The organism is Streptomyces mayonensis (assembly GCF_018982965.1).
Lineage (GTDB): Bacteria > Actinomycetota > Actinomycetes > Streptomycetales > Streptomycetaceae > Streptomyces > Streptomyces mayonensis.
In genome coordinates this window covers 1-56564 of the sequence record NZ_JACBYP010000017.1, presented here as the reverse complement: position 1 = coordinate 56564, position 56564 = coordinate 1, and the positions used below count along the sequence as shown (strand labels likewise).

The 56564-nt window shown below is 73.7% G+C and carries 52 protein-coding genes and 2 pseudogenes (1 of these 54 running past the window's edge); 22 read left to right on the top strand and 32 right to left on the bottom strand.

Going from position 1 to position 56564, the window contains the following annotated elements; translation table 11 throughout:
* A protein-coding gene (locus HZS56_RS09410) for a DUF2470 domain-containing protein (RefSeq protein WP_216720256.1) crosses the window boundary here: on the top strand, positions 1-358 show its final stretch. The gene continues 368 nt to the left of window position 1, outside the view; the window shows 358 of its 726 coding nt (coding positions 369-726); its start codon lies beyond the left edge, outside the window; it ends in the stop codon at positions 356-358.
* Between the two features lie 431 nt (positions 359-789).
* Here HZS56_RS09410 and HZS56_RS09405 read toward each other — a convergent pair whose 3' ends face one another.
* The 3 genes from HZS56_RS09405 to HZS56_RS09395 all read right to left on the bottom strand — a co-directional run bounded on the left by HZS56_RS09405 (position 790) and on the right by HZS56_RS09395 (position 3764).
* Positions 790-1839 carry a hypothetical protein gene (locus HZS56_RS09405; protein ID WP_216720255.1) on the bottom strand — a complete coding sequence of 350 codons (1050 nt, stop codon included), beginning with the start codon at positions 1837-1839 and terminating at the stop codon, positions 790-792.
* 49 nt (positions 1840-1888) lie between these two features.
* Positions 1889-3154, bottom strand: coding sequence for an FUSC family protein (locus tag HZS56_RS09400; RefSeq protein ID WP_216720254.1), 1266 nt, complete (start codon positions 3152-3154; stop codon positions 1889-1891).
* Positions 3155-3269: 115 nt separating this feature from the next.
* Positions 3270-3764: an FBP domain-containing protein gene (locus HZS56_RS09395; RefSeq protein WP_216720253.1), complete on the bottom strand. Its 495-nt coding sequence runs from the start codon at positions 3762-3764 to the stop codon at positions 3270-3272.
* Positions 3765-4115: 351 nt separating this feature from the next.
* Here HZS56_RS09395 and HZS56_RS09390 point away from each other — a divergent pair, with 351 nt between their 5' ends.
* Positions 4116-4430 carry a hypothetical protein gene (locus tag HZS56_RS09390; RefSeq protein WP_216720252.1) on the top strand — a complete coding sequence of 105 codons (315 nt, stop codon included), beginning with the start codon at positions 4116-4118 and terminating at the stop codon, positions 4428-4430.
* A gap of 28 nt (positions 4431-4458) precedes the next feature.
* Here the strand turns inward: HZS56_RS09390 and HZS56_RS09385 are convergent, their stop codons facing one another.
* From HZS56_RS09385 to HZS56_RS09370, 4 genes are all read right to left on the bottom strand, one after another.
* Entirely contained in the window at positions 4459-5490 is a 1032-nt protein-coding gene (locus tag HZS56_RS09385) for an SDR family oxidoreductase (protein WP_216720251.1), read from the bottom strand.
* A 301-nt stretch (positions 5491-5791) separates the two neighbouring features.
* Entirely contained in the window at positions 5792-6997 is a 1206-nt protein-coding gene (locus HZS56_RS09380; protein WP_216720250.1) for an FUSC family protein, read from the bottom strand.
* A gap of 61 nt (positions 6998-7058) precedes the next feature.
* Positions 7059-7715: an HAD family hydrolase gene (locus HZS56_RS09375; RefSeq protein WP_216720249.1), complete on the bottom strand. Its 657-nt coding sequence runs from the start codon at positions 7713-7715 to the stop codon at positions 7059-7061.
* Between the two features lie 231 nt (positions 7716-7946).
* On the bottom strand, positions 7947-8978 hold the full coding sequence (locus HZS56_RS09370) for a PHP domain-containing protein (RefSeq protein WP_216720248.1): 1032 nt from the start codon (positions 8976-8978) through the stop codon (positions 7947-7949).
* 121 nt (positions 8979-9099) lie between these two features.
* On the opposite strand from HZS56_RS09370, the gene HZS56_RS09365 reads away from it, so the two are divergent.
* The gene (locus HZS56_RS09365; RefSeq protein WP_216720247.1) at positions 9100-9336 is read left to right on the top strand and encodes a hypothetical protein; all 237 of its coding nucleotides are present in this window, start codon (positions 9100-9102) and stop codon (positions 9334-9336) included.
* Positions 9337-9388: 52 nt separating this feature from the next.
* Here HZS56_RS09365 and HZS56_RS09360 read toward each other — a convergent pair whose 3' ends face one another.
* From HZS56_RS09360 to HZS56_RS09335, 6 genes are all read right to left on the bottom strand, one after another.
* Positions 9389-10681, bottom strand: a complete 1293-nt coding sequence (locus HZS56_RS09360) for a glycoside hydrolase family 16 protein (protein ID WP_216720246.1) — start codon at positions 10679-10681, stop codon at positions 9389-9391.
* Between the two features lie 146 nt (positions 10682-10827).
* Positions 10828-11367 (bottom strand): VanZ family protein, encoded by a 540-nt coding sequence (locus tag HZS56_RS09355; protein ID WP_216720245.1) that lies wholly within the window; start codon positions 11365-11367, stop codon positions 10828-10830.
* 42 nt (positions 11368-11409) lie between these two features.
* On the bottom strand, positions 11410-12093 hold the full coding sequence (locus tag HZS56_RS09350) for a DUF4230 domain-containing protein (protein WP_216720244.1): 684 nt from the start codon (positions 12091-12093) through the stop codon (positions 11410-11412).
* 105 nt (positions 12094-12198) lie between these two features.
* Positions 12199-14073: a tetracycline resistance ribosomal protection protein Otr(A) gene (gene otr(A) / locus HZS56_RS09345; protein ID WP_216720243.1), complete on the bottom strand. Its 1875-nt coding sequence runs from the start codon at positions 14071-14073 to the stop codon at positions 12199-12201.
* 258 nt (positions 14074-14331) lie between these two features.
* The gene (locus tag HZS56_RS09340; protein ID WP_216720242.1) at positions 14332-14718 is read right to left on the bottom strand and encodes an anti-sigma factor antagonist; all 387 of its coding nucleotides are present in this window, start codon (positions 14716-14718) and stop codon (positions 14332-14334) included.
* Positions 14719-14849: 131 nt separating this feature from the next.
* On the bottom strand, positions 14850-15815 hold the full coding sequence (locus tag HZS56_RS09335) for an NADP-dependent oxidoreductase (RefSeq protein WP_216720241.1): 966 nt from the start codon (positions 15813-15815) through the stop codon (positions 14850-14852).
* A 515-nt stretch (positions 15816-16330) separates the two neighbouring features.
* Here HZS56_RS09335 and HZS56_RS09330 point away from each other — a divergent pair.
* The 5 genes from HZS56_RS09330 to HZS56_RS09310 are packed head-to-tail and all read left to right on the top strand — an operon-like array spanning position 16331 to position 20687.
* On the top strand, positions 16331-18070 hold the full coding sequence (locus HZS56_RS09330) for an ATP-binding protein (protein WP_216720240.1): 1740 nt from the start codon (positions 16331-16333) through the stop codon (positions 18068-18070).
* Positions 18071-18075: 5 nt separating this feature from the next.
* Complete coding sequence (locus HZS56_RS09325) at positions 18076-18486, top strand: roadblock/LC7 domain-containing protein (protein ID WP_019327713.1); 411 nt, start codon at positions 18076-18078, stop codon at positions 18484-18486.
* Positions 18483-18854: a DUF742 domain-containing protein gene (locus tag HZS56_RS09320; RefSeq protein ID WP_216720239.1), complete on the top strand. Its 372-nt coding sequence runs from the start codon at positions 18483-18485 to the stop codon at positions 18852-18854. The genes HZS56_RS09325 and HZS56_RS09320 overlap by 4 nt, the downstream gene beginning before the upstream one ends.
* Positions 18835-19443 carry a GTP-binding protein gene (locus HZS56_RS09315; protein ID WP_216720238.1) on the top strand — a complete coding sequence of 203 codons (609 nt, stop codon included), beginning with the start codon at positions 18835-18837 and terminating at the stop codon, positions 19441-19443. The genes HZS56_RS09320 and HZS56_RS09315 overlap by 20 nt, the downstream gene beginning before the upstream one ends.
* Complete coding sequence (locus tag HZS56_RS09310) at positions 19440-20687, top strand: cytochrome P450 (protein ID WP_216720237.1); 1248 nt, start codon at positions 19440-19442, stop codon at positions 20685-20687. The genes HZS56_RS09315 and HZS56_RS09310 overlap by 4 nt, the downstream gene beginning before the upstream one ends.
* Positions 20688-20785: 98 nt before the next feature.
* On the opposite strand, the gene HZS56_RS09305 is transcribed toward HZS56_RS09310, so the two are convergent.
* Complete coding sequence (locus HZS56_RS09305; RefSeq protein ID WP_216720236.1) at positions 20786-21814, bottom strand: 7-epi-alpha-eudesmol synthase; 1029 nt, start codon at positions 21812-21814, stop codon at positions 20786-20788.
* Between the two features lie 259 nt (positions 21815-22073).
* Between HZS56_RS09305 and HZS56_RS09300 the strand changes: the two genes are divergently transcribed.
* Positions 22074-22469 carry a VOC family protein gene (locus HZS56_RS09300; RefSeq protein WP_216720235.1) on the top strand — a complete coding sequence of 132 codons (396 nt, stop codon included), beginning with the start codon at positions 22074-22076 and terminating at the stop codon, positions 22467-22469.
* Between the two features lie 47 nt (positions 22470-22516).
* Here the strand turns inward: HZS56_RS09300 and HZS56_RS09295 are convergent, their stop codons facing one another.
* The gene (locus tag HZS56_RS09295; RefSeq protein ID WP_216720234.1) at positions 22517-22816 is read right to left on the bottom strand and encodes a DUF4235 domain-containing protein; all 300 of its coding nucleotides are present in this window, start codon (positions 22814-22816) and stop codon (positions 22517-22519) included.
* A 48-nt stretch (positions 22817-22864) separates the two neighbouring features.
* Positions 22865-23890: a glutathione S-transferase family protein gene (locus HZS56_RS09290; protein WP_216720233.1), complete on the bottom strand. Its 1026-nt coding sequence runs from the start codon at positions 23888-23890 to the stop codon at positions 22865-22867.
* A 223-nt stretch (positions 23891-24113) separates the two neighbouring features.
* On the opposite strand from HZS56_RS09290, the gene HZS56_RS09285 reads away from it, so the two are divergent.
* Entirely contained in the window at positions 24114-25034 is a 921-nt protein-coding gene (locus tag HZS56_RS09285; RefSeq protein ID WP_216720296.1) for a cation diffusion facilitator family transporter, read from the top strand.
* Positions 25035-25100: 66 nt separating this feature from the next.
* Here the strand turns inward: HZS56_RS09285 and HZS56_RS09280 are convergent, their stop codons facing one another.
* Positions 25101-25550 carry a nitroreductase family deazaflavin-dependent oxidoreductase gene (locus HZS56_RS09280; protein WP_216720232.1) on the bottom strand — a complete coding sequence of 150 codons (450 nt, stop codon included), beginning with the start codon at positions 25548-25550 and terminating at the stop codon, positions 25101-25103.
* A 408-nt stretch (positions 25551-25958) separates the two neighbouring features.
* Between HZS56_RS09280 and HZS56_RS09275 the strand changes: the two genes are divergently transcribed.
* From HZS56_RS09275 to HZS56_RS09260, 4 genes are all read left to right on the top strand, one after another.
* Positions 25959-27179: a cytochrome P450 gene (locus HZS56_RS09275; protein ID WP_216720231.1), complete on the top strand. Its 1221-nt coding sequence runs from the start codon at positions 25959-25961 to the stop codon at positions 27177-27179.
* A 58-nt stretch (positions 27180-27237) separates the two neighbouring features.
* Positions 27238-27438: a ferredoxin gene (locus HZS56_RS09270; RefSeq protein ID WP_216720295.1), complete on the top strand. Its 201-nt coding sequence runs from the start codon at positions 27238-27240 to the stop codon at positions 27436-27438.
* Between the two features lie 122 nt (positions 27439-27560).
* Complete coding sequence (locus tag HZS56_RS09265; protein ID WP_216720230.1) at positions 27561-28100, top strand: flavoprotein; 540 nt, start codon at positions 27561-27563, stop codon at positions 28098-28100.
* A 77-nt stretch (positions 28101-28177) separates the two neighbouring features.
* Positions 28178-29146, top strand: coding sequence for an aldo/keto reductase (locus HZS56_RS09260; RefSeq protein WP_216720229.1), 969 nt, complete (start codon positions 28178-28180; stop codon positions 29144-29146).
* 81 nt (positions 29147-29227) lie between these two features.
* Here HZS56_RS09260 and HZS56_RS09255 read toward each other — a convergent pair whose 3' ends face one another.
* Together HZS56_RS09255 and HZS56_RS09250 are read right to left on the bottom strand one after the other, a co-directional pair.
* Positions 29228-29920 carry a DUF4232 domain-containing protein gene (locus HZS56_RS09255; RefSeq protein ID WP_216720228.1) on the bottom strand — a complete coding sequence of 231 codons (693 nt, stop codon included), beginning with the start codon at positions 29918-29920 and terminating at the stop codon, positions 29228-29230.
* Between the two features lie 97 nt (positions 29921-30017).
* Positions 30018-32417 carry a SpoIIE family protein phosphatase gene (locus HZS56_RS09250; protein ID WP_216720227.1) on the bottom strand — a complete coding sequence of 800 codons (2400 nt, stop codon included), beginning with the start codon at positions 32415-32417 and terminating at the stop codon, positions 30018-30020.
* 637 nt (positions 32418-33054) lie between these two features.
* Between HZS56_RS09250 and HZS56_RS09245 the strand changes: the two genes are divergently transcribed.
* Positions 33055-34662 carry an RICIN domain-containing protein gene (locus HZS56_RS09245; RefSeq protein WP_216720226.1) on the top strand — a complete coding sequence of 536 codons (1608 nt, stop codon included), beginning with the start codon at positions 33055-33057 and terminating at the stop codon, positions 34660-34662.
* A 31-nt stretch (positions 34663-34693) separates the two neighbouring features.
* Here the strand turns inward: HZS56_RS09245 and HZS56_RS09240 are convergent.
* Positions 34694-35862 (bottom strand): annotated as a pseudogene (locus HZS56_RS09240) (lactate 2-monooxygenase).
* Positions 35863-36226: 364 nt separating this feature from the next.
* Between HZS56_RS09240 and HZS56_RS09235 the strand changes: the two are divergent.
* The gene (locus HZS56_RS09235) at positions 36227-36661 is read left to right on the top strand and encodes a protease inhibitor (RefSeq protein ID WP_216720225.1); all 435 of its coding nucleotides are present in this window, start codon (positions 36227-36229) and stop codon (positions 36659-36661) included.
* 369 nt (positions 36662-37030) lie between these two features.
* Here HZS56_RS09235 and HZS56_RS09230 read toward each other — a convergent pair whose 3' ends face one another.
* The 9 genes from HZS56_RS09230 to HZS56_RS09190 all read right to left on the bottom strand — a co-directional run bounded on the left by HZS56_RS09230 (position 37031) and on the right by HZS56_RS09190 (position 46722).
* Entirely contained in the window at positions 37031-37282 is a 252-nt protein-coding gene (locus tag HZS56_RS09230) for a CDGSH iron-sulfur domain-containing protein (protein WP_216720224.1), read from the bottom strand.
* Positions 37263-37907: a HemK2/MTQ2 family protein methyltransferase gene (locus tag HZS56_RS09225; protein ID WP_216720294.1), complete on the bottom strand. Its 645-nt coding sequence runs from the start codon at positions 37905-37907 to the stop codon at positions 37263-37265. The genes HZS56_RS09230 and HZS56_RS09225 overlap by 20 nt, the downstream gene beginning before the upstream one ends.
* Before the next feature lie 30 nt (positions 37908-37937).
* Positions 37938-38957 carry an iron-containing redox enzyme family protein gene (locus HZS56_RS09220; protein WP_216720223.1) on the bottom strand — a complete coding sequence of 340 codons (1020 nt, stop codon included), beginning with the start codon at positions 38955-38957 and terminating at the stop codon, positions 37938-37940.
* 59 nt (positions 38958-39016) lie between these two features.
* On the bottom strand, positions 39017-39196 hold the full coding sequence (locus HZS56_RS09215) for a hypothetical protein (RefSeq protein ID WP_216720222.1): 180 nt from the start codon (positions 39194-39196) through the stop codon (positions 39017-39019).
* A 73-nt stretch (positions 39197-39269) separates the two neighbouring features.
* A complete protein-coding gene (locus tag HZS56_RS09210) occupies positions 39270-40292 on the bottom strand; it encodes a Ppx/GppA family phosphatase (RefSeq protein ID WP_216720221.1) in 1023 nt (340 codons plus the stop codon).
* Positions 40293-40387: 95 nt separating this feature from the next.
* A complete protein-coding gene (locus tag HZS56_RS09205) occupies positions 40388-43213 on the bottom strand; it encodes an NHLP bacteriocin export ABC transporter permease/ATPase subunit (protein ID WP_216720220.1) in 2826 nt (941 codons plus the stop codon).
* Position 43214: 1 nt separating this feature from the next.
* Complete coding sequence (locus HZS56_RS09200) at positions 43215-45437, bottom strand: NHLP family bacteriocin export ABC transporter peptidase/permease/ATPase subunit (RefSeq protein ID WP_216720219.1); 2223 nt, start codon at positions 45435-45437, stop codon at positions 43215-43217.
* Complete coding sequence (locus tag HZS56_RS09195; RefSeq protein ID WP_216720218.1) at positions 45434-46240, bottom strand: HlyD family efflux transporter periplasmic adaptor subunit; 807 nt, start codon at positions 46238-46240, stop codon at positions 45434-45436. Before HZS56_RS09195 ends, HZS56_RS09200 begins: the two co-directional genes overlap by 4 nt.
* Before the next feature lie 266 nt (positions 46241-46506).
* Positions 46507-46722 carry a type A2 lantipeptide gene (locus HZS56_RS09190; RefSeq protein WP_216720217.1) on the bottom strand — a complete coding sequence of 72 codons (216 nt, stop codon included), beginning with the start codon at positions 46720-46722 and terminating at the stop codon, positions 46507-46509.
* A gap of 605 nt (positions 46723-47327) precedes the next feature.
* Here HZS56_RS09190 and HZS56_RS09185 point away from each other — a divergent pair.
* The 5 genes and pseudogenes from HZS56_RS09185 to rfbB all read left to right on the top strand — a co-directional run bounded on the left by HZS56_RS09185 (position 47328) and on the right by rfbB (position 53067).
* Positions 47328-48674: a S1 family peptidase gene (locus HZS56_RS09185; protein ID WP_216720216.1), complete on the top strand. Its 1347-nt coding sequence runs from the start codon at positions 47328-47330 to the stop codon at positions 48672-48674.
* Between the two features lie 312 nt (positions 48675-48986).
* Positions 48987-51431 (top strand): SpoIIE family protein phosphatase, encoded by a 2445-nt coding sequence (locus HZS56_RS09180; protein ID WP_216720215.1) that lies wholly within the window; start codon positions 48987-48989, stop codon positions 51429-51431.
* Between the two features lie 38 nt (positions 51432-51469).
* A pseudogene (locus HZS56_RS09175) lies at positions 51470-51601 on the top strand (CBS domain-containing protein); the annotation flags it as partial.
* Between the two features lie 125 nt (positions 51602-51726).
* Positions 51727-51906 carry a hypothetical protein gene (locus HZS56_RS09170; RefSeq protein WP_216720214.1) on the top strand — a complete coding sequence of 60 codons (180 nt, stop codon included), beginning with the start codon at positions 51727-51729 and terminating at the stop codon, positions 51904-51906.
* A gap of 165 nt (positions 51907-52071) precedes the next feature.
* Positions 52072-53067: a dTDP-glucose 4,6-dehydratase gene (rfbB, locus tag HZS56_RS09165; protein ID WP_216720213.1), complete on the top strand. Its 996-nt coding sequence runs from the start codon at positions 52072-52074 to the stop codon at positions 53065-53067.
* A 112-nt stretch (positions 53068-53179) separates the two neighbouring features.
* On the opposite strand, the gene HZS56_RS09160 is transcribed toward rfbB, so the two are convergent.
* A complete protein-coding gene (locus HZS56_RS09160) occupies positions 53180-53761 on the bottom strand; it encodes a hydrolase (RefSeq protein ID WP_216720212.1) in 582 nt (193 codons plus the stop codon).
* A 138-nt stretch (positions 53762-53899) separates the two neighbouring features.
* On the opposite strand from HZS56_RS09160, the gene HZS56_RS09155 reads away from it, so the two are divergent.
* Positions 53900-54400, top strand: a complete 501-nt coding sequence (locus HZS56_RS09155) for a metallophosphoesterase family protein (protein ID WP_216720211.1) — start codon at positions 53900-53902, stop codon at positions 54398-54400.
* Between the two features lie 23 nt (positions 54401-54423).
* Here HZS56_RS09155 and HZS56_RS09150 read toward each other — a convergent pair whose 3' ends face one another.
* Together HZS56_RS09150 and HZS56_RS09145 are read right to left on the bottom strand one after the other, a co-directional pair.
* Positions 54424-55677, bottom strand: a complete 1254-nt coding sequence (locus HZS56_RS09150; RefSeq protein WP_216720210.1) for a YncE family protein — start codon at positions 55675-55677, stop codon at positions 54424-54426.
* Between the two features lie 411 nt (positions 55678-56088).
* Positions 56089-56442, bottom strand: coding sequence for a hypothetical protein (locus HZS56_RS09145; protein ID WP_216720209.1), 354 nt, complete (start codon positions 56440-56442; stop codon positions 56089-56091).
* Positions 56443-56564 lie beyond the last annotated feature (122 nt).

Here is a 56564-nt window from a genome sequence, read left to right as displayed (position 1 = left end):
CGTGGTCGACGTCGACGAGTTCACCGCCGCCGCGCCCGACCCGCTGGCCCTGGCCGAGGCCCGGCTGCTGACCCACCTCGCCGACTGCCACGGCGACGCGGTGGACCGGCTGACCCGGCTCGTCGACCCCGACAGCCTGCACGGCGCGGTGCGGGTGCGTCCCCTCGCGGTCGACCGGCACGGGCTGACGCTGCGCATCGAGCGCATCCGCTCCCACGGCGACGTACGCCTGCCCTTCCACGCGCCCGCCGACGACGTCGCCCAGCTCACCGAACGGGTGCACGTCCTGCTGGCACAGGCGAGCGCCGCCTCCTGCCCCCGCGCACTGCAGCGGCAGCGCACGGACGGCGACGGCTGAGGCGAACGGCACGCCTGCGGGCCGCAGTTCACCGCCACGGGTAGTGCCGCCGCGGCGGCCGTCCGCCCGAGCAGGCCGACGAACCGCCGCATGTCCCAACCGTCACCGCGCGCCCCGCGTTGCTCCCGCCGCTGCCGCTGCCGCTGCCGCTGCCGCTGCCGCTGCCGCTGTCCCGGGCCTCGCGCCGCGCCACCGTCCTGCCGTTGACCTCGCTGCGTTCGGCGCGCGCCGCGTCGGGCGTCGCCGTCGACCGGGCGCCCGCCGTGGTGGGCGCGCGCCGTTCATCGGGCGGACAGCGCCGTGGGCGTGGTGGCCCGGGGCTCGTTGCCTGTGGACCGGGCGCCGGGGTGCCGTCCGGTGCAGGCGCCGCCGTCCACGTCGCGCACCGGGCGACCCCGGCCGTCGTCCCGTGTCCCGCTTCCGGACCACGCCTACCAGTCCCCGTCCTCCACCGTCTTGCCCGGGGCGTCCTTGAGCGGGTGGACCTGCTGCTCGGCCGGGGCCTGCCACGGTTCGTGGTCGTCCCCGAGCCAGTCCCCGACGGGTCGCACGGCCTGGAGCGACTCACCGGGTGCCAGGTCGTGGGCGTCCTCGTCGTAGTACTCGTACCAGGGCAGGCCCGCCCGGGTGTACGCGGCCCGGTCGACGGGGGACGGCGGCGGCTCCTCTCCGGTGATGCGCCGCCACTGCGGAGGCGTCACCAGGTGGACGAAGACCCGGCCGGCCGGACGCTCGGCCCAGTCGGCCAGGGGCCGTTCGTCGCGGTACACCTCCTGGCGCATGGAGCCCCCGGCACCCAGGCCCATGGCCGGTGCGGAACGGGCCCCGGCCGCGGCGCCGTAACCGGGAGCGGCCGGTGCGCACGCCGGTGCCGGGGCGCCGAGGGAACCGCCCGAACGGGCCGCCCGGCGCCGCAGTTCGGCGCGGCGCCGCTCCTCCTGGCGCCAGCGGGCCAGCTCCGTGTCGTTCAGGCGGAAGGCCTGCAACTGGACGCCGCCCCAGACCTCCTCCCCGGTCACCTGGCCCTCGACGGTCGCCCCCATGCCGAGCGGCACCGCCACGAACTGGCGGACCGTGCCCGTCCCGGAGTTGATGCCGTCCAGCCAGGGCTGACGCGGCAGGACCAGGTAGTTCTGCGGATCCCGGGACAGCCGGTCGCTCCAGGGCCGCCCCGAGACCGCGCAGACCTTGCCGGCCCCGACCTGGAGCGCGGCAGGCTCCCTCGTACCGGCGAAGCTCAGCCACATGGCCTCGCGCAGATACACCGGCAGCATCACCCCGCCGCGGGCCCGCCACGACTCGGGCACGGTGTCGGCGTGGTCGGCGACCCGGCGGACCGGGAAGTCGCCCAGGCCGGGCGGCAGCGGATGGGTGCCCGTCTCGGGCAGCCGCAGGGTGCGCACGAACCGCACCCGCGCACCGCCCGGCAGCACCAGCCCGTTCCCGTCGATCCGTACGCCCGTTGCGCCGGTGTCGCTCATCCCCGCGCTCCCTCCTGAGTGAAGCCCTGCTTCCGTGTGTCACCGCTCCTCAGGAGGAACGCCCCGCGGGCGCTTTGCGGTTCCGCCGGCGCAGCAGGCCGCGGGCCCGGTCCCGCAGCCGGGTCAGCCGCGGCATGCGTTCGCGCTGCTCGCGCGTGTGCCGGTCCAGCTCCTCCAGGAGCCGGCGGGAACGGTGTTCGGTGTCCATCTCGTCGATGATGCGGTTGACCTCCGCCAGCACCGCACCCCGCAACTGCCACTGCCGGGAGTCACGCCGGACCTCCTGAAGGAGCAGCTCGTCCAGCCGGTCCCGGGTGACCGCGGCCTGCCGCAGCTCGGCGGCCAGCCGCGCCTCCGCGGACTCGGCGTCGTCACTGGCGTTCGTGGTGACGAGGACCGAGAAGCTCACCACGGCGTCGGCGATCTCGGAGAGCAACTGCTGGACCGCGGCGCCGGTCTCCGGCGCGAAGAGGGGATCGGGCTCGCGTTCCTTGGCGAGGTCGGTGAAGCTGCGGGCGAGGACCCGCATGACCACCGTGCAGATCTCCAGGGTGTCCAGACCGGTGCGCAGCACCACCCGGTGCAGCAGCCCCTCGCGCACCCGGGGGTTGAACCGCAGGCTGTCCTCGGCCTGACGGAGGTCCTCGTCCACCTCGCCGATGTCGTGGTCGAGCCGCCGTGCCTCGTGCAACCGGGCCGCCGCCTCGTGGAAGGGCGTGCTGCCGGCCGCCTCCTCGCCCATCCGCAGCAGCAGTTGGCGCACCTGCCGGGCCAGCCCCACGACCGACTCGCCGGCCTGTTCCACCCACACCGGGGGAGCCAGGAACAGGTTGAAGGCCAGCCCCACGGTCGCCCCGATCAGGGTCTCCACCACCCGGGCCCAGGCCAGGCTCCCGTGCGAGGTCACCCCGAGCACCAGCATCGCGCTGATCGCGACCTCGGCCGTGAACTCGTGTGCCCGCACCAGGTGCCCGACGCCCAGCGCCGACACGATCAGCAGACCCAGACTCCACCAGCTCAGCCCGACCAGCTGGCTGAAGGCGATGGCGACCAGGACACCGGCCACCACCGCGTTCACCCGGCGGAAACTCATCTTGAGCGTGGCGTACAGGGTGACCTGGACGACCAGCAGCGCCGTCAGGGGCGCGGTGAGGGGTGCCGCCGACTTGTCCGGGGTCAGGCGCACCGCGATGACGTAGGCGATGGAGGCGGCGGCGGCCGAGCGCAGTGCCTGCGCGACCACGGGGTCGCTGAGCCACTTCACCCGCCGCAGTGCCGACCTGGCGGCCTCACGCAGATCCCGCACATCCCGCATCCTCGGGCTGTTCCCTTCCCCAGGCGCCTCGAACGTATCCGGACAAGGACGGTAGCCGGGCACAGGGGGCGGTTGCGGTTCCCACGCGCCGGACGCCGGCGCGCGTCCGCGATCTTCAGCCGGTCACCTTGGCGAGGAAGCCGGACAGGTTGCCGAGGGTCCGGGCGACCTGCTCCTCCAGCGTCAGGCTCTCCTCGATGCGGGTGCCGCCCCCGGGGACCTTCTTGCCCCGCAGGTACAGGGAACAGGCCAGGTCGGTGCACATGTACAGGCCCACCGAGTTGCCCTCGCGCCCCGCCGCGCCCGCCTTGCGCGCCGTCATCAGGGAGACACCTCCCCGGGGGTGCGCGGTGAGGCACAGCGCGCACAGGCTGCGCTGGAAGAAGCCGCTCCGGGCGGGCTGGAACCGCAGGGCCACGCCGGTGAGCTGCCCGTCGTGGTCGGTGACGAGGTAGCTGCGGTCCGGCGCGCCGGGGTCCCGCCAGCCGAGGAAGTCGAGGTCGTCCCAGGGGCGTTCGGCGAGGTCGCGGGGGACGGCCAGGCGCTTGGTCTCGCCCTTGGAACAATTGATGAACGAGGCGCGGACGTCCTGCTCGACGAGTGCTCTCACGGGAGTCTCCCTGGATCTGCGGTCACGAGAGTCAACCTAGGGGCTCTAGGTTTTCGTCTACCATAGATAGCCGGATCGCCGAAGGGCCAGTGATTTTCCGAGGGCGGTTTCAGCGGCAGGCGTGGCCGGCGGCCATCGTGGGTTCGCAGGTCGGGTCAGGAGAGCACGGACCAGGAAGGGGGCGAGCCTTCCTCGCGCACGGCGGGCAGTTCCGCAGTGAGGTTTCACCGCTCGGCGCGGAGGTACCCGGAGCCGCTGGTACGAACGGGAGACAGACGAACGGGAAACCGACGAACCGGAGACAGACGAACCGGGGACAGGTGACCCGGAGACCGCCGGAAGGAGCGTGCCGTGACGGACCGCCGCCACGAGGGGCCGGGTGAGAACGGCACCCCGGTCCCGAGGGACATGCCGGACCAGCAGGCCGGCGACCACGACGACCCGTGGGAGGCCGCCGCGCCCACCCGTGAGCAGCGCGAGCACCTCCAGGGCCCGGAGGACGACGGGGCCGAGGGCGGCGCAGGGGAGCCGGGCGACGACCCGGCCGCCGGGCCGCCCCCGACCGACGTGCCCGACACCGACGAGGCGGGAACGGGCCGCCGCGGTGCACCGCACTCGGGCGCCGTCCACCCCGAGCACCCGGTGCCGGACGAGTCCTCCGGCTGAACCGCCCGCGAGCGGGGTCGTTCCGTCCTCAGCCGACCTTGCGCCCCCGCAGCGGCACGGTGTCCGCGCCGGCCCCCTGCCGGAAACCGCGCAGGAATTCCTCCAGCACCTCCGTGGCCGTACGCGTGGGCCGCCAGCCCAGCTCCACCCGCGCCCGCGTGCAGTCCATGAGCGGCAGCCCGAGCACCGCGTCGAACAGGTGCGGCGAGGCGGGCAGCAGGCGCAGTCCCCACGCGGCGGCGACGGCCGAGCGGGCCGCGGTGCGGGGCAGCCGCACCGGACGCGTTCCGGTCGTCCCGCCCAGCAGCCGCGCGTCCACCGGCGGATCGGCCGCCAGGTTGAACGGCCCGCGAGCATCGGCGGAGCGTACCGCCAGCCGGTAGGCGTCGGCCGCGTCGTCGGTGTGCAGGGCCTGCACCCGGAGCCCGGGGACGTCCGGCAGGAAGGGGAGGAGGCCGGGGCGCGCCACCGGACCCGGCAGGAACCGGCCGCCGAAGATGCGGCGCTGCTCGCTGGCCGACTCGCGCTTGAAGAGGAAGGCGGGGCGCATCCGCACCACCCGGATGCCGGGACGGTCCCGCTCGAAGGTGTCCAGGACCCGCTCCAGATAGGCCTTCTCGCGGCAGTACGCGGCGTCCGGCCAGCCGTGCGTCGGCCACGACTCGTCCACCGCGTGGTCCTTCGGCCCCGGTGAGTACGCGCCGACCGAGGAGGCGTGCACCAGCGCCGGCACTCCGGCCGCTGCCACCGCGTCGAAGACCCGGAGGGAGCCCAGTACGTTCGTGCGCCAGGTCGTCGCCGGGTCGTGCGTCGGCTGGAAGGCCCAGGCCAGGTGCACCACCGCGTCCGCGCCGGCGAAGTGGCGGGCCAGGTCGGTCCGGTCCGAGGCCAGATCGGCCGTGGCCCACTCCGTCTTCGCGGGCGACCACCCGGGAGTCCGCCGGGCCAGCCCCAGCACGGACCCCACCTGCGGGTCCTCCGAGAGCAGCCGCACGACGCTGCTGCCCACGTTGCCGGTGGCGCCCGTGACCACGATCCTGCTGCCCGTTGTGCTGCTCACGGTGCCGCTCCTCTCCGCCGCCTGCCCGTTGCCGAGGCCACCGGGTACCCGTGGCGGCGCGGAGGCACGCGCATGCGGAAGCCCCGGCCGCGACGGGGGAATCACGGCCGGGGCGGCTTCGGGGTGGATACGGATGGCGGTCGCCTCTCGGCGGGGAGCTCCACAGGGCTTCAGCCGAACGATCTTCCCTGTGGGCGAATGGTGAGGCCCGGGGACACTGTCCCATCCGTATCCACGTACGGTTCAACGGCGAAGTACCTGCCGGTGTTCCACCGTCTGTCGTGTTTTGGGGTGATGTGGGTCACTGCTCGGCGGATTCGTCCGGCTCGGGCACGATCTCGGCCCACAGGTTCTCCGCCTGGAGCACCAGAGTGCCGAGGACCGCCGTCCGCGCGGCGCCCTGCCCGGCGTGTTCCCGCAACCCCTCCTGCAGCCGCCGGTGCAACTCGTCCATCGTCGTCTCCGTGGTCTCGGTCGCCGTCGGACCCGGCCCCGCGGACTTCCCGAGGAGCCGGTCCGCCTCGGCGTGGCAGGCGTCCCCGATCAGTCCCAGCAGCCGTGCGTAGAGGTCCAGCACCGGCCCTTCCGGCGGTGCGGGGGTGCGGTGCTCGTCGACCGTCACCACCAGCGTCCGGGTGAGCGCCGTGATGTTCCCGGTGACGCGGCTCCACCGCTGGTCCTCGTCCTCGGGCGGCACGGTGGCGGGCACGCGCTGCAGCCTGCGCAGCGGGCCGGAGGTGAGCCGCAGGCTCTCCCGGCTCCAGGAGCGCGCCGAGTACAGGGCGTCCAGCCGCCGTCCGAGCCGCGCGGCCTCGCTCGACCAGCCGGCCGCGCTCTGCGCGTCCCACTCGCCCTCCCGCAGGCCCGTGGCGACGCCGTGCAGGAGGTCGCCCGACTCCCGAGCCAGCGCGGCGAGGTTCTCGCGCACGTCCCTCAGGTGGATCGGCGGCAGGACGAAGGCGTTGACCGCGACGCCGACGACCGCGCCGAGCGCGGCCTGTCCCACCCGGTGCCCGACCGCGGCCGCCGACACCGCCGTGCCGGAGGCCAGCACGAACACGGCGGTGGTGGCCGCGTAGATGCCCTGCCGGCCGAAGCGGGACCAGTTCGCCATCAGCATCAGCAGCGGGAGGGACAGTGCCAGGGCCCCCGTGTGGTCGTCCGCGATCGCCTGGGCGGCCGACGCCACCAGCGCGCCGGCGCAGATCGCCGCGAACTGCTGCCCGGCCTGCCGCACCGAGCTGTAGACGGTGGCCTGCACCAGGACGAGCGCGACCCAGGGGGCCATCAGCGCCATCGGGTCGCCCAGCCAGACACCCGCCACCGCCCAGGCGAGCAGCGCCGCCCCCGCGGCCTTCAGCGACTGCACCACCAGGTCGCGTTCGCGTCCGGGCCCGCGCCAGGCCGCCCGGACGGACCGTCCGACGGCACACGCCTCCCACCACACCGCGGCCACGGGCCGGCGTCCCCGCACTGCTTCCCGGACCGTACGGATCACAGCGGTCATGCGGCGCCGGGTGCCCAGGCGGGCGGCGGGCAGGTCGTGCGGCGGACCACCACAAGGTGCCTCATGCGAACGGGCTCCCCTCCAGCGACGCCAGCAGGTCCGCCGGGTCCGCGTAGACGGCGTCGGCGCCCGCCTCCTCCAGGTCGGCGCGGGGCAGACCGCCGCACAGCACGCCCACGCAGCGCACCCCGGCCCGGGTGCCCGCGCGCATGTCCCACACCGTGTCCCCGACGAAGACCGCACGCTCGGCGGGCACCCCGGCCAGCTCCAGGGCGTGCTCGACCGGCTCGGGCGCCGGCTTGCCCGCGGCTACGTCGTCGGCGCTCGCGGTGGCGGCGATCGCGTCGTCCGCGCCGATCGCCCGCCGCAGCGCCCCCAGCTCCGCGCCGCCCGCCGAGGTGGCGAGGACCACCGTCCAGCCCTCGCCGGCCAGGCGGCGCAGCAGGTCGCCCGCGCCCGGCAGGGCCGGCAGGCGGTCGAAGTACTGCCCGTACAGCGCCTTGTGCGCGGCGCTCAGACCGGCCTCCAGATCCCGGTCGCGGTCCTCGCCGAGGAGGTGTCCGACGAGAGCGGCGGAGGGAAGGCCCACGGCGCGGTGGACGGCGTGCATCGGCACCCGGTGCCCCGCCTGCCTGAACGCCTCCCACCAGGTCGTCACATGCAGGTGATTGGTGTCGACGAGGGTCCCGTCGACGTCGAACACGGCTGCCCTTTGCATGCACGTTCCCTTTCCGGTCCGCCGGCCCCGGTCCCTGGCCCGTGGTACCCGGCCCACTGGTCCTGGTCGGTCCCAGGTCCCCGGCCCGGTCCGCCGGCCCTGTCTGGTTCCTGGTTCCCGGCCGCGGTCCGCTGGTCCTGGTCGCTCCCCGGTCCCCGGGCCGGTCCGTCGGTTTCCTTCGGTCATGGTCCGCGGGCCGTCCGGTCCGCGGGTCGTCCGGCGGGTACCACCTCAGGCGCCGGTCACTCCGGACGGAGTGCGGCCCCGGCGGGTCCAGTCGAGCAACTCGTCCAGCGACCAGGTCGTCACGACGCGCTCCGCCGGGACCCCGCACTCCTCCGCCCGCGCGCACCCGTGGACCTGCCAGTCCAGCTGCCCGGGCGCGTGCGCGTCGGTGTCGACGGAGAACAGCACGCCCGCGGCGACCGCGCGGCGCAGCAGCCGCCGCGGCGGGTCGAGCCGCTCGGGACGGCTGTTGATCTCCACGGCCGTGCCGGACTCCGCGCAGGCGGCGAACACCTCTTCCGCGTCGAACGCCGACTCCGGCCGCCCCCGCCCGCTCAGCAGGCGCCCGGTGCAGTGGCCGAGGACGTCCGCGTGCGGATCGCGTACGGCGGCGACCATGCGGCGGGTCATCGCGCGGGCGTCCATCCGGAGCTTGGAGTGCACCGACACCACCACGACGTCCAGCCGCTCCAGCAGCTCCGGCTCCTGGTCCAGCGAACCGTCGTCGAGGATGTCGCACTCGATGCCGGTCAGCAGCCGGAACGGCGCCCAGGTCTCGTTCAGCCGCGCCACCACGTCCAGTTGTTCGCGCAGCCGTTCGGGGGACAGCCCGCGGGCCACCGTCAGCCGCGGCGAGTGGTCGGTCAGCGCAGCCCACTCGTGCCCGAGCGCCGCCGCGGTCCTCCCCATCTCCTCGATCGGACTGCCGCCGTCGGACCAGTCGGAGTGCAGGTGGCAGTCGCCGCGCAGCAGCTCCCGCAGCCGCTCACCGCCCTCGGCGAGCGGGGTGGCCGCCTCGTCCCGCAGCTTCTCCAGGTAGCCGGGTGTGCGGCCGGCCAGCGCCTCGCGCGCCACCTGCGCCGTCCTGGGGCCGATCCCCTTCAGCGACTCCAGTGAGCCGGCCCGCTCGCGCAGCTCGTCCGCGGTGAGGCCGCCGAGCACCCGCGCCGCGGTCCGGAAGGCACGGACCCGGTACGTGGGAGCCTGGGACCGTTCCAACAGGAACGCGATCCGCTCCAGCGCCTCGACGGGCTCCATCGCCACCACCTCCGGCCGGCCCTCGCACCTGCTGTGCCGCCTCGTCCAGGGTTCCCCAGCACACCGAAGCCCGCATCACGGACACAGCGCCCGGCGCGGATCCACGGCCTACCCTCGAGTCATGACCGAAATCGACAGCCCGCACATGGGCAGGCCGCGGATCCTGGTGCTCCGGGTGCAGCCGGGGACGCCCCCGTTCCGGATCGTCGAGATCGACGGTCAGGTGGTCGGTGAGGCCAGGGACGTCACCGACGTACTGGAGGCGGCTGCGGCCTTCGGCATCACGGTCCACGACCTGGACGACCCCGACGTGGTCCGCTGGGTGGGCGGGGACAAGTTCACCTGGACCCCGCGCTAGGACCTGTCCGACAGGTCCCGGGCGGAGTCGGGGCCGGCCCCCGCCCGGTGGCTCAGCCGACCGTCCACTTCTGGTTGGCGGTGCCCGCGCAGGTCCAGATCTGGAGCCGGGTGCCGTTGGCCGGGTCGTTGCCGGTCACGTCGAGGCACTTGTCGGCCTGCGGATTGACGATGTCGCGCGCGGCGGTGACGACCCACTGCTGGGCGGCGGTGCCGTTGCAGTCCCACAGCTGGACGACCGTGCCGTCCGCGGTGCCGCCGGCGTCGACGTCCAGGCACTTGCCCAGCGCCCGGATGGTGCCGTCGGAGCCCACCGTCCACTGCTGGGCCGCGGTGCCGTTGCAGTCGTAGAGCTGTACGGGCGTGCCGTTGGCGGTGTTCGCCGCGGCGACGTCCACGCACTTGCCGGCCAGGCCCCGGATCGCGCCGCCGGCCGGTGAGTCGCCCGTCGTCACCGACACGTGGTCGACGAGCAGGGTCTGCGGGAAGACCGTGGAGCCGTCCGGGTCGCCCGGCCAGTAGCCGCCGACCGCGAGGTTGAGGATCAGGAAGTACGGCTTGTTGAACACCCACTGCCTCCCGCCCAGGTCGGCAGGGGTGCGCCGCTGGTAGACGTTGCCGTCCACCGACCAGGTGACCGAGTCGGGCGCCCAGTCGACGGCGAAGGTGTGGAACGCGTCCGCGAAGGCCTGGCCGCCCGGCAGCGTGTAGCCCGCGCCGATGCCGCCCTCGCCGGAGTAGCCGGGGCCGTGGAGGGTGCCGTGCACGGTGGACGGCTCGAAGCCGACGTTCTCCATGATGTCGATCTCGCCGGAGTCCGGCCAGTTCACCGGGGTGCCCAGCATCCAGAAGGCGGGCCACATGCCCTGCCCGCGCGGCACCTTCATGCGGGCCTCGACGTGCCCGTACTGCGCGGTGAACCTCCCCGAGGTGTTGAGCCGGGCCGACGTGTACTGGCAGGTGCCGTACCAGCACTGGTAGTTGGCCGGGTTCTCCTTGCGGGCCGTGACGACCAGGTGGCCCTGGCCGTCCAGGGCGGCGTTCTGGTTGCCGGAGGTGTAGTACTGCCGTTCGTGGTTGTTGACGTTGTCGCCGGTCTCGATCTGCCACTTCGAGGAGTCGACGGCCGCACCGGCGGGGCCGTCGAAGGTGTCGGAGAACACCACGGCGGCGGCCGAGGCGTCGGCGCTCCGGGTGCTCCCGGGGTGCTGGGTGCTTCCGGAGCTCCGGGTGCTCCCGGAGTTCTGGGGCTCCGCCCGGGCCGGGCCGGTCACGAGGGACGCGGCGAGACCGGCGGACAGGGCGGCGGCGAGGAGACATCTGCGGAGCAGGCGTGGGCGGGCCACGGCTCTCCCTTCCGTACGGGGCTCCGCCAGGGGAGCCCCGACCGAGGTGGGGGTGGGGACGGGGATGTCGCCTCTTGATTCAAGGAGTGGGGCAAGGGGTGGTCAATACCGCGTACGGCGATTGGTACGTACCAGCTGTCCCGCTCTCAGTCGCGTGCCTTGCGCGCGTGCACCGTGCGGCTCATCCGCCGGCCGAGGAGCAGGTAACCGACCAGCGCGCCACCGGTGTTGAGGATGACGTCGTCGATGTCGAAGGCCCGTCCGGTGACCAGGGCGCCCTGCGCGAACTCCACCAGCAGCATCACCACGGCCGTCAGCAGCAGCACCCGCAGCACCCCGCGCGTGCGCGGGGCCACGACCGGCACCAGCACGCCGAACGGCACACCCAGCAGGATGTTCCCGCCGATCTGCTTCACGGCGTCCCGCAGCGCGGGCTGGTCCAGATAGGCCCTCAGCGAGCGGCCCGGATGCATGTTGGTGTGGGTCAGGGCCTCGGACGCGGGGGAGGGGTGCAGGGTCAGCCGTGCCAGCACCACCGCGAACGCCACCATGAAGACGAACGCGCACGCCGTCGCCAGCAGCCGCAACGGCAGGGCGAGCGCGTGCCGTTCGGGACGGTCGGTCTCCTGCGCCTCGACGGCGCGCGGGCGCGGCCACCGCCGCAACCCCGGGACGGCACGAGCCATGTCGGGTCCTCCAGTCGTCAGCTTCCTTGCACGGCAGGCCGGTCATCCGTCGTAGGCCACCCGCACCTCCTCGAAGCCGAGGGAGTGCAGCAGGCCCTGGAGCATGGCCGTGGTGTTGGTCTCGGCCCTGGTCCTCAGCTCGCTGTCCTTCGCCGCGTCGCCGATGTGCCGGGCCGCGAGCTTCTGCACGGCCTGCTCGCTGTTCGGGTTGTCGGAGAACAGGTCGCCCAGGCGGTCCAGGAGACCGCGCTGCTTGGAGACCGCGTAGGAGCGGTCGGGGTCGAGGGCCGGCTCGCCGAGTGCCGCGTGCGGCAGCCGCAGCGTGGCCGACGTCCGGCCGCCGTCGACCTTCACGTCGTCCTCTCCGAGCTTGCCGAGGTCGACGTAGGCGTCCACGGTCCCGGCCCCGACGTACAGGGTGCGGGTGCCGCGGACCGCGTCCGGCAGGAACCTGGTGTCCTTCTCCAGGTCCACGACGACCTGGAAGTTGCCGGACGCGGCGTCGTAACGGCTGATGTCCTGGATGGACTTCAGCAGCGCGGGGCCCGACCGGTCCCGGGTCTCGGAGCCGAACAGGTCCTTGAGGCCGGGCAGTACGCTCAGCCGGAGCCCGGCGAACAGCACGACGAGCACCAGCACGACCGCGGCCGACGCCTTCGCCCAGCCGGGCAGGCGCCTCGCGGGTTTCCGGTCGTCCCTCGTGGGCTTGTTGACGGAAGTCGTCATCGCGACGGCCCTCCTTCCTACTCACCCGGATGCCCTCCATCTCCCGTGCCAGACGCAGCAGTTGGCGCGGGAGTGGAAAGGCGCAGCGCACGCCGGGGCGACGGCTCAGTGCCGGGGCCGGAGCGGGCGGTCCTCGGCCGGACGCGAGGACCACACCGCCTCCCCGCGGGTGAGGCCGGGCAGCCGGAGTTCGGCCTCCCGCACCCGCCGGGCCGGCAGCTCGCCGGTGACGAGCCAGGAGGGATCGCCGCCCGTGGTGCCGGTGAAGTCCGCCTCCAGCGGCGCCAGTCCGGCGGTCACGGCCGCCAGCGAGTCCGGCGGGACCTCCACCTCGAACGCGTGGTACGGCTCGTACAGCACGGTCCCCGCCCGGTCGAGGGCCCGGCGCAGCACGATCGAGGTCAGCCCGCGGAAGTCTGCCGCCGTGCTCAGCGGTGAGCTGAAGCCGGAGCGCACCAGCGTGACCCGGCAGTCCGTGACCGGGGCGCCACGGGGACCGGTTCGCAGCGTGTCCCGGACCGTGTCCTCCACGGCCTGGTGGAAGGCCCGGGGAAGCGCGCCCAGTTCCGTCTCGTACGTGAACACGCAGCCCGAGCCGCGCGGTCCCGGCTCCGCCCGCAGCCCGACCGTCGCCCAGTAGCGGGTGTGGTCGAGCCACGGCATCTCCTCGGCCGCCTCGCCCGTCCCGGCCGGGCGTTCCACGAGCCGGACCCGGCCCGGCGCGAACTCCGCCTCGACGCCGAAGTCCTCGGCCAGCGTCGCCGCCAGCACCTCCATCTGGACTTCGCCGTACAGCAGCAGCGCCGTCGCACCGGACTCCGCCGGCCCGACGTGCAGCAGCGGATCCTGGTCGGCCAGCGCCAGCAGGGCGGCGCGCAGCGGTGCCGCCTGCTCCGGGTGCCGCGCCCGGACCACCGTCTGGAGCGTCGGCGGCGCGAACTGCGGTGCCCGGTCCGCCGGTTCGCCGAGCCGGTCGCCGACGCGCAGGCCGCCGGGGACGCTGATCGCGGCGATGTTCCCGGCGGTGAGGGTCGCGTCGCCGCCGACCACGTCCAGGTGCGTCACCCGGCCGGAGACCTCGGTGGTCCGGCCGTCCGCCTCCCGGCGCAGGAACGTCAGCCGCCGCCGGGGGCGCACCTCACCGTCGTACAGCCGCAGGTACGCCGTGCGCCTGCCGCCGGCTCCCGGGCGTACGGCGAAGACGGTGCCGCGCGGGGCCGCGGGGCCCGGCGCGGCGGGCGGCGCCGGGACCAGTGCGACCAGGCCCTCCACCAGTTCCGGTACGCCCTGGCCGCCGAGGGCGCAGCCGTGGAGCAGCGGGTGGAACGTACCGTCGGCGGTCCGTGCGGCGAGGGCGGCCGCGAGGTCGTCCGCGGTCGGCCCGGTGCCGTCCACCAGCGCGGCCAGCACCTCGGGATCGACCTCCGCGAGTGCCTCGGCGGTCCGCCCGTCCGGCGGACGGCGGACGACCCGGGCCCGCGGGGTACCGGCGCCCGTCACCGCGGTGAGCGGCGCGACGTGCGGCGTCAGCAGGCGCCGGACGTCGTCCAGCAGCGCGTCGGGCCGGGCGCCCGGCCGGTCGATCTTGTTGACGAAGACCAGGGTGGGCAGCCGCAGCCGCCGCAGGGTGCGCATCAGCACCCGCGTGCGGGCCTGTACGCCCTCCACCGCGGACAGCAGCAGCACGGCGCCGTCGAGCACCTCCAGGGCGCGCTCGACCTCCGCGACGAAGTCCGAGTGGCCAGGGGTGTCGATGAGGTTGACCCGGGTGCCGCCGACGGTGAAGCAGGCGACCGCGGAGCGGATGGTGATGCCGCGGCGGCGCTCGATGCCGCCGTCGTCCGTACGGGTGTCGCCGGCGTCGACGCTGCCGAGCCGTTCGACGGCACCGTGGTCGAACAGGAGCCGCTCGGTGAGACTGGTCTTACCGGCGTCGACGTGGGCCAGAATGCCGATGTTCAGGGTGCGCGTGGGCTGCATGCGGGGCGGTGTCCTCGAGAACCGTGGGCCGGAAGGGGCGCTGGGGGATTCCGAGGAGTCGGCGCATGCGGGGATCCTGACCTGAGGAGATCCGAGGGGGATCTGGAAGAACACGGACCGCGCCATCATGGCGTCCGCCCCCGGGACCGGCGCAACCGGATTTCCGCCCGGCCCCACCCGCGCCCGACCGTGCCGCCCGCCGGAGGAGGCCCTCCGTCGCCCGCCGGGGCGGAGGCGGCCTCGACGGGCGCGGGCCGGTCAGCACCCCGTTCGGCGGGCGGGCGGCAGGGCGGCGCCGAGTACCTCCTGGAGGGTCCGGCGCGGTGGCAGCAGCCGGGTCAGGCCGGTGATCCGCAGCATGCGCAGGGTCAGCGGGTGCGAGCACACCAGATGCACCTGCCCGCCGCCCGCGAGCACCTGGCCGTGGGCCCGGTGGAGCAGCCGCAGGCCGGAGCAGTCGAAGAACTCGATCCCGCCGAGGTCGAGCACGATGCGGGCGCCGGGGCGCCGCGTCTCCCGGTCCAGGCGCGGGGCGATCTCCGTGGCGGACGCGATGTCGATCTCACCCCGGAACTCCAGCACCGTGTGCCCGCGCTCGCGGCGCACCCGCAGATGGCGGGTGGGTGACGGGGATTCCTGCCGCACGACGACGTCGCCTCCAGCCTGTCCCGGCCTCTTCAGGCCTGTCAATGGGGGCTCAACTACCCGGTCTGCTCAGCAAGTTACCTCGTTCGAGCAGACTTCAGCATGTTCGGTCGGCATATGTCGCCGACGTCTCATCGCGCCGACGTGCCGACGGCCGGGTCGACCACGAGAACGATCTTGCCGGTGGTGCGGCCGGTCTCCCCCAGGGCGTGCGCCTCGGCCGCCTCGGCCAGCGGGAACGTCTCCGCGATGGTGGGCTCCAGCTTCCCCGCCTCGACCAGCCGGGCGATCTCCCTCATGTCGGCCCGGTCGGCGTCGACCAGCATCCGTACCGCCCGCACCCCGAGCCGCTCGGCCTCCTCGAAGAACGCGTCGGACCCTACCGGCAGGATCGAGACCACGATGCCGCCCGGACGCAGCACGCGCAGCGACCGCAGGGACGTGTCGCCGCCGATCGTGTCCAGGACCACGTCGACGTCCCGCACGGCCTCCGCGAAGTCCGTCTCCCGGTAGTCGACGGTCTCGTCCGCCCCGAGGGACCGCAGGAACGCGTGCTTGCCCGCGCTTGCGGTGCCGATCACGTGGGCGCCGCGGGCCTTGGCGATCTGCACCGCCACGTGGCCCACGCCGCCGGCCGCGGCGTGGATCAGCACCCGCTGCCCCGCCCGCAGGTCGGCCCGCTCCACCAGGGCCTGCCACGCCGTCAGCGACACCAGCGGGAGCGCGCCCGCCCGGACGTGGTCGGTTCCGGCCGGCAGGTGCGTGAAGGTGCGCGCGGGGGCGGAGACGTACTCCGCGTGCGAACCGTGGCCGAAGGGATAGGACAGCATGCCGAAGACCTCGTCGCCCGGCCGGAACGCGGCGACGCCGACACCGACCGCCTCCACCGTGCCCGAGACGTCCCAGCCCAGTACGAAGGGCGGCTCGCCGAGGAAGCCGCCGTCCGCGCGGTGCTTCCAGTCGGTCGGGTTCACCCCCGCGGCACGCACCCGGACCAGCACCTCGTTCGGCCGGGGAACGGGACGCTCGACCCGTACCTCCCGCAGGACCTCGGGACCGCCCAGGGTGTCCTGGCTGACGGCGCGCATCGTGGTCATCGAGAACCTCGCATCTCGGGAGGGGGCCCGGGAGCCCGGTCTGGCGGCTGCGACGTGATCGTGCCATTCCCCGGGCGGGACGGCACCCTAGGACGGCACTCGGCGGACGGTCGTGGGACGGCACTCGCGTGAGCGGCGGCCGCCGGGGACGGCGGCCGCCACGCGCACGGTGAGCGGGCCTGGACGGCGGGCGCCACATGCACGGCGAGCGGGCCGGGACGGCGACGGCGGGCGCGCACGGGCCCCGGTTCACCGCGTGCGGCCTTTCGGTCCACCTGGCCACTTGGGGGATTTGTCGACCTTCTGCCCTCTGCCGGGCCGTGACGGAATCCTCACTTCCGCAGAGCCGTGAAATTGATCTTTTAGGCTTCCCAACCGATAAGCTCCCCACCGGGGCAGCGAGTTGACGCGATCGCGACGGGTCGGCCCGCGTTGCGTACCCCTGAGTGCGGTCCCACATGCGCACCCTTGCTCGACCATCCCCCCTGTTCTCTCGTTTTGCTCGAAGGATGCAGATGGAACTCGCCACTCCGCCACCGGCGGCGCGGGCCCCTGTCGCCTGGTACAGCTGGTGGCTCATGCCACTGGGTCTGGGAGGCGGGACGGTAGCCGCCACGTTCATGAGCTCGGAGCGAATAACCGTGGCCGTCGCCGGTGCGGCGGCCACCGCGGCCGGCACCGTCTGCGTACGCCTCCTCCTGCGTACCCGGGCCCAGCTGGGCCGCGCCGAGAACGCCCACCGCTCCGCGCGCTCCGAGAACTCCCAGCAGTGGCAGCAGCACGTGGCCGGCCTGGAACGCAAGTTCTCCGCCGAGCGCTCCGACCTGGACGCCCAGCTCACCGAGCAGGCCCAGACCTACGAGGAGCGGCTCGCCGAACACACCCGGGCCTACGAGGACCGGCTCGCGGAGCAGGCCCAGACCTACGAGGCCCGGTTCGCCGAGCGGACCGAGGCCTGGCAGGAACAGCTGGAGCACCAGCTGGCCGCGGTGTCCCGGCTCGCCGACGAGCAACTGCCCGACGCGATGCGCCGACTGCGCTCCGGTGACGCCATCGACGACATCCTGCCGACCGTCGAGCAGTGCGCCAAGGTCGGTGCCGACCTCCAGGCGGAACTGCGCAAGGTGCTCAGGACCTCGCTGATGGGCGTCGAGGCGGAGTTCGACCGCTCGACCTCCGCCGAACAGGCGGTCATCAGCGTCGGCAACCGCATCCACGTACTGACCAGCAAGCTCCGTGGCCGCCTGCACGAGATGCAGGGCGAGCACGGGCGGCTGCCCGCCGTCGCCCGGGGCCTGATGGAACTCGACCAGGCCATCGGCCCGGCCGACTGCCTCGCCGCCAGCATCGGCGTGCTCGGCGGCTCCGACCGCCCCGGACGGCAGTGGCAGGAACCGCAGCGGCTGCTGAGCGTGATGCGCGGCGGCATCGGCCGGATCAAGGACTTCCACCGCATCCAGCTGCGCCACCTGCCCGAACTGGGCGTCGACGGCGGCCTGGTGGACCACCTCACCCTGATCTTCGCCCACCTCCTCGACAACGCCGCGCGCTACTCGCCGCCCACCGAGCCGGTCGTCGTCTCCGGCAAGGAGGTCCCCAACGGAGTCGGCATCGAGATCCAGGACTCCGGCAAGGGCCTGAGCGACGAGAAGAAGCGCGAGGCCGAGCACGCGCTGGCCGGCACCTCGCCCGGTGCCGGACTCGGCGGCATCTCGGAGGACGCCAACATCGGTCTGCGCGTCGTGGGCGCGCTCGCCCGCCGCTACGGCATCCGGGTCACTTTCGCCGACTCGCCGTGGCTCGGCACGTCCGTGGTGGTCGTCGTACCCCACAAGTACTTCAGCCCGCTGGCGGCCGCCGCGGCCCCCGCCACCGTCCCGGACACCCCGCAGGCCGCCGCCCCGGCACCCCCGGCGGTCGCCGAGGCGGCAGCGGCCCCCGCACCGGCGGCCGTCGCCGCCCCCGCGCCCGACACCGCGGTGGAGACCACCCCGGGGGGTCTGCCCCGGCGGCGGAGCAGGCGCGCCGAACCGGCCGCCGCACCCGCCGCCACCGCGTCCACGGCCGCCGCGCCGACCGCGCAGCCGGCCGGTGCCGAACCCGCCGACCGGGCCCGGGCCTCCGCCGTTCCACCGGACGCGTCCTTCGCCGGTCTCGCCGCCTTCGCCACCGCGGGCCGCGACCCGGGCGCCGGCACCTCCGAAACGACCACCGGTGGCGCGTCCACCGAGCACCGTACTGAAGAGAGCGACTAGTCCCCATGACGCACCAGGGAACCGACGTGAGCTGGGCGCTCCGCGACCTTGTGGAGAGCATCCAGGAGATCCGTTTCGCCCTCGTGGCCTCCAGCGACGGCAAGGCGATCACCTCCTACGGGGCCGAGGACCCCGACGACGTGGACCGTTTCGCCGCCGTGGTGGCCGGCCTGCAGGCACTGGCCCAGCCGGTCGCCGAGCAGTTCCCGCAGCACGCGGGACAGCTGCGGCTGGCGATGATCGAGGTGGACGGCGGGCACCTGTTCGTGGTCCGCGCGGGCCTGGAGACGTACCTCGGAGTCCTCGCCCGCGAGGGCCTCGACCAGGGCCTGCTCGGCCACCAGATGCGCGACCTGGCCCGCCGGATGGGTGAGCTCCTCGGCACCACGCCGCGCCAGGAGGAGCACTCTGGATGAGTGCTCCCCGCCGACCGACCGATCCGTCCGGTCTCGAGCGCTACTACGTCCTCACCGGAGGGCGCAGCGGGCCGGGCGGTTCGGCGTCGACCCTCGACGTGGCGACGCTCGTCGTCGCCCGTGCCGCCCCCCTGCCGGGCATGCAGCACGAGCACGAGGAGATCCTCCGGCGCTGCCGCGACCCGCTGTCGGTGGCCGAACTCGGCGCCCACCTGCACTTGCCCTTCAACATTCTCGCGGTGCTGCTGTCCGACCTGCTCCAGACGGGCAGCGTCGAAGCCCGTGATCCCATCCCGGCACTGGATGCCGGCCGCGGGCCCGACCTCGCGCTCCTTGAGGAGGTACTCAGTGGACTTCAAAGGCTTTGACCGACCGGGGTCATCCACCGCCGGGGACGACACCCGCTCGGTGAAGGTGATGATCGCCGGCGGCTTCGGAACGGGCAAGACCACCATGGTCCGCGCCGTCAGCGACATCAAACCGCTGACCACCGAGGAAACGCTCACCCAGGCCAGCGCCGACGTCGACCCCCTCATCGGGGTGGCCGACAAGACGCAGACCACGGTGAGCCTGGACTTCGGCAAGATCGGCCTCAACGACACGCTGATGCTGTACCTCTTCGGCACCCCGGGCCAGGAACGCTTCTGGTTCCTGTGGAACGGCCTGTTCAAGGGGGCCCTCGGCGCGGTGGTCCTGGTCGACACCCGGCGGCTGGCCTCCAGCTTCCGGGCGATCGAGGAGATGGAGCGGCAGAAGGTCCCCTTCGTGATCGCGCTGAACGTCTTCCCCGACTCCCGCGACTACCCGGCCGAGGAGATCCGTGACGCCCTCGACATCGCGCCGCACACCCCCGTCGTCGCCTTCGACGCCCGCGACCGCTCCGCCGGCCGCGATGTGCTGGTCACCCTGATCCGGCACCTGAAGGACCGCTCGGCCGCCGCCCTGGAGCCCCGATGAACGACGACCGGACCCCGTCCGCCCCCACCGGCGGCGGCTGCCCCGTCGCCCACGGCGAGGGCGCCGTCCGGCTCTACGGACCCGGCGCGGCGACCGATCCGCACGAGATCTACCAACGGCTGCGGGGCGAGTACGGGTCGGTCGCTCCGGTGATGCTGGAGGGCGACGTCCCCGCCTGGCTGGTGCTCGGCTACCGGGAGAACCGGCGGGTGCTGGACAACCCCCTCCAGTTCAGCCGGGACTCGCGGATCTGGCGGGACTTCCGCGACGGCCGCGTCGAGGAGACGTCCCCGCTGATGCAGATGGTGGGGTGGCGCCCCGACTGCGTCTCCCAGGACGGCGATCCGCACCGCAGGCTGCGCGGTGCGGTCACCGACAACCTGTACGCCGTCGCGGGCCGGGGCATCCGCCGGCACATCACGCACTTCGCCAACAAGCAGATCGACGCGTTCGCCGGCGAGGGCCGCGCCGACCTGGTGGCCGACTTCGCCGAGTACCTGCCCATGCTGGTCCTCACCCGGGTCTTCGGCCTCGCCGAACGGGAGGGGCGCAGCCTCGCCGAGTCCAGCAACCAGGTGATCAAGGGCGGCGCGGACGCCCTCACGCACAACGAGCGCATCATGGGCATCCTCGGCGAACTCGCCGAGCGCAAGCGCAGGGAGCCGGGGTCCGACTTCGCCTCCGGTCTCATCGAGCACAACTCCGGCCTCGACGAGGACGAGATCGTCAACCACCTGCGCCTGGTGCTGATCACCGCCCACACCACGACCAGCAACCTGCTCGCCCGCGTGCTCCAGCTCGTCCTCACCGACACCGACCGGCTGTCCGGCCTGGTGAGCGGACAGCTGAACATGTCCGCGGTCGTGGAGGAGGTGATGTGGAACTCCCCGCCGCTCGCCGTGCTGCCGGGCCGGTTCGCCACCGCGGACCTGGAACTGGGCGGCTGCCCGGTCAAGGAGGGCGACCTGCTCGTGCTGGGCCTCGCGGCGGGCAACCACGACCCCGAGGTCCGGCCCGACACCGGCGTCTCGGTCGGGGGCAACGCCTCGCACCTCGCGTTCAGCGCGGGGCCCCACGAATGCCCGGGGCAGAACATCGGCCAGGCGATCATCGAGACGGCCGTCGACGTCCTGCTGCACCGTCTGCCGGGCCTGCGGCTGGCCGTGCCGGCGTCCGAACTGACCTCCACGGCCTCCACCTGGGAGTCCCGGCTGGACAGCCTCCCGGTGGAGTTCGCCGGGTAGCGGACGGGCCGCCGCGGACGCCACCGCCCGGCCCGGAGGACCACCGCGGACGCCGCCGCCCGGCCGGGCACCCCCCCGGCCGGGCGGCGGCGCGTGTCTCACACGCCCAGCAGGTCGTCCACCGAACCCCGCCCGGCCTGTTCGGCGGTGGCGACCGGGCCCTCCTTGGCCGTCGCGTAGCGGCCGGTCGTCAGGGCCCACTCGTAGTTGCCGTTGATCCAGTGCTGGATGGCCTCCACTCCCAGCCGCACCCGCGTGCGCCCGTCTCCGTCGAGCCCCAGCTCGTCGCACATCTGCGGCACGCGTGCCTCCAGGGCGACGTACTCGTCGAGGCAGTCGGTCGTCATGCGGTACGCCTCGTCGGCCGCGGCCTCCCACGAGCAGCCCCGCTCGCGGTGCAGCACGGCGACGAGGTTGTGGCCGTCGCCCCGGCGGCGCTCGCGCTCGAAGGAGTGGATGTCGTTCATGAACCCGATGGTGTCGGCCGCCAGGTCCCGCATCCGCTCCATCAGCGGGTGCGCCATCGCCGCGGCCGGCACCTCGAAGCCGCGGCTGCGCTCGCCCGCGTCGATGCTGTGGTGGATGCCGACCGTGCGGCGCCGGAAGACGGCGTACTCCTCGACCCCGAGCGTGGCGGCCCGGCCGTGGGCGGCCAGGTCGACCTCCTCGCAGTGCGCCACCAGGAAACGGCCCCAGGACGCCGCGAACCGGGACTTCCACGTCAGGGACATGCCATCCGAAAGGTGGGCCCAGACCTCCGCCCACGCCAGCGTGATGGGGCACTCCACGCGCGGCGGGGTGCCCGCCGGGCGCAGCGGCGTGGCGATCAGCTCCCGTGCCACCTCGGCTATGCGCTCCGCGCGGTCCGGCCGGCCGGCGTCGAACTGGTCGTCGAAGAGGAAGGCCAGTGAGAACCAGTTCATCAGGACGACCATGTCGTCCGCCGAGGCGTGCGGGTAGGTGCGGGCCGCGGCCTCGGAGAGGTCCCAGGAGCGGTACTCCTCGAAGCCCGCCGCGCTGCGCACCAGCCCCCGCTCGCGCACCCAGCGCAGATGGCGCTCACGGGCGTGGGCGAGGTGCGGGCTGACGGGGGTGTCGAAGGGGAGGTCGAAGCGGACGTCCTGCATGTGGTTCCTTTCGGGAGACGGAGCGCAGAGTCCCCCCGGCCCTGCGAGCGGACGGCCGTAGACCGTCCGCGCACTCGAACTCGACTTCACGGCAGGAAAGTTGAACCGAGAAGCGGTACGAGGCTGCCCCGACCCTAAATGATCTACACGGCGCCCGCTGGTGATCTCCGTTACTCCCCGCTCCACCGGGTATCCGCACTACGAGGTGTGCGGCAGACCGGCCGTGCACCCGGCACACTCCGGAGGGGAACAAAACGACATGGCACTGGTCAACGCGGGCGTCGTGGTGCTCGACTGCGCCGAGCCCGAGCGGCTCGCCGAGTTCTACAAGGGCCTGCTGGGGGCGGAGGAGACGGACGTGACCGCCAACCGGATCGAGATCGAGGGGCCGCGCGGCTTCCGGCTCGCCTTCCGGCGGGACGTCAACGCCACCCCGCCGAGCTGGCCCCGCCCCGAGAACTCCCTCCAGGTCCACCTGGACCTCGTGGTGGCGGACCTGGACGAGGCGGAGCGGGTGATTGTGGGGCTCGGCGGCCGCCCGGTGGAGGCCAAGGACGCGGCGGGGCCGCACGAGGAACGGGGCTTCTCCGACCCGGCGGGACACTCCTTCACCCTGCGCCTGGCCGTCGCACCGACGGCACCCAAGCAGGGCTGAGGGCGGCCTCGCCGGGCGCCGTCACGACGGGGGACGGGGCGGCGCGGTCAGTCCCGCCCGCCCTTGGGGACCGGCCAGGTACCGGTCGAGCGCGCGACGGCCTTGGCGCCCGTGCGGTCCACGGCGCTGCGCACCACCGCGAAGATGGCGCCCTGGATCGCGGCGGCCAGCAGGATCTCCCCCCAGCCGCGGTCCGGGTCCAGCGCGTCGGGTGCGTCGTCCTCGTCCCGGATCAGCTTCCAGGTCTTCTGGAAGGCCAGCCCGGCCAGCGTGCCGCCCAGCCACCCGAGCGCGAAGCCCATGGGCTTGTAGGCGAGCGGGAGCTTCTGCTTCTTTTTCTTCGCCATGCGGATCTCCTTGCGCGGTGTGCGATGAGAGACAGCGGGGGAGGTGGGTCAGGGCCTGCCGCGCACCGGGACCTCCTCACCGGCACGGACCGGGCCCGGGGGAGTCCCGTCACCGAACGGCCGGCCGCCCAGCTCCTCGCGGTGATGGGGCGTGAGCCAGCCGGTCAGGTCCGGGCCCAGGGGCACGATGCCGGTCGGGTTGATGCCGGTGTGCACCTGGTAGTAGTGCCGCTTGATGTGGTCGAAGTCCACGGTGTCCCCGAAACCGGGCGTCTGGAACAGGTCGCGCACGTACCCCCACAGCACCGGGTTCTCCGTCAGCTTCCAGCGGTTGCACTTGAAGTGTCCGTGATAGACCGCGTCGAAGCGGACCAGCGTCGTGAACAGGCGGATGTCCGCCTCCGTGATCGTGTCGCCGACCAGGTAGCGCTGCTCCCGCAGCCGGGGTGTCAGCTGCTCCAGCCGGCGGAACACGCCCGCGCACGCCGCCTCGTACTCCTCCTGGCCGGTCGCGAAACCCGCCCGGTACACGCCGTTGTTGACGTCCTCGTAGACATCCGCCACGACCTCGTCGATCTCGTCGCGCAGCGCCTCGGGGTACAGGTCGGGCGCGCCCGGCCGGTGCAGGGCGGTCCACTCCGTGGCGAGGTCCAGGGTGATCTGCTGGTAGTCGTTGGTGACCAGCTTCCCGCTGGGTACGTCCACCACCGCCGGCACGCTCACCCCGCCCGGGTAGCCCGTCTCCCTGCGGTCGTAGGCCTCACTGAGGAAGCGGATGCCGAGGACCGGATCGCGGTCGCCGGCATCGAGCGTGAACCGCCAGCTGCGGTCGTCCTGGACCGGGTCGGCGACCGCGAGGGACAGGGCGTCCTCGAGGCCGAGCAGCCGCCTGGAGACCAGCGCCCGGCTCGCCCACGGACAGGCCCGGCTGACCACCAGCCGGTAGCGGCCGGACTCCACGGGCCAGCCGTCCCTGCCGTCCGCGGTGATCCGGTCCGCGAAATGGCTCCGGGACCGTTTGAAGGCCTTCCTGCCGTAACCGCTGTTGCCCGGAGTTCCGCCGTCGCCGCTCATGGGTCCGCCTCCCGTCGTTCGCGTGCGCTGGTGGACACCTTCCTCACCGCGCGTCCTGCTGGACACGTTCCCCTTTTTCGGCCGTCGGCACGGGCGGGCCACCCGCACGGCGGGTGTGAGGCGCGCGGCCAGGGGCAGTCGGGCCTTCGTGAGTGAGTCAGCCCCGGAACAGACATCAGGCCGCGGCGGCGACAAGAGGGCCGACAGCAGAACGCGCGTCACCGTGCTCGTGGCCCTGGCCGCCAACCTGGTCATCGCCGTCGCCAAGGCGGTCGGCGGATTCGTCGCGGGCTCGCCCGCCCTGCTGTCGGAGGCGGCGCACTCGGTGGCCGACAGCATGAACGAGATCTTCCTCCTCGCCGCCCTGCGCCGCAGCCGCCGCCCCGCCGACCGGCGGCACCCCTTCGGCTACGGCAAGGAGCGGTTCTTCTGGTCGCTGCTCGCGGCCGTCGGCATCTTCGTCATGGGCGGCTGCTTCTCCTTCTTCCAGGGTGTCGAGGCCCTGCGCTCCGGCGCCCACGAGGAGCTGAGCGGCTACGTGGCCGGACTGATCGTGCTCGGTGTCGCCCTGCTGGCCGAGGGCGCCTCCCTGCTGCGCGCCCTGCACCAGGTCCGGGGCCAGGGAGGTCTCGCCACCGGACTGCGCGACCCGGCGCTGCGCACGGTCGTCGCCGAGGACGGCACCGCGGTGCTCGGCGTCGTCCTCGCCATGACCGGCATGGCCCTGCACATGGTCACGGGGCAGGTGGTGTGGGAGGCCTGCGCCTCGCTCGCCATCGGCGCGCTGCTCGTGTACGTGGCCTACCGCCTCGGCAGCGAGGCCCGCGACCAGCTGATCGGCGAAGCCGCCGACCCGGAGGCCGGCGGGCGGATCCGTGAACTGCTGCGGGCGCAGCCGGAGATCGACAGCGTCGAGGCGCTGTTCACCATGAAGACCGGCCTCGACTCCACGCTGGTGGCCGCCCGCGTCGACCTGGTGCCGGGGCTGGACAGCGAACGGGTGGAGGAGGCCGCGGTGCGCATCAAGCGGTCGATCGCCCACACCGTGCCCGAGGCGCGGCAGATCTTCGTCGACGTCACCGACCGGCCGGCCCGGGAGTCGGCGCAAAGCCCCGCCGCGACGGGGGAACGCGGCGGGGCCTGACGGTCGTGTGCCCGGCACCCGGCCGTCCATGCGCGCCGATCCGGAGAAAATCCGGCGCGCGCCGGATCAGCCGGCGTCGGCCGGCTCGAGGACGAAGACGGGGATCTCACGGTCCGTCTTCTTCTGGTAGTCCGCGTACGGCGGGTACGCCGCCACCGCGCGCTCCCACCATTCGGCCTTCTCCGCGCCGGTGACCTCACGGGCCGTCATGTCCCGCTTGACCGGACCGTCCTGGAGCTCCACGCGGGGCTCGGCCAGCACGTTGAAGTACCAGACCGGGTGCTTGGGCGCGCCGCCCAGGGAGGCGACCGCGGCGTACCGGCCGTCGTGCTCGACGCGCATGAGCGGCGTCTTGCGGATCTTGCCGCTGCGCGCGCCCAGGCTGGTCAGCACGATCACGGGCAGGCCCGTGTCCGGGTGCGTGGTGCCCTCGGTGCCGCCCGAGCCCTCGTACAGCTCGACCTGCTCCCGGACCCACTGCGTCGGGCTGGGTTCGTACTCGCCCTCAAGAGGCATCTGTGCATCCGTCCCATCGTCGCGTCGTCGGCCGACCGGTCCGGTGCGGGCCACCGGAGCGGTGCGGAACCGTCCGTTCGTACTGCATCCTGCCCTGTACCCCGGAACACCGTGCGGACATCCGGAGCGGGCGCGTCCGTACGCCCGCCGGCACAGGCCGTTCCCGGCCGCATCCCTCGGCCCGGCGGGGCGCACCGACGACGCGATCACGCCATCTCCGCCGCGTGTCCCGGCCGCCGCCACCGCCCGACCCGGCCGTACGAAGCGTTCGGCGCCGTGCCGGCCCGACCATCCCCGGCCAGTCTGTCCACGCCACCGGTCTGGCCGAACTTGGCGTCGTCGCATAGGTGCCCGAGGCATCTAATGAAGATCGGCACGAGGCACAGAACTTCGTCTGCGAGGTCTTCCATGACGGACACGGACACGACGACGGACCCGGAAGCGACGCGATCCGTCGCCTTCCCGCAGGACCGGACCTGCCCCTACCACCCGCCCGCCGCCTACGACCCGCTGCGCGCCGGCCGGCCGCTCTCCCGCGTCACCCTCTTCGACGGCCGCCCGGCCTGGCTCGTGACCGGGCACACCCTCGCCCGCCGGCTCCTCGTCGACCAGCGGCTGTCGTCCGACCGCACCCGCGACGGCTTTCCCGCCACCTCGCGCCGGCTGGCAGAGGTACGGGCCCGCAAGGTCGCCCTGCTCGGCGTCGACGACCCGGAACACCGGACCCAGCGCAAGATGGTGCTCCCCGAGTTCACCCTGAGGCGCGCCACCGCCCTGCGCCCGCGCATCCGGCAGATCGTCGACGAGCGCCTCGACGCGATGATCGCCCAGGGCGCGCCCGCCGACCTGGTGCCGGCCTTCGCGCTGCCGGTGCCCTCCATGGTGATCTGCGCACTGCTCGGCGTCCCCTACTCCGACCACGAGTTCTTCGAGGAGCAGTCCCGGCGGCTGCTGCGCGGACCGCTGCCCGCCGACGTGCGCGAGGCCCGGGACCGACTCGAGTCGTATCTGGGGGAGTTGATCGACAGCAAGCGGACGTCGCCCGGCGACGGTCTGCTGGACGACCTGATCCGGGACCGGCTGGACGAGGGCGAGATCGACCGCGAACAGCTCGTCTCCTTCGCCGTGATCCTGCTGATCGCCGGGCACGAGACCACCGCCAACATGATCTCGCTGGGCACCTACACGCTCCTGGAGAACCCCGGCCGCCTGGCCGAGCTGCGTGCGGACCCCGCGCTGCTGCCCGGCGCAGTCGAGGAGCTGATGCGCATGCTGTCCATCGCGGACGGCCTGCTGCGCACGGCCACCGAGGACATCGAGGCGGAGGGGCAGACCATCCGGGCCGGGGACGGGGTCGTCTTCTCGACCTCCGTCATCAACCGCGACGAAACGGTCTACCCGGAGCCGGACGCCCTCGACTGGCACCGCCCGGCCCGCCACCACGTCGCCTTCGGGTTCGGCATCCACCAGTGCCTGGGCCAGAACCTGGCCCGTGCCGAGCTGGAGATCGCCCTGGGTGCCCTCTTCGAGAGGCTGCCCACGCTGCGGCTGGCCGTCCCCGCCCGGGAGATCCCCCACAAGCCGGGCGACACGATCCAGGGCATGCTGGAACTCCCCGTGGCCTGGTAGGGGCCCGCAGATGGACGACGGCACGGACACCAGAACGGACACCCGCATGGACACCGGCATGGACATCGGCATCGACAAGGACGTCTGTATCGGCGCCGGGCAGTGCGCCCTGACCGCCCCGGACGTGTTCACCCAGGACGACGACGGCTACAGCACGCTCAGGAGCGGCCGGGAGGACGGCGGCGGCAGCCCGCTCCTGCGGGAGGCGGCCCGGGCGTGCCCGGTCGGCGCCATCACCGTGTCGGAGCGGGTGGGCTGACCCGGCACCCGATCCCCGATCCCCGGCACCCGACACCCGACACCCGACACCCGACACCCGACAGGGCCCCGTGCTCCGTACCCCGTCGGGTGCCCCGGGACCCGTCCCTTAGGGTTCCGGGGATGAGTGAACAGGCCGGGAGTACGGGCAGACCCTTCCTCTACGTCGTCGTCTGTGCGGCGGGCGTGGCCTCGGGCGTCGGCGAGCTGATCACCGCCGCCCGGCGGCGCGGGTGGGAGGTGGGCGTCTTCGCGACCCCGGTCGCCATGGGCGGCTTCTTCGACACCGCCGACGCCGAGGCGCGCGCCGGCCGCCCGATCCGCTCGGCCTGGCGACGCCCCGGCGAGCCGCGCCCCTTCCCGGCCCCGGACGCCGTCGTGGTCGCGCCCGCCACCTTCAACACCGTCAACAAGTGGGCCGCGGGCCTGGCCGACACCCTGGCCGTGGCCACCCTGTGCGAGGCCTGCGGCCTCGGCGTCCCCGTCGGTGTGCTGCCCTGCGTCTCCGACGCGCTGGCCTCGCACCCCGCGTACCGGGCGAGCCTGGACCGACTGCGCGGCATGGGCGTGCGCTTCGGCGACCCGTACGGGGGAGTGGCGGGGGCGGACGGCGGCCCGCGGTTCGACTGGGAGCAGGCCCTGGACCTGGTCGAACCGCACTGACGGGTTTTGGGTTGGAGCGTGCGCGAAGTCGTACGCTGCCCTGTACCGATGATCCCGAGAACACAGGAGCAGCAACGATGCAGTACGTGAAGCTCGGTTCGACGGGCCTGGACGTGTCGCGGATCTGCCTGGGCTGCATGACCTACGGCGTCCCGGACCGCGGCGCGCACGAGTGGACCCTCGACGAGGACGCCGCGCGTCCGCTGATCCGGCAGGCGCTGGAGGCCGGGGTCACCTTCTTCGACACGGCCAACGTCTACTCCGACGGCACCAGCGAGGAGATCGTCGGCAAGGCGCTGCGGGACTTCGCCCGGCGCGACGACATCGTGCTCGCGACCAAGGTGCACGGCCGGATGCGCCCCGGACCCAACGGAGCCGGGCTGTCCCGCAAGGCGATCATGACGGAGATCGACCACAGCCTCCGGCGGCTGGGCACCGACCACGTGGACCTGTACCAGATCCACCGCTACGACCCGCACACGCCGGTCGAGGAGACGATGGAGGCCCTGCACGACCTGGTGAAGGCGGGCAAGGTCCGCTACATCGGGGCCAGTTCGATGTACGCCTGGCAGTTCTCGAAGGCCCAGTACACGGCCGAGCGGAACGGCTGGACGAAGTTCGTCTCCATGCAGAACCACTACAACCTCGTGTACCGCGAGGAGGAGCGCGAGATGCTGCCGCTGTGCGCGGACCAGGGCGTGGGCGTGCTGCCCTGGAGCCCGCTCGCCCGGGGCCGGCTCACCCGCGACTGGGACACCGCCACCGGGCGCAGCGCCACGGACGCGTTCGGCAGCACCCTCTACCAGGAGGGCGACCGTGCCGTGGTGGAGGCCGTCACCCGTATCGCCGCCGAGCGCGGTGTCCCGCGTGCCCAGGTGGCCCTCGCCTGGCTGCTGCACCAGGACACGGTGACCGCACCGATCGTGGGCGCGTCGAAGCCGGGGCACCTCGAGGACGCCGTGGCCGCGGTCGAACTCGGCCTCGGCGAGAAGGAGATCGAGGAGCTGGAGCAGCCCTACGCACCGCACCCGATCGCCGGTCACTGACCGGCGCGCCTCCCGCCCCGCAGGACGGTGCTCGGGATGAGGAGGGATGAGGGCGGGAGGAGCTGCGGGGGAGCCGGTGCCTCAGGGGCCGGTGCCCGGTTCCAGGGCGGTGACGGACACCGACGACGCGTTGCCGCCCACGGGGACCTCGCCGGCGGTCCACCTCACCTTGATCGACTGCCGCTCGTCCGGCGGCGTGACCAGCAGCGCGGCCGGGGTCGCGGTGCGGGCGCCGCTGATCTCCGGGCTGGAGAAGGACAGCCCGGCCCACGCGCTGCCGCCGGGCGTCAGGGTGAGGGTCTGGGGCGAGCCGGGCGCGCGCTCCGGGTCCGGGCCGAGCTGCCTGCCGGACGCGTCCACGAAGGCGGCGCCCGGATAGCCGTACACCGTGCAGGTGCGCCCCGAGGTGTTGGTCAGGACGAGCGGGAAGTTCCGCTGGCCCGCCCCCGGGTCGACGCGGCCGACGGCGACGCGCAACTCCCCGGTGTGGCAGCGGCCGTCGGCGCGGGCGGAGGCCGACGCGGGCCCGGCGGCGTCGCCGGGTGTGCCGGCCGCGGGTGCGGTGGTGCCGGGTTGCGTCGCGGTGCCGGTGCCGGTGCCGGTGCCGGTGCTCGGGCCGGAGTCCGGGGCCGCGCCGGAGGCGCGGGCGGAGTCCGGGGTCCTGGGGGCGCCGGAGGTGCCGCTCTCACCGCCGCAGGCGCTCAGCAGGCCGAGGACCGCGAGACCGGTCGCGAGCAGGGCCGTACGGTGCACCGGCCGGGACGTGTTCGCCATCGCTTCTCCGCTCCGTGGTTCCGCGCGCACGCCTGCCGCGGCGCCGTGCGCCCTGCACTCCGGGTGACCCGTTGCGCGGCCCGGGAAACGGCGGGGCTCACTCCTCGTCGACCAGCCCCAGTTCGGCCCAGATCGTCTTGCCCTCGGCCGTGTGCCTGCTGCCCCAGCGCTGGGTGAGCTGGGCCACCAGCAGCAGACCCCGCCCGCCCTCGTCCCAGGTGCGGGCCCGGCGCAGGTGGGGCGCGGTGTGACTGGTGTCGGAGACCTCGCAGATCAGCGTGGTCGTGTCGTGGATGAGCCGCAGCCGGATGGGCGGGGAGCCGTACCGGATCGCGTTGGTGACCAGCTCGCTCACCACCAGTTCGACGGTGAAGGAGGCCTCCAGCAGACCCCAGGCGGAGAGCTGGTCGAGCACCTGCTTGCGCACCGGAGCGACCAGCGACGGGTCGGCCGGGATGTCCCAGGTGGCCACCTGCCCGGTGGGCAGTCCCCGGGTGCGGGCCAGCAGCAGGGCCACGTCGTCGCCCGAGCTGCCCGCCGGGAGCAGGCTGTGCAGCACCCGGTCGCAGGTCGCGTCCAGCGAATCGCCGGGGGCGGTCAGGGCCTGGCACAGCAGCGCCTGGCCTGTGTCGGGGTCCCGGTCCCGGCTCTTGACCAGTCCGTCGGTGTAGAGGGCCAGCACACTGCCCTCGCGCAGCTCCAGTTCGGCCGACTCGAACGGCAGCCCGCCCACGCCCAGCGGCGGCCCCGAGGGCAGCTCGACCTGCCGGGGCGGGCCGTCCGGCGGTACCAGGACGGGGGTCGGGTGTCCGGCCCGGGCCATGGAGCAGCGCCGCGAGACCGGGTCGTACACCGCGTACAGGCAGGTGGCGCCGACCTCGCCCGCCCGGTCGTCGCCGGACTCCTCGGAGAGCCGTACGACCAGGTCGTCGAGGTGGGTGAGGAGTTCCTCGGGCGTCAGGTCGATGTCCGCGAGGGTGCGCACGGCGGTGCGCAGCCGTCCCATGGTGGCCGATGCGGAGATGCCGTGCCCCACGACGTCCCCGACGACCATGGCGACCCGCATCCCGGACAGCGGGATGACGTCGAACCAGTCGCCGCCGACGCCCGAGCGGGCCGCCGGAAGGTAGCGGGAGGCCGCCTGCACCGCGGCGGTCGGCGGCAGCCAGCGGGGCAGCAGGCTGCGCTGCAGGGTCAGGGTCGCCTCGCGCTCACGGGAGTAGCGGCGGGCGTTGTCGATGCAGACGGCGGCGCGCGCGCTGACCTCCTCGGCGAGCAGCACGTCGTCGTGCGTGAACGGCGGCAGGCGCCTGAAGCGGATGAAGACCGCGACACCGAGCGTGGTGCCGCGCGCCTGGAGGGGCACCGACATCACGGAGTGGACGCCGTACTCCCGCGCCCGCCGCAGACGGCCCGGGTCCCAGCCCATCCAGCGCTCCAGGTCCCCGGACGCCTCCGCCGCCACGATCGCCCGGCCGGACAGCAGGCACTCCGCCTGGGGCGAGCCGGCCGGGTAGAAGTCCAGCCGGCCGGTCTCGGCCGCCGACGGCGGACACGGGGACGGGCGCTCCGGGGAGAGGTCAACGGAGTCCGTCCGGTGGGCCGTGCGGCGCAGGCCGACCGGCGGTTCGACCACGGTCGCGGGCTCACCGCCGTCGTCGCGCGGGTCCAGCAGGTCGACGCTCACGAAGTCGGCCAGCGCGGGAACGCACACGTCCGCCAGCTCCTGAGCCGTACGGGTGACGTCGAGGGTGCTGCCGACGCGCACGCTGGCCTCGTTGACGAGCTGCAGCCGCTCCCGGGCGAGGTACTGCTCGGTGAAGTCGTGGGCGCTCACGCACACGCCGCGCACCTTGCCGTCGTCGTCGGTCAGCGGCGCCATCAGGGCGAGCCAGGCGCGGGCCCGCTCCTCGCCCCCGACCTGGAGGTGGGTCCGCATGTCGTGCCGCTGGCCGGAGACCAGTACCCGCCGCAGGTGGCGCTCCAGCTCCAGGCTCTGCGGCCGGCTGCTGATGTCGGTGGCCCGCAGCCCGCGCAGCCGGTCGCGCGGGAACCCGAGGAGCCGGGCCATGGCGTCGTTGACCCCGCGCAGCAGGAGCTGGTCGTCGAAGATCATCACAGCGCACGGCAACTGGGTGAGGACCGCTCTGATCAGCGGGTCGTCCTCCGGTGCGGGGCCGGAAGCGGGAGGGGCGACCGCGAGCCAGGAGCCCGGTGCGCCGTCCGCCGCCGCCCGGTGGTGCGCGAGCACCCACACCGGGACGGGGCGCCCGTCGCGGTGGCGCAGCGTCAGGGTGCCGTGCCAGGGGCCGTCGCCCGTCGGCGGCGGTCCGGCGTGGCGTCCGGCGAGCAGGTCGGCCGCGGGGCGTCCCACCACCTCGTCGGACCGGTGGCCCAGCAGTATGCGGGCGCCCTCGTTCCACTCCCGCAGGGTGCCGGAGTCGTCGACGACCACGCGCGCCGTGGCAGCATCGTCGAACGGGTTGACCGGACTCATCGTCGCCACTCCATTGCGCACTCACAGTGAACAGCGCGTCACCTGCAATCCAGCGTAGTCCGTTCGGGACCCCGCGCAGGCCCGAACCACCGGGCCGGTGATCGCACGCGGCGGTGCGCCCCGGGGACCGACCGGGCCGCCCAGGGCAGAAAGCACTTTCTCCCGACCTGTGCCCGATGTGCGGGCCGACGTCAGGATCTGTTCGGTCACGATCGGTCCTGCACGATCGGTCCCGGGTGTTTCCGGTCGCGTGACGTACGGCGACCACGAGCCCCCGGCCGCGCCCCGGCCCGCTGTCACCGATCATGGAGGAAGCGGAAAGGCCGTGTGTCCCTGCTGTGTTGGCCGCGGAAACTGACCTTCTTTCAACCGCTTCCCGGGTTGTCCGCTCGCCTTGTTGACCATGAGTGGTTTGTGCAAGAGTGAAGCACCCGTGCGGGGGTGAAGACCGGTGTCTCGCACGCGCCTTGACGGGGCAGGTCCGTTTTCGCCATGGCGAATGCACGCTCTCCTGCACCGCGCCCAAAGAGGTACACACCAATTGCACCGCGCCCAAAGAGGTACACACCAATTCGCGCGTCCCTTTCCGGCGACCGCGACTTCTGAGTCACATGCGCGTGGGAAGGAATCCAGTTCAGTGCCCACCCCCCACCCCCCTCGACCCGCGTACCCGCCCCCGGGCGGGGACCCCGGGGAGTCCGACGAGTTGCTCGCCGCGCGGCTGAGGGACGGACCGGACACCGAGGCCGCCCGGGTCACGGGGCTGCTCATGGCACGCCACTGGCAGCCCGCGCACGACTACGCGACCATCTGCCTCGCCACGTCGTCGCACGTCGGTGCCATGGTCACCGCCGCCGCCTGGCACCGGGTGCTGGACCGTCTGGCCGAGGGGGAACCGGCCACGGCGCTGCGCCCGCGCCTGCTGGTGGCCGTGCGCGACACGGTGCGGCAGTGGTCCGGCGACGACGAGATGTCCTCGGTCGTTCCGGAGCTGCTCAAACCGGCCGGGGGGCGCGGTATGCGGGCGGCGAAGTCCCTGACCCCGGAAAACCGCACGCTGGCCGCGCGGGCTTTCGCGTCTCTGCCCGGACCGTCCCGTTGTTTGCTGTGGCATACGGAAGTGGAAGGCGAACCCATAAGTGTCCCTTCCGCCCTGCTCGGCATGGATACGGACACCGCGACCGCCACCCTCGAACAGGCCCGGGAGAAATTCCGCGAGGGGTGTCTGCACGCCCACAAGCAGCTGGCACCCAGCGAGGACTGCCGCTACCACAGCCGCCTCCTCGACGTCCCGATCCGCCGCGGCGGCGCCCTCCTGCCGGACGTCCGCAAGCATCTGGCGGACTGCCGGCACTGCCGGCACGCGGCCGACCAACTCGCCCGGTTCAAGGGGGAGCTGGGCACACTGATCGCCGAAGCGGTACTCGGCTGGGGCGCCCGGCGCTATCTCGACTCCCGTCCGGCCCGGACGGCGTCGGGGGCACTCGCCAAGGGCTCCTCCCGGCACCGCGGCCGGCGCACCGGGCTGCTGGGCCGCATCCCGGTGCCCGTCCGCCGGCCCCCTGGCCGGCCGCGCTCCGGCCGGACGCTGCTCCGGCAGTTCGGCGCCGCCTCCGCCTCGGTGGTGGCCGTCGTACTCGTGGTGAGCGTGTGGTCGTACGACGGCGGCGGCGCCGATCCGGCCGCCTCCACGAGTGCCGCCGGCGGCGAGGGCGAGACGTCCGCGACCAGCCGCCCCAAACCGCCCGGCGTGGCCGGCCGGACCGCGACCGCCGACCGCACACGGCTGCGCAACGTCGCCGCGGAGCTGTGCCTCGACGTCCGGGGCGAGCCGCGGGCCGGTGCGGGCGCCCGGCTCGCGGCGTGCTCCGAGGCGTGGACCCAGCAGTGGACGTACGAGGAGGACGGGCTGGTGCGCAGCGTCGCCGACCCCGGACTCTGCCTGGACTCGCAGGCGGACGCCGGTGTCGTCATTCTCGGCACCTGCGCCGACCAGGGCACCGAGCGGGGTGACGACGTGCGCTACGACCTCACCGCCGAGGGGGAGTTGGTGCCGCGCCGGCAGCGGCAGCTCGCGCTCGCCGCCACCGCCCCGGGGCCGGACGCGGACGTCGTCGTCAAGGTGCGCGAGCGCTCGGACGCCCAGCGCTGGCGGAGCGACCCGGTGCCGACGGCGGAGGGTTCCCTGTCGGTCTCGCGCACCGACCGCCCGGACGCGCGATCCGTGGAACTGCCGGGCCGCTGAACCGGGACCGGCCGGCCGCCCGGCCGGTCCCTCACACGGGATCCTCGACGAGGTCGGCGGGCCCCGGCGTGCGGGACGAGGCGTGTCCGGACAGGGCCAGGGTGAGGTCGAGTTCGGCGAGCAGGCAGCGGATCACGTGGTCGACGCCCGCCTGCCCGTCGAGACCGAGCCCGTAGACGTAGGGGCGGCCGAGGAGCACCGCACGGGCGCCGAGCGCGAGCGCCTTGAAGACGTCGTCACCGGTACGGACACCGCTGTCGAACAGCACGGTGAGCCGGTCGCCCACCGCCTGCGCCACACGCGGCAGGGCGTCGGCCGCCGCGACCGAGCCGGCCACCTGACGGCCGCCGTGGTTGGAGACGACCACGCCGTCCATGCCCGCGTCGGCGGCGAGCCGGGCGTCGTCCGGGTGCAGGACGCCCTTGAGGACGATCGGGCCGTCCCAGTTCTCGCGCAGGAACGCCAGGTCCGGCCAGGACTTGGCGGGGTCCGAGAACATCTCGACGAAGTGCAGCACCGCCGCGTTCGGATCCTCGTGCACCGGCTTGGCCAGGCCCGCCCGGAACGCCGGGTCCGAGAAGTAGTTCGCGGTGCCCACCCCGTGCAGGAACGGCAGGTACGCCTGGTCAGGTCGCGCGGGCGCCAGGACAGCAGCGGGGTGTCGAGCGTGACGAACAGGGCGCCGTACCCGGCGGCCCGCGCGCGGTGCAGGAAGCTGCGGGCGACCTCGCGGTCCTTCGGCCAGTACAGCTGGAACCAGCGTTCGCCGTCCCCCATCGCCTCGGCGACCTGCTCCATCGGCGTACTCGACGCCGAGGACAGGACGTACGGCACGCCCCGCGCGGCCGCGGCCCGGGCGGCGGCCGGCTCCGCCTCCGGGTGCATGATCGACAGGACGCCCACCGGGGCCAGCGCCAGCGGGGCGGGCAGGGTACGGCCCAGCACCTCGACCGAGAGGTCGCGCTCGTGCACGTCCCGGAGCATCCGCGGGACGATCCGGCGCCGCTCCAGGGCCGCCCGGTTGGCGTTCGCCGTGCTGCCGGTGCCCGCGCTGCCCGCCACGTATCCGGCGGGGCCGGGGCCGAGCCGGTGCTCGGCCAGCTCCTCCAGCCGGGTCAGGTCGGTGGGCAGCCGCGGCACGGCCCCCGTCATGCCGTTCAGGTAGATCTCGTACTGGAAGTCCGCCCAGTGCCCGGCCATCCCACGCCCCGCCTCTCGTCGTCGAGCTCGCGCCGCCAGCACCGTACCCGCCGGTATGCAGTGGGTCGCGGTCAGGGGGGAGGGGCGCGGACGAGGAGCGTTTCCGGCCGATCGGCAAGAGCGTGGATCGCGCCATCTGGCCAGTTCGATTCTCAATCACCGATCGGGAATCGCTCCGTTCCGGACTTGCAACGTTCGAATTCTGTTACTTCGCGCCACTGATTCAATACGAAAGGTTACCGAAACATGAGGGGTCGAGATGAGTTTCGGGGCCGGACTCGGCAGACTCGCGCTCGCCGTTCCGGCACCGACCGAGCCGGACCCGGCACCACCCCCGAAACATGAAGCGGAAGGTGCACACACCATGCGGAACACCGCGCGCTGGGCAGTGACTCTGGGACTGACGGCCACCGCCGTCTGCGGGCCCCTCGCCGGGGCCTCCCTCGCCTCCCCGGCCGCCGCACCCGCGTCGCTCTACGCCCCGTCGGCCCTGGTGCTGACCGTGGGGCACGGAGAGAGCGCCGCCACCGCGGTGCCGGTACGCGCGGTCACCCTGACCTGTGGTCCGAAGGCGTCCGGCACCCACCCGGCCGCCGGGCCGGCCTGTGCCGAACTGCGCGGAGCAGGGGGTGACTTCGACGCCCTGTCCGTGCGCGACGGGGTGCTGTGCACCCAGCAGTACGACCCCGTCGTCGTGACCGTCGACGGGGTCTGGGAGGGGCGCCGCCTCTCCTACGAGCGCACCTTCGCCAACGAGTGCGTGATGAACGCGACCGGCGCCGGCGTCTTCACGTTCTGAGGGACCGGGACCGCCGGGCCCGTGCGGCGTGACCGGTGCTCGCCACTGGGGAGTGCGAGCGCCGCCGCATCCGGGCCCGTGGTCCCGCACCGGGGACGGCGGGCGGAGTGGGGCCGCCCGCCGTCCCCCAGCACCGACGGCCCGGCCCGCGCCCGGGAGGTGTTGGCCGCGCTGTTACCCGTAGCGGCCGCCCGGGGAGGGGCCGGGACCGGTGCGGACTTCCGGCCGGGCGGATCGCGGGGAACCGTCACCTGCCCGGACTCGCGGCGGTCCGTGCGGCAGACGGCTCCATCGGGCGGCCGCCCGGACGGTGCGCGGATGACCCGCACGCCGGATTCCCGGGGCCCGGCCCCGTGGGGCCGCCGGGCGTCAGCCGCCGGTCGGTGGCGGCCCGTCGGACGGGCCGGGCGACCTCGCACGGTGGCTCGTGTCGCACCAGGGGAAACGCCGGCTGCGCCGGCAGGTGCACAGGGCGACCCGGAAACGGTCGGAGCGCACCGTCGTGCCGTCCTCCAGCTCCACCTCCACCGGGCCCTCCACCAGCAGCGGCCCCCGCCGCTGCACCTTGACCCGGCGCGGCGCGCCGGACGGACGCGGTCCGTCAGACGGGGAGTTCGGCACGGACGACCACCAACTCCTCCTCGTCGTCGGCCACGGTCAGCAGACCCCGCTGCCGCAGCCACCGCTCCCGGCCGCGCACGACGGGACCGAACGCGATCCGCCGCCGCCGTGTCACCGCCGCCTTCAGACCCGCCTCGCGCAGGCACCCGACGGTCAGGTCCGGATCGCTCAGCGCTGACTGCACCAGCAGCAGCACGCCGCCGGGCCGCAGCAGGGCGGGCGCCTCGCGGCAGATCCGGTCCAGCACCATCCGGCCGTCGTGTCCCGCGTCCCAGGCCCGGGCGGCACCGCGCGGACGGCGACCGCCCAGGGGCGCCGGCACGTACGGCGGATTGGCCAGGACCAGATCGAAGGTCTCGCCGTGCACGGGATCGAAGAGGTTTCCGTGCCGGACCCGGACCCGCAGCCCCGACCGCGCCGCGTTGAGCCGCGCCGCCCACACCGCGCGCCACGACACGTCCACGGCGGTCACCAGGGCGCCCCTGGCCGCCGCCGCGAGTGCCAGCGCGCCCGACCCCGTTCCGACGTCGAGCACGGCCGCGCCCGGAGGCAGCGACTCGTCGGACAGCGCCCCGGCCAGCAGGGCGGTGTCCTCCTGAGGGGCGTACACGCCCGGCAGCACCATGAAACTCACGGAACCCAGGTACCCCGACCATCACGAAATATCGGAAATGCGCGGCGGCTCCGGCAGCGGCGTGCGCAGCGACGACCGTCCGGCCCGCCAGTCGGCCAGCAGCCGGTCCCCGAAACGGTCCTCCAAAAACCCGGTGGCGTCGACGCCGAAGACCACGTCGGGCGCGAGGTGCGGCTCCTGCTCCAGCAGGCCGTCGATCACCTCGTGCCGCACGATCTGCTCGTGCACGGCGTCGGCCTCGACGTGCTCGTCGTAGAAGTGCTCGGCGGCCGGCCCGGCGGAGGTGCGGCGCATCGCCCGGGCGAGCCGCCGGGAGCCGGGGGAGGAGGTGATCTCGACCGCCGCGAAGTGTCCCACCAGCGCGCCGCGCAGGGCCCGGTGCAGCCCGAACAGGGACATCATGTTCACCGTGGCCAGGCATTCGGCCGAAGCGGCGTCCAGATGGCGCCCGTACGCCGTGTCCAGGCCCAGGTCCGTCATCAGGTCGGCGAACAGCCGGGAGTGCACCCGGTCGGCGCGGCCGCCGCCGTACTCGTCGAACTCGACGGCCGCCATCGCCGCCTTCGCCCGCCCCCACAGCCGCGGCAGCACCCAGGCGTGCGGGTCGGCCTCCTTGAGGTGGTAGAGGGAGCGCTGGGCCGCGTACTCGCGCAACTGCCACAACTCGCCCTCGTCCCGCAGGAAGTGGCTGACGCCCGCTCCGTCGACGGGCTCCACGAGCAGTGCGCCCACCGCGTCCTCGACGCTCTCGTGGACCGCCGTGTCGGCGCGCAGCGCGGCCAGGAAGCACTGTTCGAGCGCGGCCCGGAAGCGCAGCAGGCCGGGGTCCCACTCCAGCGTGGGCGGGACACCCGCGAAGCCCCGGTAGTGCAGCTCGTAGCACTGGTACAGGGCCAGCTGCAGGTCGTCCCCGTACGGCGGCGCGGCGGTCACCGCCTCCGGGCCGGGCAGCGGGCCGGTCCCGCGCAGACGGTCGCCGACGGCCGCGGAGAGCGGCCCGCGCGCCGTCGGCAGCCGTGGTGCCTCACGCTCGTACGTCATGGAGCCGCGAGTACCCGGGACACGCGCACCGGCACCCCCGGCACCCGCCGGGAACGGCGTCACTCTCCCTCGGCGTCCTCCTGGGCGCCGGTGTTCGGCGACGTGGCGTCCCCCGCCTCGCCCCGGTGCTCGCCCTGATCGGACTCCGCGTCGCGGGGCCTGGCCTCCTCGATCTCGCGGAGCACCTCCTCGACGGCCGTCTCGGGCTGCCTGTGCTGGTGGTCGCCGTCCTTGGACACGGAGTCCTCCTTCTCGCTCGTACGGTTGGCTGCCGCGTACCCGCGCCGTCCCCACTCAGACCGGTGTTCCGGCTCAGACCGGTGTTCCGACCGGCGAGGGCGCGAGGCGCAGGGGGACCGGCGGCGGGGGCGCGGCCTCGTCGCTGCGGCGCAGTACCTCCGCCCACCAGGACGGGCCGTCCTCGATGTGGCGCAGCAGCACGCCCTCCCGGATCGCCCAGGGGCAGAGCGTGACCGAGTCGAGGCCCGACAGCTTCATCGCGGTGTGCCCGACGACCGCACCGGCCAGGCTCTGCGCCGCCCGGGGCGCGGAGATGCCGGGCAGCCGGGCCCGCTCGGCCGCGGGCAGGGCGGCCAGCCGTCCCACCGCGTCCCCGAGGTCCGAGCAGCGCAGCCGCCGCTCCACGAACGGGCCGTGGCGGCCCGGCGCGGCCCCGCACAGCCGGCCCAGTTGCTGGAAGGTGCGCGAGGTGGCCACCGCCGTGCGCGGACCCTCCCAGCGGATCCGGGCCGCGACGTCCCGCAACTGGTGGCGGACCCTGCGGCGCAGCGCCCGGACCTGTTCGCGGGGGGCCGGGTCGTGGCCGCCCGCCAGGAACTCGTGGGTCAGCCGCGCCGCCCCCAGCGGCAGCGACGCCACGAAGCCGGGTGTCCTGCCGCGCCCGAAGGCCACCTCGAGCGAGCCGCCGCCGATGTCCAGCAGGGCGAGCGGCCCGGACCGCCAGCCCGTCCAGCGCCGGGCCCCGAGGAAGGTCAGCTCCGCCTCCACCTCGCCGGGCAGCGTGCACAGCGGCACGCCGGTACGGGCCCGGACCGTGCGCAGCACCTCCCGGCGGTTCGGCGCGGCCCGCACCACGGCGGTGGCGAAGGCCAGCGGACCGGACGCCCCCCACCGTTCCGCGGTGCGGTCCGCCTCGGCGATCGCCTCCGCGAGCCGCTCCACGGCCTCCTGGGGCAGCGGACCGCCGTGCTTGACCTGCTCCGACAGCCGCAGCCGCCACTTCGCGGTGTGCACCGGCAGCGGAACCCCGCCCTCCGCGTCGGCCACCACGAGCCGGACCGTGTTCGACCCCACATCCACCACGCTGATACGCATGAAGGCCGAGGTACCCATCCGAGCGCCGGGTCCAACGCCGTCCGGGGCCCTGCGGCTCGAAACCCGGCGCTCCGACCCGCGGTCCGTCCGGCCGGTCAGGTCAGCTGACGCCGCACCAGCTCGTGCAGCCGGCCACCGGTGTCCGCCAGCAGCCGGCCGGGCGGGCCCTGCTGGGCGACCCGGCCGTCCTCCATCACGATCACCCGGTCCGCGTCCAGCACCGTGGACAGCCGGTGCGCGATCACGACGCGGGTGGCGTTGAGGGCCTTGGTGGACTCGATCACCGTGCGCTGCGTCTCGTTGTCCAGGGCACTGGTCGCCTCGTCGAAGAAGAGGATGCGCGGCCGGCGGATCAGCGCCTGCGCGATCATCAGCCGCTGCCGCTGGCCACCCGAGACCGCGCCGCTGCCCGACACGATGGTGTGCAGGCCCATCGGCATCCGCCTGATGTCCTCGGCCAGCCCCGCCATCTCGGCCGCCGCCATTGCCTCCTCGGGCGTGTACGGCTCGGTGCCGCAGATGACGTCCAGGATGGAGCCGGTGAAGGGCTGCGCGTGCTGGAGCACCACCCCGCACTGCCGGCGCACCGCCGACTGGTCGAGCGCGGCCAGGTCCTGGCCGTCGTACAGGACGCTGCCCGACAGCGGCCGGTCGAAGCCGATGAGCAGCCGCAGCAGCGTCGACTTGCCGCAGCCGCTGGGACCGACGACCGCCACGAACTCACCGGGCCGCACCTCGAAGGACACGTCGTCCAGGACCAGCGGCCCGTCGTCGGTGTACCGGAACGACAGCCGCCGCGCCTGGATCGCCCCCGACAGCGGCCCCGGCCGGGTGCTCGCCGTCCGCACCTCGGGCGTCGCGTCCAGCACCGGTCTGATCTCCTCGAACAGTGGCAGCGCCCCCACCGCCGACACGAACGAGCCGGTCAGCTGGGTGACCGAGGTCAGCAGCATCGTCACCGAGGCGTTGAAGGTCAGGAACTCCGCGGCCGACATCGAGCCGCGCGCCGGACCGGCCAGCAGCATGAACATCAGCAGCGTGCACAGCGGCAGGTACACCGCGCCGAGGACCGCGTTGAGGTTCTTGACCCGCCCCGCCCGCTGCTGCAGCTCGCGGCTGTGCGCGAACCGCTCCGCCCACGCCGCGTACGCGTAGTTCTCCGCCGCCGCCACCCGCAGCTTGGGCAGCCCGCGCAGCGTCTGGAACGCCTGGTTGTTCAGCTTGTTGGTGAGCTTGACCAGCCGCCGCTGCCAGCGCACCTGCCACAGGCCGAGTGCCAGGAAGACCCCGGCGACGACCACCAGCATGCCGATCGCGGCGAGTGCCATCGGCACGCTGAACCACAGCAGCAGACCCAGGTTCATCACCCCGACCGTCACCGACTGGGCGACCGTCGGCCCGACGCCCGCCAGCAGCCGGCGGATCGCGCTGATGCCCATCGCCGCGCTCGCCAGTTCACCGGTCGAACGCTCGGTGAAGAACTTCGTCGGCAGCCGCAGCAGCCGGTCCCACACGGCGGGCTGGAGCGTCGCCTCGACGCGGCCCTCCAGCCGCAGGATGGTGAGGTTCTGCAACAGCGTGAAGGCCGCCGCGACGACACTGCTCAGCAGCACCGCCAGACACACCTGCACGATCAGCCCGGTCCGCGCCTCGGGCACGAACTCGCCGAGCACCCGGCCCGTCGCGAGGGGCACCAGCGCACCGAGCCCCACCGTCACGAGCCCGCTCAGCAGCAGACCGGTCAGGTCCCGGCGCGTGCCCGCCAGACAGAACCGCAGCAGCCCGAGCGGACCGAGCCGGCCCTCCGGCAGCGGCCGGTAGAACATCACCGCGTGCGGCTCGAACTCCTCGGCGTTGTCCCGTTCCACCGGCGTCTCACGCCCGGTCGCCGGATGCACGGCCACATAGCCGCCGCGCCGCCACAGCAGCGCCACCGGCGCACCCGACAGCGTCCGGTGCCCGACCAGCGGACCCACGTCCTCCCGCCACCAGCCGTCCTCCAGACGCACCGTGCGGGTGCGCAGCCGCGAGGCGAGGGCGACCCGCTCCACCGGATCCAGCCGCTCGCTCTCCGTGCCGTTCTGCGCGGGCTCGGCCAGCGGGATCCCGGCGGCCCGTGCGACCAGCCGGCACGCCGCGTACGAGGCGTCGGTGTCGGCGGCCGTGGTGCGCCCCGCCGACCGCTTGCCGATGGACGCCAGCAACGTCCGGTCGGCCTGCGCGCGCACGGCCTCACCGGCCTTGATACCGGCCGCCGTGCGCGTCTCGTGGGTGCGCTCCAGCTGCTCGATCCAGCGGTCCAGCGTCGTCAGCAGCCGGTACTGCTGGTCGACCAGGCTCTGCCACAGCGCCGGGTCCATCAGCAGGTCGGCGGCGGCCTCCTCGCCGTACACCGCCCCGTACTGGACGCTGCCCGGCGGCACCTGCATCCAGAACACGTCCTCGTCCGTGGGCGCGGCGGCCCGGTCCGCGGCCATCGGCGCCTGGAACAGGACGGTCAGACCGCGGCCCACGCCGAGCGCGAGGGCGTACTCCAGCGGGCTCGTCGTCGGCGGCACGTACTGCGGGTTTCCGTACGCGTCGTACGACCACGTCTGGGTGTGCGCCGGCTGGTACAGCTCGCGCAGACCGATGCGGCGCACCACGCAGTCCCGCAGCGGCCGCGCGACGAGAGTGTGCTGCGGCCCGGCGACCGGACCGAGCAGCACGGAACCCGCCTCCAGCCGCCCCAGGTGGTGCCAGTGGCCCTGTTCCCCGGCGTCCACCGCGAACAGGTCGACCGCGCCGGACTCCACCAGCCACAGCACCTGCGGCCCCTCCAGGTCCAGGCGGTTGAACCCGGCGCAGTCGACCCGCGTCCCCAGCCCGCCGAGCGCGCCCAGGACGAGGTCGCCCCCCTGCTCGTCGTGCACGGCCGTCATCTCACCGCTCCCTGACCAGCGAGGCGTACGCACCGCCGTGCGCCACCAGCTGCTCGTGGCGTCCGCGCTCCACGACCGTGCCGTGCTCCAGGACGACGATCTCGTCGCTGTCCCGTACGGTGCTCAGCCGGTGCGCGATCACCACGCAGGCGCAGCCCCGCCGGCGCAGGTTGTCCATGACCACCAGCTCCGTCTCCGCGTCCAGCGCGCTGGTCACCTCGTCCAGGACCAGGATGCTGGGCCGGCGCACCAGGGCCCGCGCGATCTCCAGACGCTGGCGCTGCCCGCCGGAGAAGTTCCGCCCGTCCTGCTCTACCGGGCTGTTGATACCGCCCGGGCGCCGCATCACGACGTCGTACAGGGCCGCGTCCCTGAGCGCGTCCACCACCGCCGTGTCCGGAATCGACGGATCCCACAGCGCCACGTTGTCGCGCACCGAGCCCTCGAAGAGGAACACGTCCTGGTCGACGAAGGAGACCGAGGCGGCCAGCGCCCCGCGCGGCACGTCCTCCAGCCGCTGCCCGTCGATCCGGATCACCCCGTCCCACGGGGCGTACAGGCCGGAGATCAGCCGGGACACCGTGGACTTGCCGCTTCCCGAGCCGCCCACCAGCGCCACCTGCTGCCCGGGGCCGACCGTCAGGTCGAAGCCGGTCAGCAGCGGCTTGTCGAGCGGGTTGTAGCCGAAGGAGACGTTCTGCAGCTCCACGTGGCCGTGCAGCCGGCGAGTGGAGTCGAGGCCGCCGGGACGGTCGTAGAGCGGGTCCGTCCGGAAGTTCTCCACGTCCTTGAGCCGCGCCACGTCCGCCGCGAAGTCCTGGATGCGGCCCGCGACACCGTTCAGCCGGGTCAGCGGGGCCGTGAAACGGACCACCAGCGCCTGGAAGGCGACCAGCAGACCCACCGAGATGTGGCCCTCGACCGCGCGCATGCCGCCGATCCACAGGATCAGCGCGCTGTTCACCGTCGCGAGGGCCGGCGCGACCACCCCCAGCCAGGCACTGGGCACCCCGAGCCGCTGCTGCTCCTCCAGCGTCGTGGCGTGCTGCCCGGCCCACTTGCGGAAGTAGCCGTCCTCGCCGCCCGTCGCCTTCATGGTCTCGATCAGCTGCAGACCCGTGTACGCGGTGTTCGTCAGCCGCGCCGTGTCCGCCCGCAGCTTCGCGGTACGCGTCGCGCGCAGCCGGATCACGACCCGCATCGCGAGGATGTTGAGCAGCGCCACACCGACGCCGACGAAGGTCAGCTGCGGGTCGTACGTGTAGAGCAGTACGGCGTACAGCACGACGACGATCGCGTCCACGCCCGCCGCCGCGAGGTCGCGGGCCAGCGTCTCGGCCACGGCGTCGTTGGACTGCAGGCGCTGCACCAGGTCGGCCGGACTGCGCTGCGAGAAGAACGTCACCGGCAGCCGCAGCAGATGGCGCAGGAAGCGGGCGCTGGAGAGGGTCGAGGAGATGATGCGGCCGTGCAGCAGGTTCGCCTGCTGGAGCCAGGTCAGCATGACCGTGAGCAGCACGCACGCCGCCATCGACGCGAACAGCACGCCGAGCAGCGAGGTCTGCCCGCCGATCAGGAACATGTCGATGTAGGTGCGGCTGAGCGCGGGTACCGCCGCGCCGACCGCCACCAGGAGAAGGCTCGCCAGCACGGCGGCGGGGAGCGTCCCGGCGGTGCCCCGCAGCCGGGCCGGCATCGCGCCGAGCACACCGGGCCTGCGGCCGCCGCGGGTGAATCCCTCGCCCGGCTCCATGGTCAGGACGACGCCGGTGAAGGAACCGTCGAAGTCCTCCAGGGACACGAAGCGGCGGCCCTTGCCCGGGTCGTTGACGAACACCCCGCGCCGCCCGAACCGGCGGCCCATGCCGTCGTAGACGACGTAGTGGTTGAACTCCCAGAACAGGATGGCCGGCGTCGTCACCTCGGCGAGCGCGGCCAGGTCCATCTGCATGCCCTTGGCGGTGAGGCCGTAACCGCGGGCCGCCTTCAGGAGGTTGCTCGCCCGGGAGCCGTCGCGGGAGACGCCGCAGGCGATCCGCAGCTCCTCCAGCGGGACGTGGCGGCCGTAGTGGCCGAGCACCATCGCGAGGGAGGCGGCGCCGCACTCGACGGCCTCCATCTGGAGCACGGTCGGCGTGCGCACGGTCTTCGCGCTGCTCCTGGGCACGCTGCGCCGGGGCGGGGCGGCACGGCGTCTGCCGCGGGTCTCCTGTGCGGTGCTCACGGCAGCAGCCAATCGACGGGACGCTGGTCGGCCAGGCGGATCGAGCCCGAGGCCAGGGTCATGGAGGTCAGGGCGAAGGGCGGCCCGTCCGCCGACGACCACGCGTACCCGCTCTTCGTCGACTCCGAGGTGGTCAGCCGCACCGTCACGGCGACCGGCCTGCCGTCCTTGGTGAACTGTTCGCCCAGCTGGCTGTCCCCGAGGAACGCGCCGATGGTCTGTGCCGACTGCGCCGACCGGTCCACCGACTGCACCTTCCCGCGCAGGACGCCGTACTGCTGGGTCGGCACCGACTGCACGGTCAGGTCGACGGAGGCGTGCGCGGGGACGGCGGCGGCGTTCTCGGCCGGGACGTAGACGGTGGCGTACAGCGGATCACCGGCGTGGGCGACCTTCTCGACCGAGGCGACGTTCGCTCCGGTCCGGATGATCTGGCCGACGGTGGCCGCGAGCGCGCTGACCCGGCCGGCGTCGACCGTGCGGACCACGCTCTCGCCCTCGGCGGTACGCACCTTCAGCACGGGCGCGTCGGCGCCCAGTCGCTGACCCGGCTTCGCGAGGACCGCGGTGACCTGCCCGGAAACCGGGCTCTGGAGGAGGTAACTCCCCTGGCCGTGCGTCAGGATGGCGGGCGCGTCGACGGTCGAGGTCACCGAGCCGCCCACCGCCCACACGGACGCGGCGGCCATCGCGACCACGGTCACGGACAGCACCAGCCAGCCCTGCGGTCGGGCGAGACGCACCGGAAGGTCGAGCTCCTCCGGCGACTGGAGCTTGGAGAGGGCCTGTTGGCGGAACTGCACGGCGGACGTACCCCAGTGATTCCCGAAGAGCCTCGTCAGGACGAGAGGGTCGGGCGGGACGAGAGGATGGGCGGAGGGGGTTGGGTGCAACGAGAGGGTTGGAGGGGCGAGCGGGTCGGTGGAACGGGGGAACAGAGAGATCTCGGCCGATCGTGAGGGCCGAACGGGATGGCCGAACGTGAGGGCCGGGTGGACGACGGCCGGGTGGACGGCCGAAAAGCCCCGGAGCCTGGGTGGCTCCGGGACTCAGCGGCACACGGGCGCGATCAGAGACCGGCGACGAGACCCGTGACCGGGGCCGTGTTCAGGCCGGTGACGCCCTCGACGGTACCGACGGCGGTGTTGACCAGGCCGGAGACCGGGGCCACGCCGTCCACCAGGCCGGTGACGGTGCCGACGGCGTTCACGTTCAGGCCGCCGGAGACGTTGTCGAGGTCGGCGTCGGAGATCTCGACGGTCTCAACCTGGGGGGTGGAGTTCATGTGGGAACTTCCCTTCGTATAGCCATTTCACAAGGGGGGAGCGGCCCCCTCTGGGGACAGATGACGGCCGCGACCGCAGACACCGGGCGCCCGTTTCCGGAGCGTCCCCGGTCCCCGCGGTGCGATGGATCAAAGCACGCGTCCAGGCCGGGCTTCCAATCAATCACCCCCTCCCACCAGGCAACTTGCAACGCCGAAGCGACCAACGGTGCAGGTGCGCGCACGCCTTCGCGGCGACTTCTTCACACGGTGCACGACATCGTTCCGGACGCCCCCCTTGCCGGTGCCCGGCCGATTGGGGCACTCCCGCCCCAAAGACGTACGGGGCTGCGGCGTGTTGTGCAGATCCCCCAACGAGGGTGAGCGGGTTGGGCATTCGATGTGCAGATTCACCGGAGCGCCGATTCCGTCCCGCGATCGGCACACTGGGTCGCCGGTCGGTCACGCCGCGTGCCGGGTGGGTGCGGGAGGGGGCGGTCGCGGGCCGCGACCGGACGGCCGGTCTGAACACACCGCCCGATCCGTGCGTACCAACAGCCGTCAAGGCGCCCCCAACAGCACCCGGACCGGCGGCACGCTCCACCGGTCCCAGGAGGTCGAGTAGGTTGAGTCACAAGCGAATTCCGAAGCGCAAGGCCGCGATGGCCGCGGGCGGTGTGGTGGCGCTCGGCGCGGCCGCCATCCTCCTGCCGAACGCCAACGCCTCGCAGGACGGCGGCGGCTCGGGCGACGCGGCGGCGGCCCCGCGGACCCTCAAGGCGGGGGACGCCTCGGACCTCGCCGCGCAGCTCGCCGGCCAGCTCGGCGACGCCTTCGCCGGCTCGTACTACGACGCCGGCGCCCAGCGGCTCGTCGTCAACGTCGTCGCCGGTGACGACAACCAGGTCGTGGTACGGGCCAAGCAGGCGGGCGCGGAGATCCGCGAGGTCGACAACAGCATGACCGAACTGCACGGCGGGGCGCAGACACTGAAGTCCCAGGCGACCATCCCCGGCACCTCCTGGGCGATCGACCCGCGCACCAACAAGATCCTGGTGACCGCCGACAGCACCGTCACCGGTGAGAAGTGGGACCGGCTGGAGTCCACCGTGCAGGGGCTCGGCTCCGGAATGGCGACGCTGGAGAAGTCCGCCGGCACCTTCAAGACCTTCGTGTCGGGCGGCGACGCCATCTTCGGCGGCGGCGCACGCTGCTCGCTCGGCTTCAACGTCACCGCGGGGGACGGTTCCCCGGCCTTCCTGACGGCGGGGCACTGCGGGGTCGGGTCCGAGTCCTGGTCCGACGCCCAGGACGGACAGCCGATCGGCACCGTCGACCAGGCGGTCTTCCCCGGCGAGGGGGACTTCGCGCTCGTCACGTACGACGACCCGGCGACCGAGGCGCCGAGCGAGGTCGACCTGGGCGACCAGACCCTCCAGATCTCCGGGGCCGCGGAGGCGACCGTCGGCGAGCAGGTCTTCCGCATGGGCAGCACGACCGGGCTCGCAGACGGCCAGGTACTCGGCCTGGACGCCACCGTGAACTACCCCGAGGGCACGGTCTCGGGGCTCATACAGACCGACGTCTGCGCCGAGCCCGGCGACAGCGGCGGCTCCCTGTTCACACAGGACGGCCTCGCGATCGGCCTGACCTCCGGCGGCAGCGGCGACTGCACGGCCGGCGGCGAGACGTTCTTCCAGCCGGTCACCACGGCCCTGGAGGCCGTCGGCGCCACCCTCGGCGGGGACGCGGGCGACGGTGCGGGCGACCAGGCCGGCGGCGAGGAGGCCGGCGGTGACGGAGCCGGCGGTGACGAGGCCGGGGGCGGCGACGCCGTCGGCGGTGGTGACGGGGCCGGTGTCGAGCAGCCCGGCGGCGAAGAGGCGGGCGCCGGTCACGACGCGGGTGACGGCACCGGCGTCGGCGACGGCAACGGTGCAGGCGGCGGGGACGGCTCCGGCCCCCTCGGCTGACCGCCACCCCGCCGGGCGACCGGCGCATGCGGCACCCGGACGGGCGGTCCGGTCCTCCGGCGGGAGGACCGGACCGCCGTGGCAGAACGCCCCTGCCTTCAGCGGCTGCCGGGGGATCTCCGGTGGCGCGTCGACGCCCGCTGCGCCGTGCGTGGCGTTGTCGGTCTCGTGGGGCCACCGGGACCGCCGGGGCGGCACGGACGCCGTCGACGTCCGCGCGGGCGCGCTCCCACACCCGGACGCACGCCCCGCACCACCGGTAACAGCTCCGCAGGGGCTGCGCGGGCGCCCCGTTGGCGCTGTAATGGCGACGTGGTCGGAGAGGGTGCTGCGCAACGCGGGCCGAGGGCCCTGCGGGCCGAGGGTGCCCTGAAGGCGATCGCGGCCGGGCCCGACCCCCGCGAGCGCACCCGCCGGATCCTGGAGCAGGCGCTGGTCTTCGCGGGCGCCTCCTTCGCCGCCCTCTACACCCCCGGCGACCACCGCGACCTGCTCTGCCTGGTCGAGTCGGCCGGTGTGCCGCGGTCCCTGTACGGCGTCCGCGACAGCTACCCGGCGTCCGGCGGTTCCGCGGTCGCCGAGGCCCACCGGGGCGGCGTCGCGGTCTGGGTCGGTCCGGAGGAGTTCGCCGGTTCGGCCGAGTCGCGGCGCGTACCGTCGAGCGGCGTCTCGCTCGCCTCGCTGCCCGTGCGCGGGGACGGCGGCTGCCTGCTCGCCTCGACCGAGCAGCCGGACGGCTTCGGTACCGAGGACCGCGCCTGCCTCGAACTGATCGCCGAGGCCCTGATCTGCCCCGCGCCGGCCGAGGCCGCCGACGGCGGGGAACTGCGGCCCGGTGCCTTCACCCTCTCGATGGACAGCGGCCGGGTCGAGGTCGGTGACGGCATCCTGCGGCTGTTCGGCCTCGCCCCCGACGAGTTCGACGGCAAGGTCGAGACACTGCTCGGCCTCACCGTGCCGGAGGACCTGCCGTCCCTCATGTCGGTGACCGAGTCCGACCACATGACCATCGGCGAGCGGGAGCTGGAGTTCCGCGTACTGCAGCCCAGCGGGCCGCCGAAGTGGCTCCGGCTCAGCGGGCGCCTGCTGCCCGGCGGCGAGGGACGGCCGACCCGCCTGGTGGGCACCGTCGCCGACGCCTCCACGCTGCGCCCCGACGTCACCGACGTGGCCCGCGTGCAGCGGCTCGCCACGGCCCTCGCGACCGCCGGGACCGTGCGCGACGTGAGCCAGGCCGTGGTCGCCGCCCTGCGCAGGCCGCTGCGCGCCGACCGGATCGCCCTGGCCGAGCTGGAGAACGACCGGCTGGTCGTCACCGTCCTCGACCCGCCCGACCCCGAGTCCTGGCCCGAGCTGTGGCGGCTGGAGTGGCGCACCGAGTGGCCGGACGCGCCGGTACGGGCGATGCCGACCCTCGCCGCCGCCCTGCGCGAGGGCCGTGCCCGGATATGGCCCGCCGGCTCCGGCGACCTGGAACCCGCGCTCGCCGACGTCGGCCCCGGCGGCCTCGCCGTACTGCCGCTGCCCGCCGGCGGCCGCATGGCCGGGGCCTGCCTGATCGGCTGGGACGCGCCGCACGACTTCGGCCCCGACGAACGCGCCCTGCTCACCGCCTCCGCGGGCCTCGCCGGGCAGGCCCTGATGCGCGCCCACGCCTTCGACGCCGAACACGAACTGGTCGGCATGCTCCAGCGCCAGCTGCTGCCGCGCCGCCTGCCGGAGCTGCCCGGCGCGGTCGCCGTCGCCCGCTACCTGCCCAGCACGGCCGGACTCGAGCTGGGCGGCGACTGGTACGACGTGATCCCGCTGCCCGACCACCACGTGGCCCTCGTCATCGGCGACGTCCAGGGCCACAGCGCCGGCGCGGCCACGCTGATGGGCCAGATGCGCACCGCTCTGCGCGCCTACGCCGCCGAGGGGCATCCGCCGGACGTGGTCGTCTCCCACGCCAACCGGCTGCTGGTGGACATGGAGACCGATCTCTTCGCCACCTGCGTCTACGTCGACCTCGACATGGAGGAGGGCGCCGCCTGGTGCGTGCGGGCCGGGCATCTGCCGCCGGTGCTGCGTCACCCCGACGGCAGCACGGAGATCGCCGAGGCGGAAGGCGGCCCGCCGCTCGGCGTGGTCGCGCAGGCCGACTTCCCGATGAGCCCGCTGCGGCTGCGGCCCGGCACCCTGATCGCCCTCACCACGGACGGCCTCGTCGAGACGCCGGAGAGCGACATCGACGCCGGCCTCGACCGGTTCGCCCACGCGCTGGCCGGCTCCGACCCCGCCCACCTGGGTCTCGTCGCCGACGCACTGCTCGGCGAGGCCCGCCGCAGTGACGACGTCGCCCTGCTCCTCGTGCGCTACGACGGCATGGCCCTGCGCCCGCTGCGGGAGAGCTGGTCGGTGTGGCGCCTGCCGGAGGCCGTGCGGCACGCCCGCCGCTTCACCCGGCGCACCCTGCGCTCCTGGGACGTCGCGGACGACACGATCGACGGCGTGCTCCTGATCGTCTCCGAACTCGTCACCAACGCCCTCGTGCACACCGACGGCCAGGTCCGTCTCGACCTCGCCCTGATCGGCGCCCGGCTGCGCGCAGCGGTCGCCGACGCCTCGCCCCGTACGCCCGTCAAACCGACGAGCATCGGCTGGGAGGCCACGGGCGGACGCGGCATCCTCCTCGTCGAGGCGATGTCGGCGACGTGGGGGACGCTGCCCGTCAGCGGGGGCAAACAGGTCTGGAGCGAGATCGCGCTCGACCGGTGAACGCCCGGCCCGCCCGGGTGCGGGATCCGCCACGGCCGATGCGCGAACACGCGGTGCGCCGCGTCCCCGCGGTCGACGAGGGGCGCCCGGTCGGCATCGTCGCCCTCGGCGACCTGGCGATGGAGCGGGACCCGGAGTCCGCGCTGGGCGACATCAGTGTGGCCCGGCCCACCCCGTGGGGCACCGCGTCCGGTGTTTCACGGCGCCCGCTCCCGGGGACCCGCAGGGGCGAGCGCACCGGGCACGGAAGAACCCGGCAGGACCCGGTGGCGGAAGCAGAAGGAAGATGATGCCCGTGACCACGGACACCAGCGGGAAACCCGCCGTCCGTCGGCTGGAGACAGGATGGTCGAAGGCCCGCCGCCTGCGGAGCAGGGGCCTGATGCGTACCTGCGTACCCGCCGTCGAGGACGGCAGCACTCCTCGCGCACCGCAACCGGGCCAGGAGTCGAACATCGTCCGGGGCGAGGACTGACCCCGCCCCGAGGGTGGTGACACCGCCCAGCGCGCCGGCCTCCGTGCCGGCGCGGTGCGCGTCCGGGCCGCCCGCGGACCGCACGGGCCACGCCGGTAACGTCGCGGGGGCAGCACACCATCCGCCCGCCCCCTCGCAGCGTCGTAGCAAGGCACTGATCCGCAGATGAACATCCTCGTCACCGGAGGAGCCGGCTTCATCGGCTCCCGGTACGTCCGCACACTCCTGGCCCCGGACGAGACGCCCGACGGACCCGCGGCGCCGCGGGTCACCGTGCTGGACGCCCTGACCTACGCCGGGACGGCCGCCAACCTCCCGCTCGGGCACCCGCGGCTGGACTTCGTGCACGGCGACATCCGGGACGCCGCCCTGGTCGACAAACTGACGGCGGACGCCGACCAGGTGGTGCACTTCGCCGCCGAGTCCCATGTGGACCGCTCGATCGACGCCGCGGCGGAGTTCGTCCTCACCAACGTCGTCGGCACCCACACGCTTCTCGACGCCGCCCTGCGGCACGGCGTGGGCCCCTTCGTGCACGTGTCCACCGACGAGGTCTACGGCCCGCTGCAGTCCGGCTCGGCGGACGAGGAGTACCCGCTGCGGCCGAGTTCCCCGTACTCCGCGTCGAAGGCGTCGGCCGACCTGCTGGCGCTGTCCTACCACCGCACTCACGGCCTGGACGTCCGGGTGACCCGGTGTTCCAACACCTACGGCCCGCGGCAGTTCCCCGAGAAACTGGTGCCGCTCTTCGTCACCCGCCTCCTGGACGGCGGCCGTGTCCCGCTCTACGGCGACGGGAGCAACGTCCGCGCCTGGCTGCACGTCGACGACCACTGCGCGGGCGTCGACCTCGTCCGGACCCGGGGCCGGGCCGGCGAGGTCTACAACATCGGCGGCGGCACCGAGTTGAGCAACCGCGAACTCACCGCCCGCCTCCTCGACGCGCTGGGCGCGGGCCCCGACCGGGTGACGCCGGTCGCCGACCGCAAGGGCCACGACACGCGCTACTCGGTCGACTGGAACAAGGCCCGCGACGCACTGGGATACCGGCCCCACCGCGACTTCGCGGCCGCACTGGCCGAGACCGTCGCCTGGTACCGGGACAACCGGGCCTGGTGGGAGCCGCTCGGACGGTCCCTCCGCGAGCGGCCCGCCCGCTGACGGCCCGGCGGCGAACGGCCCGGCGGTCGGTGAGGGGCGGACCGGTCAGCGCGGGCTCGTGGCCCTTCGGCGCCGGACGTCAGCGCGTCGTGGACGCCAGCGCTCGTGGACGTCAGTGCGTCTTGGCCAGCAGCTCCAGGATCTCCGCCGTCGTACCCGTCTCGCCCAGGCGCGGGAAGATCCGCTCGACGCTGTTCCGGTGGGCCTCGGCACTCATGTCGCTCATCGCGTCGGTGGCGAGGGCGACGTGGTAACCGTGCTCGTGGGCGGCGCGGGCGGTGGACTCGACACCGATGCTGGTGGCGATGCCGGTCAGCACGATCTGGGTGACCGAGCGACGCCGCAGCTGGACGTCGAGGCCGGTGCCGTGGAAGGCGCCCCAGTTGCGCTTGGTGACCGTGATGTCGCCGGGACGGCCGGCCAGTTCGTCGACGACCACGTCCCATCCCTCGGGCCGGGGGCCGCCGGCCCCGCCGGCCTCGGTGCGGCCCGGCACGGCGTCGGCGCCGTCGGCGGCGAAGGAGACCCGGACCAGGACCACGGGCAGGCCCCGGGCGCGGAAGGCGTCCGCCAGCTCGGCGCTCCGGGCGACGACCTCGGCGCCGCCGTACGGCTCGGTGGGGGCGGAGACGATGCCGGCCTGGAGGTCGATCACGACCAGGGCGGTACGGGGGTCGAGGGTGGTGACGGCCATGAGGAGGTGCCTTTCGGACGATGCGTGCCCACCACGCTAATTTCCACAGGTAAGACTGTCCAGGTAAGACTGCACAGTTTTACCCGGTGATTGCGCGCCCGCGGGCGCGGGCCGCGCACCCGTGGCTACCCTGGCGGTGTGCGTCTGCTGCTCGTCTCCGACACCCACCTGCCGAAGCGGGCCAGGGAACTGCCCGCGCCGCTGCTGGCGGAGGTTCCCCGCGCCGACGTCGTCGTGCACGCGGGGGACTGGGTCGACACCGCCACCCTCGACCTGCTGGAGAGCCGCAGCCGTCGGCTCGTCGGCGTGTACGGCAACAACGACGGACCCGGACTGCGCGCCCGGCTGCCCGAGGTGGCCCGCGCCGACCTCGGCGGCCTGCACCTGGGCGTCGTCCACGAGACGGGCGACGCCCGGGGGCGCGAGCGGCGCTGCGCCGCCCGCTTCCCGGACCTCGACGTCCTCGTCTTCGGCCACAGCCACATCCCCTGGGACACCACCGCGGACACCGGTCTGCGCCTGCTCAACCCGGGTTCGCCCACGGACCGGCGCCGCCAGCCGTACTGCACCTACATGACGGCCGCGGTGACCCGCGGCCGGCTGGCGGACGTGGTCCTGCACCGGCTGCCCCGCCGCTGACCGGCGGCGCCGGGCGGCTCGGATCAGTCCGTGGCCGGTCCCGTCCAGTCCGCCGCCACCCTGCCCAGGCGGACCCGCTGCGGGTGGTCGCCCACGGGGACCGACACCGACTTCTCGCCGGTGGCGAAGTCGATGGCCGTGACCTGGTCCGCGCCGCTCTCGGAGACGACGCAGTGCCTGCCGTCGCCGCTGACCGTGGCCCAGTACGGCTTGGCGGCCGGGACCAGCGGACCCTCCTGGAGCGTCGTGCGGTCGACGACCGTCGCGTAGTCGTCCATCGTGCCGGCGACGCACACCTTCGCGCCGTCCGGGCTCATCGAAAGGCCGTGGTGCCGCGAGTCGTTGACCCAGGTTGTCCGGTCCTCGCCGGTCGCGGGGTTCTTCGGCAGGGTCTTCGTCCGGGTGATGCGGTCGGTGGCCACGTCGTACTCGAAGAAGCCGTTGAAGAACGAGACCTGGAAGTACAGCTTGGACTCGTCGGGCGAGAAGACGGCGGGCCGCACCGCGTCCGAGTAGTCGCCGAGTCCGATCGCGTCGAGACGCTCGCGCATGTCGATCACCCTGACCCGCTCGTACGTCCGCGCGTCCACGACCGTGATGCGCCGGTCGCCCTTCGTCCAGTCCAGCCAGGGCGCGTCGAGCGCGGTGTTCACCTCGCCGATGGACATGTTCCAGAGGTACTTCCCGTCGGCGGTGAAGATGTTCTCGTGCGGCTTGTCGCCCGTGCCGAACGAGCCGAGTTCCGCACCCGTCCGGATGTCCAGCACGTGCACGGTGTTGGAGGTCGAGGCGGAGACCGCGACCCGGGTGCCGTCGGGGGAGACTGCCATGTGGTCCGCGCGGTAGCCCGAGACGGGGAAGCGCCAGCCGATCTCGCCGGTCGTGAGGTCGACGGAGACGACGTCGGCGAAGCTGGGCCGCGAGACGACCACCGAGCCGCCGTCCGGCGTCGAGTACATGTCGTCGACGAACTGGTCGTGCCCCTCGCCGACGCTGTTGCGGATGGCCTGGAAGTAGATCCACCTGATCGGGTCGGCGTTGATCTCCGCCATCCGCTCCTCGCGGTCCGGGATCACACTGATCCGGCCGATCCTCGCGAAGTCGCCGGTCGAGCGGATGACGTCGGCGGTGCCCTCCCAGTTGTTCCCCACGAACATCACCTCACGCAGGTCCGCGGCGGCGTCCGGGGCGGCCGCGGCGCCGGACGCGGGGACGGAGAGGGCGAGGGCGAGTGCGGCGGCGACGGTGCTGAGGTGCCTGGTCGTGAAGGCAGGCATACTGCTCTCCTCTGACGGTGGGCGTGGTGGGGCGAGGGCACGCGCATGCTGAACACAGCCGCTTCCAGAGTGAACTTACTGCAAAGTAGGGAAGGCTCGCCCTACTCCACAAGACCGTGGACACGACAAATTCGGCCCCGGTGCCGCCCGCCACCTCCAGGTCGACGACCGGGCCGAGGAGGCCGTCCGCACCGCCTCCGCCGGCGCGGAACCTGCCGCTCGCCGGACGGGCCACCGCGGCCTTCCGCACCCGCGCCGCCCATGTGGCAGCCGGTCCGCGCCAGCCGGTCCGCGCCGGGTGCGCAGCACCTTCGTCGAGATCGTCGGCGTAGCCCCCGCGCCCGGAGGAGCAGCGGCCGGCCCACCGGGCCCGCTGGGCCCATGTCATCTGTGCCGAGGTCCGGACAGGCTTCAGGCGCGCCCCGCGAGCAGCGCGCCCGCGCAGCCGAGTACGGCGCACCAGCCCAGCAGGCAACCCGCCAACAGCCGCCGCCGCAGGGCCCGGTACCGTTCCTCGTACTCCCCGCGCAGCCGCTCGGCACGCTCCGCCGTGCGCTGCCAGGAGCCGCGGGCCAGCGCGAGGTGCTCGGCCTCGAAGCGGGCCTCCACCTCACGCCGCTGACGCTCCGTCAGCCAGTCGAGCGGCAGTGTGAAGCGGGCGGCGGCCGACCGCCCCTCCTCACGGGTGGCGGCGACGAGCAGGTGCCCCTCGATCTGGTGGATGAGCAGCCGCGCCGTCGTCGGACGGGCGTCCTCGCCGCTCACCGGAGTGCCGCCGCTTCGACCTTGGGCACGGCGGGGGAGTGGTGGAGGTCGAAGGCGGGGGATTCACTGCGGATGCGCGGCAGCGTGAGGAAGTTGTGCCGCGGCGGCGGGCAGGAGGTCGC

Bases quoted from the DNA above. Each gene is read 5' to 3' on its own strand.
- HZS56_RS09290 (WP_216720233.1), bottom strand. From the start codon at position 23,890: ATGAGCGGCGACGGCGGAACTCCGGGCAACAGCGGTTACGGCAGGAAG.
- HZS56_RS09335 (WP_216720241.1), bottom strand. From the start codon at position 15,815: ATGACCACGATGCGCGCCGTCAGCCAGGACACCCTGGGCGGTCCCGAG.
- HZS56_RS09265 (WP_216720230.1), top strand. From the start codon at position 27,561: ATGAGTGAACAGGCCGGGAGTACGGGCAGACCCTTCCTCTACGTCGTC.
- HZS56_RS09375 (WP_216720249.1), bottom strand. From the start codon at position 7,715: ATGCAAAGGGCAGCCGTGTTCGACGTCGACGGGACCCTCGTCGACACC.
- HZS56_RS09275 (WP_216720231.1), top strand. From the start codon at position 25,959: ATGACGGACACGGACACGACGACGGACCCGGAAGCGACGCGATCCGTC.
- HZS56_RS09310 (WP_216720237.1), top strand. From the start codon at position 19,440: ATGAACGACGACCGGACCCCGTCCGCCCCCACCGGCGGCGGCTGCCCC.
- HZS56_RS09350 (WP_216720244.1), bottom strand. From the start codon at position 12,093: ATGACGACTTCCGTCAACAAGCCCACGAGGGACGACCGGAAACCCGCG.
- HZS56_RS09225 (WP_216720294.1), bottom strand. From the start codon at position 37,907: ATGGTGCTGCCGGGCGTGTACGCCCCTCAGGAGGACACCGCCCTGCTG.
- HZS56_RS09320 (WP_216720239.1), top strand. From the start codon at position 18,483: ATGAGTGCTCCCCGCCGACCGACCGATCCGTCCGGTCTCGAGCGCTAC.
- rfbB (WP_216720213.1), top strand. From the start codon at position 52,072: ATGAACATCCTCGTCACCGGAGGAGCCGGCTTCATCGGCTCCCGGTAC.
- HZS56_RS09405 (WP_216720255.1), bottom strand. From the start codon at position 1,839: ATGAGCGACACCGGCGCAACGGGCGTACGGATCGACGGGAACGGGCTG.
- HZS56_RS09260 (WP_216720229.1), top strand. From the start codon at position 28,178: ATGCAGTACGTGAAGCTCGGTTCGACGGGCCTGGACGTGTCGCGGATC.
- HZS56_RS09365 (WP_216720247.1), top strand. From the start codon at position 9,100: ATGACCGAAATCGACAGCCCGCACATGGGCAGGCCGCGGATCCTGGTG.
- HZS56_RS09190 (WP_216720217.1), bottom strand. From the start codon at position 46,722: ATGAACTCCACCCCCCAGGTTGAGACCGTCGAGATCTCCGACGCCGAC.
- HZS56_RS09380 (WP_216720250.1), bottom strand. From the start codon at position 6,997: ATGACCGCTGTGATCCGTACGGTCCGGGAAGCAGTGCGGGGACGCCGG.
- HZS56_RS09250 (WP_216720227.1), bottom strand. From the start codon at position 32,417: ATGAGTCCGGTCAACCCGTTCGACGATGCTGCCACGGCGCGCGTGGTC.
- HZS56_RS09150 (WP_216720210.1), bottom strand. From the start codon at position 55,677: ATGCCTGCCTTCACGACCAGGCACCTCAGCACCGTCGCCGCCGCACTC.
- HZS56_RS09210 (WP_216720221.1), bottom strand. From the start codon at position 40,292: ATGCGTATCAGCGTGGTGGATGTGGGGTCGAACACGGTCCGGCTCGTG.
- HZS56_RS09295 (WP_216720234.1), bottom strand. From the start codon at position 22,816: ATGGCGAAGAAAAAGAAGCAGAAGCTCCCGCTCGCCTACAAGCCCATG.
- HZS56_RS09255 (WP_216720228.1), bottom strand. From the start codon at position 29,920: ATGGCGAACACGTCCCGGCCGGTGCACCGTACGGCCCTGCTCGCGACC.
- HZS56_RS09205 (WP_216720220.1), bottom strand. From the start codon at position 43,213: ATGACGGCCGTGCACGACGAGCAGGGGGGCGACCTCGTCCTGGGCGCG.
- HZS56_RS09280 (WP_216720232.1), bottom strand. From the start codon at position 25,550: ATGCCTCTTGAGGGCGAGTACGAACCCAGCCCGACGCAGTGGGTCCGG.
- HZS56_RS09305 (WP_216720236.1), bottom strand. From the start codon at position 21,814: ATGCAGGACGTCCGCTTCGACCTCCCCTTCGACACCCCCGTCAGCCCG.
- HZS56_RS09370 (WP_216720248.1), bottom strand. From the start codon at position 8,978: ATGGAGCCCGTCGAGGCGCTGGAGCGGATCGCGTTCCTGTTGGAACGG.
- HZS56_RS09300 (WP_216720235.1), top strand. From the start codon at position 22,074: ATGGCACTGGTCAACGCGGGCGTCGTGGTGCTCGACTGCGCCGAGCCC.
- HZS56_RS09355 (WP_216720245.1), bottom strand. From the start codon at position 11,367: ATGGCTCGTGCCGTCCCGGGGTTGCGGCGGTGGCCGCGCCCGCGCGCC.
- HZS56_RS09235 (WP_216720225.1), top strand. From the start codon at position 36,227: ATGCGGAACACCGCGCGCTGGGCAGTGACTCTGGGACTGACGGCCACC.
- HZS56_RS09160 (WP_216720212.1), bottom strand. From the start codon at position 53,761: ATGGCCGTCACCACCCTCGACCCCCGTACCGCCCTGGTCGTGATCGAC.
- HZS56_RS09325 (WP_019327713.1), top strand. From the start codon at position 18,076: ATGACGCACCAGGGAACCGACGTGAGCTGGGCGCTCCGCGACCTTGTG.
- HZS56_RS09330 (WP_216720240.1), top strand. From the start codon at position 16,331: ATGGAACTCGCCACTCCGCCACCGGCGGCGCGGGCCCCTGTCGCCTGG.
- HZS56_RS09220 (WP_216720223.1), bottom strand. From the start codon at position 38,957: ATGACGTACGAGCGTGAGGCACCACGGCTGCCGACGGCGCGCGGGCCG.
- HZS56_RS09270 (WP_216720295.1), top strand. From the start codon at position 27,238: ATGGACATCGGCATCGACAAGGACGTCTGTATCGGCGCCGGGCAGTGC.
- HZS56_RS09400 (WP_216720254.1), bottom strand. From the start codon at position 3,154: ATGCGGGATGTGCGGGATCTGCGTGAGGCCGCCAGGTCGGCACTGCGG.